The sequence below is a fragment of the Mesorhizobium sp. B2-4-14 genome, assembly GCF_006442155.1.
Classification (GTDB): domain Bacteria; phylum Pseudomonadota; class Alphaproteobacteria; order Rhizobiales; family Rhizobiaceae; genus Mesorhizobium.
Genome location: NZ_VFVA01000010.1, coordinates 1 through 55,765 on the forward strand (window position 1 = coordinate 1; position 55,765 = coordinate 55,765).

Sequence of the window (55,765 nt, forward strand, 5' to 3'; positions counted from 1 at the left end):
GCGGGGCGTGGGGGCGGGTGGCGGTGGGGGTGGGTCTCGGGGGGGGTGGGTGGGCAGACGCCGGGCGCCTTTGTGCGCCACGTGTTCCAATGGCGCGCCGCGCTGGTTTGTCGATTGTTCGTCTGGCAAGCGGCAGCCCGATAACCGATCTCTAGATAGGTTCCGATGTCCAGCCGCGAATGGGTGGGGGGTGGCGAAGCTAAGGCTTCACGTTTCCTGCGATGCGCACGCGATTTTACCCGACTCACGACTTCACTCCCGTCATGTTCACGCCGATGTCTCAGCGAAAAACTCGAGAGGGATTTCCGGAGGAACCCGTCCGCCTCCAGCAGAAGGACAAACGTATACGCGGCAGCGGACGCTTTGCGAACGCACCTGCTTCAGCCGCGAAGTGGCCTAGCTACTCCAGAACTCCTAGAAACCCTCTCAAGAACGCCAACCCACCCGCCAAACTGCGCGAGTGCCCTCAAAGCTGTACATTAGTAAAACCGAAAATTAGGGATTTGTAAACTATAAGCTTGCCGATAATTGATCAAGGGGCGGGCGCCGGCCGTTCTTTGACGGCAATTGCTGAAAATTGTTCTTGAGAAGCCTGGACTTAACGTCTCCTCTCCATCTCTAGCAGTGTCGCAAATGCGATCAAGGTCGAGCGTGGCACTCCTCTGACGGGACGCCAGTTAGGACCTCGGATCAATGTTTCTCGATCTTGACGACACCTGGCAAATAGGGGTGAACTAATCGAGGGGCGTCACGGACCGCCGCACGGAGCCGACGATTCACAGATGACAAGCCGCAAGCGCGTCTGCCTCAACATGATCGTCAAGAACGAGACGGCGAACCTGCAGCGCTGCCTCGGAGCGGTCGCCGACCATATCGACTGCTGGGTCATCGGCGATACCGGCTCGACCGACGGGACCCAGGATTTCATCCGATCGTTCTTCGCTGCCCGCAACCTGCCGGGCGAGCTGCACGAATTCCCATTCCACAATTTCGAGCAGAAGCGGAACGACCGCTGCTCAGCTGAAGGAATAGCATGAGCACCATCGGCCTGTGCATGATCGTCAAGAACGAGGCGAAGGTCATCCTGCAATGCCTCGCCAGCGTGCTACCCCTTGTCGACTATGTGCTCATCGTCGACACGGGTTCCGAGGACGGCACGCAAGACCTGGTACGCGGCTTCCTCACCGATCACAATGTCCAAGGCGCTGTCATTAACGAGCCGTGGCGGGACTTCGCGTACAACCGTACCTTCGCTCTTGACCGGCTGCGTGAAGTCGAGACGGTCGACTATGCCATGATCATCGACGCGGACGACGTCGTGGTCCTAGACGCCGACTTTGATCCGATCGGGTTCAAGTCGCAGATGGAACATGATTTATACGACGTCGAGGTGTTCCATGGTGGCATTTCGTTTTATCGCCCCCAGATCTGCCGCAACCGGCTGCCGTTCTCCTTCAAGGGCGTTCTGCACGAATATCTCGAGGCCCCTCCTGGCCATCTCACCCGGGAGACCGCCAAGGGCTTTCGCGTGGCGACGGGGCGTGACGGAGCACGCAGTCAAAACCCGCGAAAGTACCAAGACGACGCAGCGGTTCTTGAAAATGCTCTTGCGACAGAGACCGACCCCTTCCTGGTTTCGCGGTACACCTTCTATCTGGCGCAGAGCTACAGGGATTCCGGTGAGCGTGAAAAATCGCTGGCGAAGTATCTGGAGCGCGCCGAGCTGGGTTTTTGGGGCGAGGAGGTCTATGTCAGCCTGCTCGAGGCGGGCAACCTTATGGCAGCGATGGGACGGCCATTCGACGAAGTCGTTGCCGTCTTTGAGCGTGCGGCGCAGCTCGTTCCCGGCCGCGCGGAGGCTCTTCACGCCGCAAGCCTCTATTGCCGCAACAAGGGCCGGAATGCGGAAGGAATGGAATTTGCGCGTCGAGGACTCGACCTTGTTCAACCCGCCGGCCTTTTTATCCAGCCCTGGGTCTATGATTACGGCCTGCTCGACGAGTTTGCTATCAATGCCTACTGGGCAGGCGCTTACCGTGAATCGCTCGACTCCTGTCTGAAATTGCTGGCTACCGACAAATTGCCAGCAGACATGGCGAAGCGTGTGGTGGCCACCGCGCGCTTCGCCGCCGATAAGCTCCAGGTCAGTGAGTCTCCAAAACTTGGATCGTTCGGAACAGAGAGCTTGATCGACCAGCACAAGCTTGTCCGGCAGCGTTCGTTGCGGTCGCGAATGGAGGGCACGCCGCGCATCCTGGTGGCAATCCTGGCAAAGCAGAAAGAACCGGCACTGCCGCTTTATCTCGAGTGCATCGAGGCGCTCGACTACCCGAAGGCGTCGATCGTCCTGTATATCCGAACAAACAACAACACCGACAGGACCGAGCACATATTGCGCGAATGGGTGGAGCGCGTTGGTGACCTCTATGCCGCGGTTGAGTTCGACGCCTCAGACGTGGCCGATAGGGTCGAGCGATTTGGCGAACACGAATGGAACGAGACGCGCTTCAGGGTGCTTGGCCGAATCCGCAACATAAGTTTGCGGAAAACTCTCGAGCACGACTGCGATTTCTATTTCGTTGTCGACGTCGACAATTTCGTGCGTCCGGCCACGCTACGCGAGCTTGTCGCGCTCGACGTGCCGATCATCGCTCCCTTGCTTCGCTCCATCTCTCCCGGACAATACTATTCGAACTACCACGCCGAGATCGACGCCAACGGCTACTATTTGCAGTGCGATCAATATGGCTGGGTGCTCCACCGCCACGTGCGCGGCGTTATCGAGATGCCGCTCGTGCACTGCACCTATCTGATCCGCGCCGACGTTTTGAGCGAACTCACCTACGAGGACAGCACATCGCGGTATGAGTACGTCATTTTTGCCGATAGCGCCAGGAAAGCCGGCGTCGTTCAGTATCTGGATAACCGGCAGGTCTATGGCTACATCACGTTCGGCGACCACGAATATCATGTGAGCGACGGGATCGAGCGCGCACGGGAGTTTTTGCACAATGCGGGCGATACCAACGTTTTGGTTAGTCCCATGCCGCCTGCCTCTGGGCCGATGCCAACTCGACCTGTCCAGCCGATCGGTTCGCCGAAAATTCACGTGATAAACCTCGACCGCAGCGTCGAGCGCTGGAGCAGATATCAAGAGAATAACTGGCATCTGATGCACAATACCGTTCGTGTATCGGCTTTTGACGGCGCGTCCCTCAACAGGGCGGCGCTTATAAAGGAAGGTCTGATCACTGACGACTGCGCGTATTCACCGGGCGCTCTGGGATGTGCACTTTCCCACGTCAGCCTGTGGAAGCTCTCGATCTCACAAAACAAGCCAATCACGATTTTTGAAGACGACGTTCGATCGTCATTTCGATTCGTAGAAGAATCCACCAGTATCATGTCTCAAGCACCCGCCGACTGGGACATGATACAGTGGGGGTACGTATTCAACCCATTATTTCTTTGGTTAGATTTTGGTTTCTCCAAAGCCAAGATTGAATTTTACGACCGCCGATATACTAATAGAACTGCCTTGTTCCAATCCGATAAATTCTCCCGATCCCTTGTCAGGGTAATGCACTCATTTGGAACCCAAGCTTACACAATCACGCCAAGAGGCGCACGGGTGCTTCTTGAGAAATGCCTCCCTCTGCGAAGCAGACGGATACCATTTCCTGGAACCGCCGTCGTTCTCGATGACACAGGTATCGATTGCGCGATGTGTGCGGCCTATGGCTCAATGCAAGCTTTCCTTAGTATCCCACCACTCGTCATTCATGACGACAACCAAGCTTCAGATCGATTGGCGACGGATCGGCAGTGAGCCTCAAGACTAAGGAGGAATTCCCCACGTTTGACGGACTAAAGCGAACTTTCACCGTGCTAGGGTAGAGAGTGCGACGTCCCCTGTCGTGCCTCTCGGCGAGATATGGTAGCACTGCTGGTGGGTTCGCCCGCCTGTTATTTGACGCCGGCGGGATTGGCCGTCGATGAGGTGCATTCGATGACGCAAGGCACGCCTGATGATTCCCGCGAAGCTTTCGCGCGTATTTATCAAAGCAACGAGTGGGGCTCCGCGGAATCGCGCTCCGGACTCGGTTCAGCGTACGCGACGACGCATCGCGTGCGAACCGTATTGCCGATGCTTTTCCGCGCGCTGGACGTGAAGTCCATGCTTGATGCGCCCTGCGGCGACTTCAACTGGATGCGCTTCGTCGACTTGGGCAAAACGCACTACATCGGTTGCGATATTGTTCCGGAAGTCATCGAAACGAATCGCATGCGATACGCGAATCGCGAATTCCACGTGCTCGATCTGACTGCTGATGTGCTGCCGAATGTCGACCTCATTTTTTCACGCGACTGTCTGCAGCATCTGACCGAGTCCGATATCTGGCGTGCGCTGCGCAACGTCAAGAGGTGCGGCGCGCGCTGGCTGTTCACCTCAAGCCATTCGACCTCAACGCAGGACATTGCGCCTGAAACGGGCGGATTCGGATTTCTCAACCTACAGCAACCGCCATTCTCGTTGCCGCTGCCACTCCTGGTCATGCCGGAGGAACATTACGCATCGAAGGCGATGTGTCTGTGGGACATGGCGCAAATCGGCGCATGAGGAACCATGCAATTCCCGTTTAAGTGCTCCCAGCGAAAGCTACATAGCAACTTACATACTGCTTGAAGCGTTGGGTGATATTGTCGCAGGATTGTGATGCGCCCTGCAATGGACGCCAGAAGTATTTTGTGTTCAAAGGAAAAGGTTGCTCGACGAATAATGAAGCGCATGCCGGCAGAAAGTTCCGACGATGCTCCGGCGACAGTGCCTATGCGAGAAATGTTGCGGATGAGTTGCTTGCTGAGCGGGGCGAACTCGCTGCCGAAGATGAAAGTTGTAAATCCGATAGGTCGGGATGATCATCGGAACGGCTGGGCTGGTTACCGTCATCGCATTAACCTGCTCCGCCCATGTGGTTCCAGACAACGTGACCGTCGCCCATTGGAAATAAAGGCGGCATAATACACCATTCTTCAACTCGTCGCTGAATCGTCAGCGCCGCGTTCCTTCACCGGCAAAGATCGAGGCCGAAGACCGCTGCCGTGATATCGGGGAATCGTCAATGTTTCAGAATTCGGACGACATTCAGATACTAACTGTCCCGCGTGAACCGAGGCGGTACTTGATTCTGATACGCGCCGGGTCCAAGCGCCGTCCATCCTTGTTTTCTGAGCCTCTGAGTGCCCACCGGGCGTACGATGTTGGAATAAACTACTACGCAGACCCGCACCCAGATGACGCTTTCCGCACCGGAGCCGAACTCATTTTTGGTGGCGGTCTTTCAAAGATGCATGGTGCCAAACGGCTATTCGAGGCGACAGAATTGCATAACATTTATGAGGGAGTTTTTTTTCTGGACGATGACATTGAAGTCCTATTTGATCCCGATGATTTCTTCAAAATCTGTGAAGAATACTCATTGGATGTCGCCCAACCGTCTCTGACATCTGATAGTTCCTGTGTCCTCCCGCTTACGCGTCATCATCCAGGTCTAATACTCCGGACGACAAACTGGGTCGAGGTGATGGCCCCATTCTTCAGACGTGACTTTCTGCGGGAAATGCTCCATTCATTTGATTTGTCAATTTCGGGATGGGGATTGGATATATACTGGGGCCATCACCTGAAAGAGCGTTGGAGGGCAGGCGTCGTCGACAATTTCCTCATCCGACATGCGAACGAATGTAAGCCGGAGTCAGGGCCGTTTTACGACTATCTCAAAAGTATTGGCATTGATCCCGGCAAAGAGATGAAGTCAATTCTTGCTAGGATTGATACAAATCCTTATGTCGTCAGGCCGATACAATTTGTTTATCATACGTACTTTTTCCGAGCATAGTGATGGTACCCAAGACTTCGAGTTTGGCTCTCTTTGGCTCTCTCAAGGCTGAGCAGCCCGATGCTGTACAAAAGATAGCCTCGCCCACTCCTGACATCCTCTCCGCTCGCCGAGCCTTCTCCATTGGTGGATTAGTATGGTAGTTTAGACATGGGCGATCGGACACCAGGAATCGAAGTGCGACGACGAGATTTCGCTACACTCTTTGGGCGCTCGGTGGCCGCAAGCCTGATTCCTGCCGCGTTGAGGCATCGGGACGTCGTTACGGAGAGCTACGCAGCCATGGCGCCACCGACCAATCTTGATGCCCCCCTCCTCACCGCGCCCATCGAGCTTGCCGGCGACTGGGGGCGGATGCTGGAGGGCGCTGCCGTTCAGGTCGCCGAGCGGATGCGCCACGCCTGCCTCGATGGCGTCCGCCTCCTGTCCGACCGCCAGCCGACGCGCTTGCGTGTCGACGAGCACAGTTCCGGCACGCCGGCCATCTGGCTGCACCCGGACGGCAGCAGCATGGCGTGGATCATCGTCGACATCGGCGAACGCGACTGGTCGAAGCTCGCCTACCAGTTCGGTCACGAGCTTGGCCATGTGCTTGCCAACAGCTGGCAGGCGGACGCCAAGCCGGCGGCGCCCTGCCAATGGCTCGAGGAAGCGATGGTGGAGGCCTTTTCGCTGCGCGGCCTGGGTCGCCTGGCGAAAGACTGGAAGCAGAACCCGCCCTTCGCCGGCGACAACGCTTTCGGCGATTCTATCGCCCAGTACCGCCAGGACATCATCGACCGCTATACAGCGCTCGCAGACAGCCAGGGGCTCACCGGTGACGCCGCAGCGTGGTTCGCCGGCCATCGCGGCGAAATCGAGATACCGAACCTCAATCCATTCGCTCAAGCAATGGCGGTAACCATCCTCTCCGAATACGAACGCGCGCCGGACTGTGTCGAGGCCCTGGGCGCACTTAACCGCTGGCCCGGCCGCACCGGTATCCCGATCGCCGATTATCTGAAGCGATGGGAGGTGAGTTGTGCCGAACTGCAAGCCTCGCCCCGACTGCCGGTGCGTCTGCGCGAGCGCTTGGGCATCTCGTAATCAGCCAAGGGGGTGCCGGATCAAGTTCGCCCCGCAAGAGCAGGCGCGTTGAGAGCTTCTCCTGCCAATTGGCAGCCCGAGCGCGTCGTCTTGGCCGCCGATGCTGCGGTTATAGGTGAACTTACGACGACCTCTTTGCGTCGTCCTTCACGGACACGCTGATCTCAGGAGGCGGCATATCTCCTGAAGCATTCGGGAGGCTCCAGCCCGCCTGTCCCATCCAGGCCACTAGCTTTTCAACCGGTGTGCGCTGGAACCGAGACGCAAAATGCACGTTTCTCAAGATGGTCATTCTGAAGGACCTGTACGGAGGACCTGTACGGAGGATCAAATGAACATAAAGATGCTCCCAATGGGCGCGTTGACGCTTGTGATGATGATTGGTTCAGCACTCGCCGCTAACAATACATCCGCTCTCGACGACCCGGCCAAGATGTCGCCGTTCTTTACAGATGCAGGCATGAAAACATTGAGGTCGGAGGCGGATTTCAAGACCGCATGGATGTCCATGAAACCCGATGAACAGAAGGCGGTGCTGAAAGACTGCGGCGATACTACGCTTAACAAGGCGCATGCGGGTTTCTGCGCGATGGCGAAAAAGATGGGCGGCTAAACCTAGCCTCTGCGGCCAACAAAAAACGGGGGTGGACTGTTTGCCCGCCCCCTGCTTACGTCTCCGCATTTACTGCGTTTCAGCAACAACGAGAAGACGTCGGTCGACTTCGCCCAAGCCCTCCAAAAATGTGATACCTATTGTGATACCTATTGTGATACAAATGCGCGTCGTTGGCACGAAAAGAATAATAAAAACAACTTGTTATATGACGTATCGATCCCAGCCAACGGTACCATCGGGTTATTTCCAACAAATCATTGATATTATTTTATAAATCCTCGCTTGGCGACTTGGATATCACGGCTGGTTTCTTCAACAGGCGGGGAATCGTTTCCACCCGAATCATCAAAGACGGTTTTCGACGAGCGACTACGGTCCAACAGACGGCTGCGCTGACCTGCTCGCGGCGGTAGTCAGCTGCCATCGGCAGCGCCGCCGCCACCTAACCTGACAGGCCGGTCGATCGCGAAATTCTTGGAAGAAATCTTGGCGAATAGAATGCATCGTTGAGATCGGAACCGTTGTTGAAGTGCCACGTTCAACCGACGGGGGACGGCCTTCAACAGGAGAAGTTCATGCGTAACATTCTGATCGCTCTGGCTGCAGTGTCCGCACTGGCGACACCGAACCTCGCGCAATCGGCGACCGCTACGACGACTGGAACGTATATCACCGCCAAGCCTACCGATATTCTGAGCTACAACCTGATCGGGCTTAATATCGTAAATGGCGCGAACGAGACCGTCGGGGAAATCAAGGATCTCCTCATCTCCGATGGCACGCTTGCCGGCTACATCGTTTCGGTGGGCGGCTTCCTCGGCATTGGAGAGCACTACGTGATCGTTTCGCCGGCTGCTGTGAAGGTCAATTACTCCGAGAACGACAAAAAGTGGGCGGCCACCATGGACGCCACCAAGGACCAGCTAAAGGCTGCGCCGGAGTTCAAGTACGAAGGCCGTTGGAGCAAGTAGGCTTTTCCTGCGGCACCGGACGCACATTCTGGACCCTGCGGCTCGATCAGAAAATCCGCATCATGGTTCTCAGTCCAACCTGTCTTTGCGCGGCCGCTCACAGTCATTCCCGGTTGCGAACGAGACACATCGACAAGGAGACCTTTTATGACAACGGCCAAGAAGAAATCATCTGAAAAGAAAAGCGAAGCAATGCGCTTGGCGGAGACGACCGACGTATCGCCGAAGCAGGCTGACGATCTCATTCGCAAGCACGGCGGTGACAAGAAGAAGGTTGAAAAGGAAGCCAAGAATTTCAAGGCCGAAGGATAGGCTCTAGCGCGCACCTTGGCCCACTGCAGCGTCACCTGCGAATGACCGCCTTGATCGCGGCCGCGTGGTTCTCTTCATTTCCATCGAACGCGTTCTTGGCCTGATGGCTGCCTGCAGGAATCCGATCCGAGCCGTGCTTTCCGCTCGCCGGCCTCGTTACACCGGAACACGAAGCACCCAAGCGCGTTTCTGTTCAGCAGCCGGTTGGGCTGTACTGGAGAACTATCACATGAGCTTGGGCACAATCCTTATCATCATCTTGATCCTTGCATTGCTGGGCGGATTCAGCGGCCTGGGAGGCGGTCCGTTCTACGGGACTGGCTATTATGGCGGAGGCGGTCTTGGGCTGTTGCTGATTATCATAATTATCCTCGTGGTCCTGGGCCGCATCTGACCGGCAGCGCCCAGCGGGCGGCATAGGTGGCGAGTGGAAACGCACCCCGGGCGCATGTTTGGCCCGGGGAACAAAGCAGACCACGGAAAGCCGCAACGGGACGCTGGCGGGCCACAAGCGCAAGCCTGGCGGGACGAGGAGAAGTGATGAACAATGAGCTTGTAGAGGCGCCAGTCCCCCGCAAGGGCATGCCAAGTCCCCGGCTAGACGAGGCCGAATTCAAGAGCCGGTACCGGGAGCAATTTTTCGATCCGGCGTTTCAACCGCATGAGGCGGCAATCGATGCACTCGCCGAAGTCGCCTGGCAGGCCTACAGGGAGTCCAGGAAGAGTCCGGTCACCCGCAAGGCAGGCGCGGAATTTGCTGATCCTGATTACGACCTGTCGGTCGAATGGCTTTCCGCGCGTGATGCCATTCGCGATGCCCAGAAAAAATATGAGGACAGGGCGCGAACGCCGACCATCCTCATCGTCAACGGATCGTCGCGCAGTGAGCATACCTGTCCGGGCGAAATGTCGAAAAGCTTCCGGTTGGCCGAAATCGCAAGGTCAACCATCCAAAACGAAGCCCGGCTGGACGCCGAGATTTTGGATTTGTCTCGGCTCGCTTCAGAATATGGCCGCAACATTCACCCGTGCAAGGCATGTTTCTCGACCGCGGCGGCGCTGTGCCATTGGCCTTGTTCATGCTATCCCAATCACTCTCTCGGCCAGACCCAGGACTGGATGAACGACATCTATCCGCTTTGGGTCGCCGCGCACGGTGTCATGGTCATCACGCCAGTGAATTGGTACCAGGTTTCCTCGCCCGTGAAGCTCATGATGGACCGGCTTGTGTGTGCGGACGGAGGCAACCCCGACCCAACGCTCACGCACGGCAAGGATGCTACCGAGGCAAAGAAGGTCGAGATGAGCGGCTGGGACTACCCGCGCCATCTTGCGGGCCGGCTGTTTTCCGTCGTGGTCCACGGCGATGTCGAAGGCGTGGAAAATGTGCGACGGTCATTGTCCGATTGGCTCTGCTTCATGAGACTTTCGCCGGCGGGAGCCTATGCCGAACTTGATCGTTATATCGGCTATTGGAAGCCGTACGCGACCAGCCATCAGGAACTCGATGCCAACGAGGCTGTGCAAGAAGAGGTACGCAATGCCGCGCGAGCCCTCGCCGAGGCCGTCGCGGAGCGCAGGGCCGGCCGACTGAAGCCGATCGGTTCGAACCTCAAAAATCCGCACCCTAAATGACTTGCGGACATCCAGAGCAAATCGGGGCGCCTTTCGTCCGGTGTCCTGCTGCCGCCAGTGCCTTGGGGCACGGTTCTCAAGCAACCAGATCGGTGGCCGCACACCTGCACGAAAACAGGCCATTGAGCCACGCGGCACGCTATCTTGGCTCGTTATTCATGCTCAGATAGGTGGGATCGAATTCGGCGATCCCTGCCAGCCGGTCCCAGTCCGAAATCGTCACCGTGTGATTTGACCAGGCGACGACTTCTAGCCGCTTTAGGGAAGCGATCACCCGGTTCATGTGCACAACAGACAGGCCCAACACATCGGCCATCTCGGCTTGCGAGAGAGGCAGGCTGAAGCTCATGCCCTCAGTACGATTGACCACGCGCAGCCGCACGAAGAGCTCGCAGATCAGATGAGCGAGGTGCGAAGTCTTGGATCGCCGTCCCATCGCCACGATCCACTCGCGGTGGATCGCGCCATCAATGAGCGTGTCCAGCCACAAAAGGCGCGTCAGGTGAGGAGCCCGTTCGGTAAGCATCTTCAGCTTGCTGTGGTCGGCAAAGGCCACGCGGCAAGGCGAAAGGGCGACAATGCCGTGGTCCATGGTTTTTAGGAGAAATGCATGAAGATCGACAAAGTCACCGGTCACCTGCAATGAAGTGAACTGACGTCCGCCGTTCTCCAGCACTTTATAGCGCGCGGCAAAGCCATCCAATATCAAGGTGCTGTAGGCGGGGCGGGATCCGGCCGCAACGATATCCTGGCCGACGGCGAAGTCCCGACCCGTGGACATGATGCCGGCCAGGAGGGTCTTTTCCTCATTGGAAAGGTCGTCATGTTGGCTGAGCTGCAGATAAAGGGGGTCAAGCATCATCTTAGCCTCGATCGAACGCATAGGCCGCTGATGCGGATCGGGCACAACGGATGGGCGGGAGCTGCAAGGCGCCCCTCAGTTAGAGATACCACATTCTTCGAAGCTGCGCGTCTTCAAATGCTTGTCCCAGACGGCGCAGGACGGAGCACGCTCGGTTCGGGCTTACGGGAACTTTTCGGGACGCCCGACGTTCGCGGCACCATGACAATTTTCTATTTTGACGTGGAAGAGAATGGCAACCTGGCGCGAGACCGGCACGGCATTGATTGCGCTGATTTCGATCATGCCAAGAAAGAAGCCATCCGAGCGATTGTGGACATGACGCGCGATGCCTTACCGGGGATCATCACGAACTGCGAGTGACGGTCCGTGATAGGTCCGGAGCCGTAGTGGTTGGAGTTGCGCTTAATTTCGATGCAGGGGGCGCTGATCGGCGGTGATGCGGGAGCAATGTTACGAGACGAAGTGCATGCGCCGACGCTGGTGTCGGCCCGATCCTGCCGGGCCGGTGCCGTATCGTATTCTTGCTATTTATCGCCCTTCGTTTTCAGCGCGTCGCCCAAATCCCGCTTGTCGGGATCCTGCAGGTTTTCGCCGCTGGCATCGCGATCGATATCGGGGTCATCCTTTGCCGGGCGATATCCGCGAGGGCGGTTTTCCGGCGGGCCTTCCCAGCGCGATTTCTCATTCGTGGTGCCTTGCGCAGCGTTACGCGAGCCTGTCATGACCAAGCCTCCTTCGTCGTGGTGTTCGGGCATGTCCTTGAGCTGATCCTTCGTCCATGTCGTAACGGCGTGCACTTCTCCGTCTTCGTCACGCATGAAGTCCAATTGGCTGGCAGGAACAGCGACAGGTTTGGCGCCGATGCCCAGAAAGCCGCCGACATCGATGACGATTTCGGTTGCCGGGCCGGTACCATGGACGTGCGAGACGGAACCGATTTTCTCGTCGTTGGGACCGTAAATGGCGGCGTCTTCGAGAATTGTCGGCGTCAATTCGCTGGCGGTGAGCCGGACGTGATTGGTGTGATCCATCGTCATGCCTCCTCACGGGGTTATTTTTCGTAATCCCGTGAATGGTCATCCGTTCCATCCGAAATGCAGGAAACGTTCATCGGTCACCGAGGCCGTTATGAACCAGATGACGTCACGCGCCACACCGTATTGCCGACATCGTCCGCTATGAGCAGTGCGCCGGACTTGTCGATCGCCACACCAACCGGCCGCCCTCTCGCTTCGCCCTTCTCGTTCAGAAAACCCGTGACGACGTCCTGCGCCACTCCATTTGGGTGACCGCCGCTGAACGGCACGAAGACAACCTTGTAGCCATTGAAGCGAGCGCGGTCCCAACTGCCGTGCTCGCCGATGAAGGCGCCCCCGCGATAGGATTGCGGCAGGCTGGTCCCGGTGTAGAAAGCCAGTCCAAGCGGCGCGACATGGGAACTCAACGCGTAGTCGGGCGGAATTGCCTTTGCAACCAGATCCGGCCGCTGCGGCATGACGCGCGGGTCGACATGTTGTCCGTAATAGCTGTAGGGCCAGCCATAGAACGCACCATCCTTCACCGATGTCAGGTAATCCGGAACCAGATTCGGGCCGAGTTCGTCCCGTTCGTTGATGACCGCCCAGAGCGCTCCGCTCTCAGGCTCAAGCGACAGACCATTGGGATTGCGCAGTCCGCTGGCGAAGATACGCGAACGTCCCGTCGCCCGGTCGACTTCCCAGATCGCGGCGCGATCCTTCTCGGCCTGGATGCCGTTTTCGGTGATGTTGCTGTTCGAACCGACGCCGACATAAAGCAGCGAGCCGTCGCGGCTGGCGACCAGGCTTTTCGTCCAATGGTGATCGATCGGTCCGCCCGGCAACTCCGTCACTACCGTCCCCGGCGCTGTGATCTTGGTGTCGCCCGGCTGATAGGGATAACGCAAGATCGCGTCGGTGTCGGCGACGTAGAGATCGTTGCCCACCAGCGCCACGCCGAATGGCGAGTTCAGATGGTCGAGGAATACGCCCTGATACTCCGGCACGCCGTCGCCATTGGCGTCGCGCAATAAGGTGATGCGATTGCTCGGACCGGTGTCGCCGCCCGAGGTCGTTATCGATTCGATCCAGCCCATCACCAGATCCTTTGGCCGTTTGATCGATGACGCGGGCGGCGCCTTGGATTCCACGACCAGAATGTCGCCATTGGGCAGCACATAAAGCGAGCGCGGATGCTGAAGCCCCTTGGCCAGCGTCTTGATCTGCAAGCCTTGGCCTACGGTTGGTTTCTCGTCGTTCTTCCATCCCACGACGGAGGCAAGATGCATCGGCGGAAACAGATACTGGTTTATGTCAGGCAGTTTCGGGTTCGCACCGATCTGCGTGCTCGGGTCGGTGTTGTCGTCGCTGCAGCCGGCGACACCGAAGGCAGTGGCGCACAGAAGCGCCGCCGTCGTCAATCTGAAGGTTCGATCAAAGTGTCTCATCGGCCACTCCTACGTGATGGCGATAGACCAGGGCCCAGCCGAGCCAGCCTGTAACAATCAGGATAAGTACGACCAATGTCGACAGGATCAGCCCTGTTGGCACGACCGAGGTCCAGGCGTCGCGCGTGTGCACGAGCATGTTGAAGAACGCCAGGATGAGTGCGACGAGATTGCCGGCCATGTGCAGCCAGGCGACCGGTTGTGCCCGTATCTCGCCCTCGCCGATGAAATCGACGAGGCCTGCAATGCCCGCCAGAATGCCGACAATGACACCGACGGTGACAAGCCAGGCCGAGAAGTCGGCCCACATCATCTCTGCCGTCCGCCAGTAGGTTATGTCCGTGAGAAACGTTCCGACGAAGCAGGCTATCGGAATCGTGACCAGCATTGGATGAATTGGATGGCCGGAAATTCTGGCCGTCGATCTCGGGTTTTCCCTGTCCATTTTGGAATTCCTTCCCACCAGCTGGTGCTCGGAAAACAACCAGACGATTGTGAGAAAGTTCCCCTGGGATTTGCCCAGTCACTGGAAGGTGAATGAGGCCACTGGAAGGTGAAATGAGGCCTTGCCGGATCAACGGCTAGGCTCCTACCCAGTTGGTGGCCTCTTTGAATCGCGCCTGCGTCTGGCTACATATTGCTCGCCGGTCGGGATGGTGGCCGTGGGCGGTAGGATGGCACTTGGGGTGGCTTTACCGGGACATCGGAGAGCGAGTTTCGGATCGGTCTGACAGGTTTTGGTGAAGCAGCAACACGCCGGCGCAACATAGCGGCCGACAATCTCTCAAGCAGTTCTCTAACTTCCATCGGACTCATCTCCTCCCGAGAGAGCCGCCCGCCAGATGTTACTTATCACTTGAAACCGACGCCCGCATTTAATTTTGACATATCGGGCCGTCGGCCGCGTCGCCGGCGTTTCGTCGCTTGCGACAGGGCGAGCGCATCCGTTTCCCGGGCACGCCGCTGCGTTGCGACCATTTGACTTGTTGGAGACTGATGGGGTCAAAAACTTGTGACAGCCAGCGTCGCGCCGGAACCATCCCTATGACGCGCCGTTAGCTCACACGCGCGTTTCAGCAAATTCGGCGAGGGGATGCCGCAGGTCTTTTCCAAGAGCGCCAATGGTGTCGCCCGCTTCGTGATTTGGGCCATATGCGCAGCGTTGCTTCTAGCCATCGTGATCGGCATCGCCATGCCGCGCTCAGGTTTCGTGACCGGTGTGGGCCAGGCCGTGGCTCAACCCATCCCGTTCAGCCACAAGCACCATGTCGGCCAACTCGGACTCGACTGCCGGTACTGTCACAATGACGTCGAGACCTCGTCATCGGCCGGGCTGCCGGCCACCGAAGTCTGCATGACGTGCCATTCGCAGCTGTTCACCAACGCCGATATGCTGGCGCCGGTGCGGGCGAGCCTGGCATCAGGGCATCCGCTCGAATGGAAGCGCGTCAACAGCGTTCCCGACTTCGTTTACTTCAATCATTCGATTCACATCGCCAAGGGCGTCGCCTGCGAGACATGCCATGGCGAGGTCGACGATATGCCGCTGACCGCGCGGGCGCATTCGCTGAGCATGGGCTGGTGCCTCGATTGCCATCGCGATCCCCAGCCTAATCTGCGGCCACCGCAGGACGTGTTCCTGATGCATTGGAAACCGCCTGACGACATCGCGCAGATCAGGCGCTCACTGATCAGCGTGCTCGACATCCACCCCGAAACGATGACGGATTGCTATGTCTGCCATCGCTGATATCAGGCCAATTCCGATCGCCGGGATCGCCGCCTTGCGCGAGCAACTTTCGAACGGCCATGACGTGTGGCGGAGCCTCGACGAGATTGCCCGCACAGCTGAATTCCTGCGCTTCGTCGAAGCCGAATTCCCGGCATTGGCCGACCGCCCCCCAAGCCGCATCGACCGGCGCACGATGCTGAAAGTGATGGGCGCTTCGCTGTCGCTTGCCGGGCTTACCGCCTGCAGCGAGGCGCGGAGCATCGTTCCCTATGTGCGTCAGCCTGAAAATGTCGTTCCCGGCAAGCCACGCTATTATGCAACGACGCTTTCAAGCGACGGCTTCGGCATCGGCGCCGTCGTGGAAAGCCATGAGGGACGCCCGACCAAGGTCGAGGGAAATCCCGACCACCCAGCCTCGCGCGGTGCCACCGATGCCATCATGCAGGCGGCTGTGCTCACCCTGTTTGATCCCGACCGCTCCCGCACGCCGCTGAAAGATGGCGAGCCGGCGGCCTACGGCGACTTCCTCAGGGATATGGCGGCGCTCGCTTCCAGGCTGGCTGGGTCGGGCGGCCTGGGCGCGGCCCTGCTGATGGAAGCAACGACATCGCCGACAGCGAAGGTCCAGGTCGAAGCCCTGCGGGCACAATATCCGCGGTTGAAGATCTTCCGTCACGATCCACTTGCAACGACTGCTGGCGCGCAGGCATCGATGGCACTGTTCGGTAAAGCGTTGATGCCCGTCTACCGTTTCGACCGCGCGGAGACGATCTTCAGCCTCGACGCGGATTTCCTCGGGGAGGGGCCTGGCCGGCTTGCCTATGCGCGCGATTTCGCCGCGCGGCGGCGGGTGCGCGCGCCAAACGACATCATGAGCCGGCTCTATGCGGTGGAATCGACGCCGACCATCACAGGCGCGGCCGCCGACCATCGTCTCGCGATGCGGCCGAGCGAAATCGAGGCTGTTGCGGCTGCACTGGATACTGTGCTGGGCGATCAAGCAAATTCGACGCCTTCTATTGTTGATCCTGCATGGATGGCGGCGCTGACGCAGGATTTGCAGGGGGCGGGCGCCAAGGCGCTGGTCGTGCCCGGCGCGCATCAAAGCGCCTTCGTGCATGCCTGCGCTCTTGCCGCCAATGCAAAGCTTGGCTCCCTCGGCAACACGGTGGAATTCATCGAGTCGCCGGATGAGGTTCGCTCCGACGGCGATCTGGCAGCACTCCGCAGCGCGATCGCCGACCACTCGATCGATACGGTCGTGGTGCTCGGCGCAAACCCGTTGCACACCGCGCCGTCCGATCTCGACGTCCACCAATTGTTCTCCGAATTGAAGCTGCTCATCCACTTCGGCCTTTACAGGGACGAAACGGCACTTCATGCCCACTGGCATGTGCCGGCCGCGCATGAGTTGGAAAGCTGGAGCGACAGTCGTGCCTATGATGGCGTCGCCTCGATCGTGCAGCCGCTTATCGAACCACTTTTCGGCGGCAAGACCATTCACGAGATTCTCGCTGCTCTCAGTGGCCGCTTCGATGCCGACGCGCTGGCGCTGGTCCGCCAGACCTGGAAAGCCCTCGACGACACCGCCTGGCGCAAGGCCCTGCGCGACGGCGTTGTGCCGGACAGCGCGTCCAAGCCAGTGCCGGTCACAATGGCGCCGGATCTGGGCGGGTTGCAGCACCACCCGGTGACCGCGAACGGCTTCGATATCCGTTTCGTTGCCGATCCATGGCTTCGCGACGGGCGTTACGCCAATGCCTCATGGCTGCAGGAATTACCGCGCCCGCTGACCAAGCTCGTCTGGGGCAATGCCGCCTTGATCTCGCCTGCGAGCGCCGAACGGCTGAAGCTCGAGAACGGCGGGATCATAAACATCGCACGAGGTAGCGCGAACATCGATGCGCCGATCTGGATCACGCCAGGGCATCCGGATGACACGGTGACGCTTTCCCTGGGCTTCGGCCGCAAGGTCGGTTCGGTGGCAGCGCTGGCTCACGGCTACGATGCCTTTCAGTTGCGCACGAGCTTTGCGGAATGGGTCGCCACAGGCGCCACGGTAACTCCGCGCGAGAGCAAGGCGGAGCTTATCACCACACAGCACCACCAGGCGATGGAAGGCCGCGCCATCGTCCGGCACGCTTCGCTCGACGGTTTCCGCGAGAACCCAGGCTTTGTCCGTGACGGCGTTCCGCGCACGCCGACGGAGTCGCTCTACCCCGACTGGAACTATGACGAAGAAGCCTGGGCCATGGCGATCGACCTGTCGGCCTGCATCGGCTGCATGGCCTGCGTATCCGCCTGCCAGTCCGAGAACAACATCGCGACTGTCGGTCCTGACGAATGCGCGCGCGGCCACGAGATGCACTGGCTGCGGATCGATCGTTACTATTCCGGCCCGGTCGATACGCCTGATGTGTTCTTCCAGCCGGTGCCCTGCATGCATTGCGAGAAAGCGCCGTGCGAGGTGGTCTGTCCGGTCAACGCGACCGTGCACACCCATGACGGCTTGAACGCGCAAGTCTACAACAGGTGCATCGGCACGCGCTATTGTTCGCAGAATTGTCCGTACAAGGTGCGGCGCTTCAACTTCCTCGATCATCAATCCTTCGACAAGGACGAGGCCGGCCCCGAGCAGGCCATGCACAATCCGAATGTCAGCGTGCGCTCGCGCGGCGTGATGGAAAAATGCACCTATTGCGTCCAGCGGATCAGCGCCAGGCGCATCCAGGCACAGATCGAAAACCGCGACATTGCCGATGGCGAGGTCGTGACGGCCTGCCAGCAGGCCTGCCCGACACGAGCCATAACCTTCGGCGACCAGAACAAGAAGGTTTCAAAGGTCGTCCAGGAGAAAAGCGCGCCACATAATTATGCGCTGCTCGAAGAGCTCAACACCAGACCGCGCACCACCTATCTCGGCAAGATCAGGAACAGCAACCCTAAGCTTGTTCAGCCGGGCGAGAAGACCAATGGCTGAGGCGGCCGCCAGGAGCACGGCCGTGCTGCGCGGCCATCATGATTTTCCCGAAATCAGCGGGCGCATCGGCGCGATCGTGCTGGATGGCCGGCTGCCGCGCCATTTCTGGACAGCGTTCTTCTTCTGCTTTCTCCTGGTGCTCGTCTTCCTTTATTCCATCACCTACCTGATCTCGGTCGGCGTCGGCGCCTATGGCATCGACATCCCTGTCGCCTGGGGCACGATGATCTCGAATTTCGTCTGGTGGATCGGCATCGGTCATGCCGGCACATTGATTTCGGCCGTGCTGCTGTTGCTGCGCCAGCCATGGCGTGCCTCGATCAACCGCTTCGCCGAGGCAATGACGCTGTTTGCGGTCGCCATGGCCGGTCTCTTCCCGATCCTGCATCTGGGACGGCCTTGGTTCTTCTACTGGCTGCTGCCTTTGCCCAACACGCATATGCATTGGCCGCAGTGGCGAAGTCCGCTGGTGTGGGATTTCGCGGCAATCTCTACCTACGCCACCGTCTCTCTGCTCTTCTGGTACATGGGGCTGCTGCCCGACCTTGCCGTGCTGCGCGACAGGGCGAAGTCGCGCGCCGGGCAGCTCTTCTACGGCATGCTGGCGCTTGGCTGGCGCGGCTCCGCCTTCCACTGGGCGCGCTATCAGACGGTCTATTTCCTGATGGCGGCATTGGCCACGCCCTTGGTCGTTTCGGTGCACTCGATCGTCGCGCTCGATTTCACCTTCGCCATCACGCCCGGCTATCACTCCACGATCTTCCCGCCCTACTTCGTCGCCGGCGCCTTGCTCTCCGGTTTCGCCATGGTGCTCACCATCGCCATTCCGCTGCGCTGGGCTTTTTCGGTCGAGGACCTTATCACGCTCAAGCACATGGACAATGCCGGCAAGCTGATGATCGCCGCGGGCATGGTCGTCATCTACGGCTACGCGTCGGAAGCCTTCTTCGCCTGGTATTCGGGCGAGCCCTACGAGCGCGCGATGATGTGGCAGCGCGCCTTCGGCCCCTATGCGCCGCTGTTCTGGGTGATGCTGGCCTGCAATTGCGGCGCGCTGCAATTGCTCTGGTTCCGGCGCGTGCGCCTCAACATGCCGCTGCTGTTCGGGATCGCGCTGGTCATCAACATCGGCATGTGGCTCGAGCGCTACATCATCGTCGTCACCGGGCCGAGCCGTGATTATCTACCATCGTCATGGGGCGAGCAGTCGTTGACCTGGCTCGACTTCGGCATCCTGTTCGGTTCGGTCGGCACCTTCTTCGCGCTCGTCTTCCTGTTCATCCGCATTCTCCCTGCCATCACCATCTTCGAGGTCGAGGAACTGGCCGAGGAAAAGGGACAGGCGACATGAGCCTGCACGGCATCATCGCGGTGTTCGCCGATCCCGAAGCGCTGATCGAAGCGGCACGCACGATGCGCGCGCGTGGCTACCGGCGCATGGATGCCTTCTCGCCCTTCCCGGTGCGCGGGCTGGCCGAAATACTCGGCATGCCGAAATCGCGCCTGCCCTGGATCGTTCTTGGCGGCGGCATTCTGGGCGCGGTTTTGGTCTACGCACTGATCCTCTACTCGGTCGAGATCGACTATCCCGTCAATGTCGGTGGCCGGCCGCTGCATTCCTGGCCGGCCTTCACCGTCATTGCCTTCGAGGCTGCGGTACTGGGAGCGGCCCTGGCCGGTTTTGTCGGCATGCTGAGCGCCAACCGGCTGCCGCGATATTACCATCCAGTGTTCAACGCCGGCAGCTTCAGCTATGCGCGCGGCGGCAAGTTTTACCTCTTCATCGAGGCCGCCGACCCGAAATTCCGCAAGGGGGTGACCAAAGGCCAACTGACGCGACTGGGCGCCCAAAGCGTCGAGGAGGTGGAAGCGTGAAGGCGCGGTTCGCCCTGCTTCTGGCTGCCATGCTCATCGCCGGCTGCCGCCAGGATATGGAAGACCAGCCGCGCTACAATCCGCTCGCGAAAAGTGACCAATTCGCCGACGGCATGTCGGCGCGAATGCCGGCCAACGGGACGGTCGCGCGCGACGACGATCTCTCGCCCGTGTCCAACACTTTCCCCTATCCGATCACGATGGCGCTGCTGCAACGCGGGCGGCAGCGTTTCGACATCTTCTGTTCGCCTTGTCACGGCCGCACCGGCGACGGCCATGGCATGATCGTCCAGCGTGGTTTTCCGGCGCCACCTTCCTATCACCAGGACGCCCTGCGCAAGGCGACCGACAGACATATCTACGATGTCATCACGGACGGCTATGGCGCGATGTATTCTTATGCCGCGCGTGTGGCGCCTGCCGATCGCTGGGCGATCGTCGCCTATGTCAGGGCCTTGCAGTATTCGCGGGACGCGCCCGTTGCCGGGCTTGCCGAAAGCCTGCGCGCCCGGCTCGAGGCGGAGGCGGCGCGATGATGCGGTTTGCCGTCGATCGTTGCACAGGGTTGGCGCTGGCCGCCGTGGCAGCAGGATTGCTGTCCTGCGTGGCAGGAGGTGCCGTCGATGTCCGGGCGATGCTGGCTGCCTGGCTCACCACGGCGCTTTTCCTGATCGGCTTGCCGCTTGGCGCGCTGACCATATTGATGGTGCATGGGCTGACCGGCGGGCGATGGGGCGAGGCGGTCCGCCAGCCGTTGCGCACGCTGGTGGCGACACTGCCGCTGGGCCTGCTTTTTCTCCTGCCGGTGCTGTTCCGGCTCGACCTCGTCTTTCCCTGGGCAAGCACCGATGGGGCAGCGCTGCCCGAAACGGTGCGCGAGAAACTGGCCTATCTGAACGTCCCGTTTTTCCTGCTGCGTTTCGTGGTCTGTGCCGCGATCTGGCTTTCGTTGGCGTGGCTTGTACTCGGCTGGACAGCGGAGGACGAAAGCAGCGATCGTCGGGATGCGGGCAAAGGTTGCGCCGTCGGGCTGATTGTCCATGGTGTGGCGGTTACGGTCTTCGCCATCGACTGGATGCTGTCGCTCGAGCCGGAGTTCACCTCGACCATCTATGCCTTCCTGGAAGCAGCCTCGGAAGTCGTGGGCGCCTTCACCCTTGCCATGATCATGCTTGCGGCAAAGCGCGCCATAGAGATCCTGCCTGGCGGCGAGGAGGACGTGGCGTTGAGCGAAGACGTTGCCAACATGGCGTTCGGCTTCATGCTGATGTGGGCCTATCTCGCCTTCATGCAGTGGCTGGTGATCTGGGGCGGCGACCTGCCGGAGGAGATCCACTGGTATGTCATCCGCAGCAGCCATGGCTGGCAGTATCTGCTCTGGCTTCTGATCGCGGGTCAGTTCGCCCTGCCGCTGGCCGCTTTCCTTAGCCGGGATGTAAAGCGCAGCCATGCAGGTCTGCTCGGGCTCGCCGGCATCGTGCTTGCCGGCCACTTCATCGATATTTTCTGGCGGATCCGGCCGGCGCTTTTCAATGGCGGTGCGCAGGAGCTTTGGTGCGATCTGGCAGCGATGGCGGGTGCCGGCGGACTCTGGCTGGCGCTGTTGTTCTTCTTGGCTAAGCGACCCGACGTGATCGCTCTCTGGCGGCGGAGGCCTGCACATGGCTAAGGTCGCCCGCCACCCCGAAAACCGCGATGTCTGGCCGCGCGCGCTGCTCGGCTTTGGTGCCGGGCTGCTGTTGTTTTTGGCCGTAGCTGCAATCGCCATCAGGCTCGTCTTCGACACATCGCCATTTTGGCCGTCGCCTGGCGCTGCGACATTGTCCAATCAGGCAAGTCCGGCGTTGCAGCCGGCGCCGGAAAGCGACCTCGCCGGTTTCCGAGCGCAAGAGGATCGGGAATTGGAGGAACTTGGCTGGGTCGATCGCGCCGCGGGCATTGCCCGCATTCCGATCGACGAGGCGATGTCGGCGCTCGTCAGCCATGGCCTGCCCGATTGGGGTCAGCAGGCGGCAACGACCGGCGGCGGCAATTGCCCATTGCTTGCAGAGGGCGTGCCGCGCACGCCGCAGGCGGATCGCTGCCGTGGATCGGCATCGGGCAATGGCGGGGGCAGTCCATGAAAGGCTGCCTCGTCGCGCTGGGTCTGCTCATCGCCATGCCGGCCATCGCGGCCGAGCGCCCGAGCTTCGATCCGCAAATCGGCGCGCAACTCGATCTTGGCCGGACGCTTCGCGATGTGGCCGGGAAACAGCGAACGCTCGGCGAAACGCTCGGCGGGCGCCCCGCGCTGCTTATCTTCGGCTATGACAAATGCCCCAATCTTTGCGGCGTCACCCAACAAGCGGTTGCCTCGGACCTGAAGAAGATATCGCTCAGTCCGGCAAGCTACCGAGCGCTGTTCGTCTCCATCGATGCTGCCGAAACAACCGGCGACGCCGCCGATGTGCAGGCCGCGATCGCGCCTGTAGCTGGCGATGGACTGTCTTCGTGGCGGTTCCTCACCAGTGCTGACGGCGCCGGCGCGGCTCTTGCCGCGCAAGCCGGCATTGCCTTCGACAAACGCGCCGGCATCGACCAGTTCGTCCATCCGATCGCCATCATTGCGTTGACGCCGGCGGGCCGCATAGCGCAGGTGCTGCCGGCGCTGACCTTCACGCCGCGCGATCTCGAACTGGCACTGGTCGAGGCGTCCGCGGGCAAGCTTGGCTCGATCGCCGACCATGTCTTTTTGCTTTGTGCCGGCTTCGACACGTCGAAAGGTCAATACACGCCGGCGATCTGGGCTGCCCTGAAGGTGGCGGGCATCGCGACGGTTCTTGGGCTCGCAATGACGATCCTGCTGCTGATGCGCGGGAGGCGCGCATGAGCTTCGGCATCCCGTTTTTTCCGCAGCAAGCGTCGTCCGCCGCAGGCAGCGTCGATGTGCTGTTCTATACGTTGCTCGCCTTTGCCATCGCGCTTGGTCTCTCGCTCACCTTTCTCGTGGTCGGCTATGCCGTCAAATACCGCGTCGGTTCGCCTGCCGATCGTACCGGGGAGCGAGCGCGCAGCCTGCCACTGGAATTGACCTGGACCGTCGCCAGCCTGGTCATCGCCTTCATCTTTTTCGGCTGGGGCGCCGTCCTGTTTGTCCGCCGCGACCATCCGCCGCCGAATGCCATCGAGATCGCCGGTCTCGGCAAGCAATGGATGTGGGAGTTTCGCCATCCTGGCGGCCAGCGCGAGATCAACGAATTGCACGTGCCGGTCGGCAGAGCCGTGGTGGTGTCCCTGGCATCGCAGGATGTCATCCACTCGTTTTTTGTTCCCGCCTTCAGGGTCAAGCAGGACGCCGTGCCGGGGCGCACCACCCATCTCTGGTTCATCGCCACGGAACCAGGCCGTTACCATCTGTTCTGCGCCCAATATTGCGGCACGCAGCACTCCGAGATGGGCGGCTGGGTGACCGCGATGGCGCCGGAGCAGTATGCCTCCTGGCTGGAGAACCAAGGCGAGGGGGAAACGCTGGCAGCGAGCGGCGAAAAGCTGTTCCGGGCGCTTGGCTGTTCGGGCTGCCACGGCAATTCGAGCAAGGTCAGGGCGCCTTCGCTAGCGGGTATTTTCGGCCGGCCCGTGGCGTTGGCCAACCAGCAGACGGTGATCGCCGACGAACGCTATCTGCGCGATTCCATCCTTGTCCCCAACAAGGAGATCGCCGCCGGCTATGAACCGGTGATGCCGAGTTTCGACGGGTTGGTCGACGAAGGGGAACTGCAGATGCTGCTCGCCTATCTCAAGTCGCTTTCACCTCGGGAGCCGGCAAAAAACGAGGCAGTACGATGAGCGTTTCCGCAGCGGCCGCAAGCTATCTGGGCGAAGGCAGTGGCCCGCGCGCCTGGTTGCTGACGACGGACCATAAGCGGGTGGCCTGGCTCTACTTCGTTTCGCTGACCGCTTTCTTCTTCCTTGGCGGCGCCTTCGCCGTCCTGATCCGCATCGAACTTGCGACGCCGGCCGGCGATCTCGTCTCCGATGATGTCTACAACAGGCTGTTTTCGATGCACGGCATCATCATGGTCTGGTTCTTCCTGGTGCCGTCGATCCCAGCGACGCTCGGCAATTTCCTGCTGCCGCTGATGATCGGCGCGCGCGATCTTGCCTTCCCGCGCCTCAACCTTGCCAGCTGGTATGTGTTCATTTTTGGCAGCTTCTTCGCCCTGTTCTCCGTCGTTGCCGGCGGCGTCGACACTGGCTGGACCTTCTACACGCCGCTGTCGACGCTCTACGCCAACGGGTTCGTCTCGTCCGCCGCCCTTGGCGTCTTCATCGTCGGGTTTTCGACGATCATGACCGGCATCAATTTCATCGTCACCGTGCACACGCTGCGCGCGCCGGGCCTCACCTGGTTCCGGCTGCCGATCTTCGTCTGGACGATGTATGCGACGGCCCTGGTGATGGTGCTGGCGACGCCGGTCCTTGCCGCGTCGCTGATCCTGATCGTTCTGGAGCGCGTCTTCGGCATCGGCGTCTTCAACCCCAGGCTTGGTGGCGATCCGCTGCTGTTCCAGCACCTGTTCTGGTTCTACTCGCATCCGGCGGTCTACATCATGATCCTGCCCGGCATGGGTGTCGTGTCGGAAGTGTTGCCCTGCTTCAGCCGCCGGCCGCTGTTCGGCTACAAGGCGGTCGCCCTGTCCTCGATGGCGATTGCCGTCTTCGGCTTCCTGGTCTGGGGCCATCATATGTTCGTCAGCGGGCAATCGGCCTATGCCGGCGTGGTGTTCTCGTTCCTGTCCTTCTGCGTCGCCATCCCATCCGCGATCAAGGTTTTCAACTGGAGCCTGACATTGCGCAAGGGCGAGATCAGCTTCGAGACCGCGATGCTCTATGCGCTGTTTTTCCTGGCGCTGTTCACTTTCGGCGGCCTGGCCGGCCTGTTTCTTGCGGCTCTCGCCATCGATGTGCACGTGCACGACACCTACTTCGTCGTCGCCCATTTCCACTACATCATGGTCGGCGGCATGGTGACCGCCTATATGGCCGGCCTGCATTTCTGGTGGCCGAAGCTCACTGGCCGCATGTATTCAGAGACCTGGGGACGCATCGCGGCGACAGTCACGTTTCTCGGCTTCAACCTCACCTTCTTCCCGCAATATATGCTGGGTTTCCTCGGCATGCCGCGGCGCTACCACATCTACCCGCCGGAGTTCCAATTCTGGCACGTGCTGTCGTCGGCGGGCGCCGTGGTGCTGGCTATCGGCTATCTCTTGCCTCTGTTCTATCTCACCTGGTCGCTGTTCCGCGGCGCGCGGGCCCCGGACAATCCATGGCAGGCGACCGGCTTGGAGTGGCAGACGAGTTCCCCGCCGCCGCCGCACAATTTCGAGACGATGCCGGTGGTGACGCGACCGGCTTACGCCTACGACATGAAGGGGCTGGAGCACGAACGCTTCAGCCCGCATCTGGAGGCGGGCCAGTGAGTAGCCAGACGCAGAGCATCGCCTTCGACAATGCATCTCGCGAGAAGGCAGCCGACACCTTGGCCACGTGGGTGTTCATCGGCTCCGAGGCGATGCTCTTCGGTGCCATTTTCCTGGTTTTTCTCATCGCGCATATGAATTATGGCGCCGCCTTCGCTGCGGCGTCCAAACGTCTGTCATTGCCGCTTGGCACGTTGAACACAGCCATATTGATCACCAGCAGCTTTACCATGGCGTTGGCGCATATGTATTCGGCGGGCGGTCGCTGGCGTGCGGCAATCTGGTCGCTGGCGGCGACCTCTCTGCTCGGACTTGGTTTCCTGGCCGTCAAGGCGGTCGAATACAGCAAGGAGTTCAGCGAGGGGCTGGCGCCCGTTCTCGGCGCGCCGTTCAGCTATAACGGACCGGATCCCGTTCACGCCGAATTCTTCTTCGGCCTCTATTTCGCGATGACCTTCCTGCATGCCCTGCATCTGATTGCGGGCATTCTCGCTATCGCCGGGGTGCTTGCGTTGTGGTCTCATGCCAATCCAGCCGGCAGGGCTCGCCGGATCCAAGCCGTCGGTCTTTACTGGCATTTCGTCGACATCGTCTGGGTCTTCCTGTTTCCGATCCTCTATCTGATCAACCGGGGATGACGGAACGATGGGCGAACTACGAAAACTTTCCTTCGCTTATGGCGGACTTCTGACCCTGCTGGGACTGACCGTCGGTTCGTTCTTTCTCGATCTCGGCGGGTTCAATTCTGCTATCAACCTCGCGATAGCAGCCGCCAAGACAGCGGTGATCGCGCTGCTGTTCATGCATTTGACAAGCAAAGGTCTTCCGAGGCTCGTCGTCGCGGCTGTCGGGCTGTGGCTGGTAATTCTGTTCGGGCTGACTTTGGTCGGGCAATAGGCGCGAGTATGAGCCGGGACCATATCGGCGGCAACTTCACGCCATCCCGTGCGTTGGGGCTGGAAACGCAGGGATTTGCCCGATGTCACTTACCGCCTTTGCTCTCAACTGCACTTTGAAAAACTCTGGCGACACCGAGAAATCATCGACCGACCGGCTGCTGGCGGATTTGCTGGCGGCGATGGTACCGCACGGCGTGAAGGGCGAGATCGTCCGCGCGCTCGATCATGACATCAAGCCGGGTGTGCTGTCGGACATGGCAAGGATGACGACTGGCCAAAACTACGCAGGAAGATCATCGATGCCGATATCTTCATTCTTGGCCTGCCGATTTGGCTCGGCCAGCCGTCGAGCGTCGCCAAGCGTGTTCTCGAACGCATGGACGCATTTCTGTCCGAGACCGACAACAGAAGCCGGATGCCGGCAGGCGGCAAGGTGGCGCTGGTTGCGATCGTCGGCAACGAGGATGGCGCACATGCTTGCCATGCTGCTTGTTTCCAGGCGCTGAACGATGTCGGTTTCACGGTCCCCGCCAATGGCGGCATCTATCGGGTTGGTGAGGCGATGGGCGACATCAACTATGTCGACCTGCCGGGGACGCCGGAGGCCGTCGTCGAGATGATCGAGATGGCCGCGTCGAACGCGGCCCATCTGGCCAAGCTGCTCAAGGCCGAAAATTATCCGGGAGTGGCGGGCTGAACTCGCCCCGCTCGCGGCGAATGCCGTCCGCAGCGGAAATGGCGGCGCGGCCATACAAACAGCTCTGGCCGGCCTTGCCCTTCATTCCTCGTCGAACCGCCCTTCCTGGTCACGTCCGATCGCGCGTTCCTCGTCGTCATCCGGCAAGGCTTCATCGCTGTTCTGGTAGGCGTTGTCGTCGTCTTCCTCCGGCAACTCGCCGTCCTTCTCGATGTCGGACGGCTCGTCATCATCGTCCGACACGCTGTCGGGAAGAATCTTTGCGCCTTTAATGGCATCCCAGTCCTGTTGCGCGATTGACGGAGCGTCGGTCTGGTCCGTTTCGGCTCGTTTGTCGCGAGGGGCCATCTTCATCCTCCAATCCTGCGCCTTTCGGTGCTTGCCCCGGCGCCTTGCGCCGGGGCAAAATCAGGCATCACGCGGCTTGCTGCAACGCACGCTCATTGACGCCGCCCTCGCCAAGTTCGGTCAAGGCTTCGTCGGTCGCCACCTCCTCTTCCAACGTCTGGTTGAGGAGCTGGACGATATCCTTCTTGCCGAGCTGCTCGGCCCAGGCGATCAGCGTGCCATAGCGGGCGATCTCATAGTGCTCCACGGCCTGTGCGGCGCCCACGAGGCCGGCGTCAAGCGCCGGAGCGCCGCCATAATCCTCGAGGATCTCCGCCCCCTCCTCGAGAATGCCGTCAATGGCCGGGCATGTCTTGCCCCGCGCCGGCTTGTCGAGGAGGTCGAATATCTGTTCGAGACGATCGACCTGGCCCTCGGTTTCCGTCCGGTGCTTTTCGAACGCGGCCGCCACCTCTTCGGCCTCGGCGCCCTTGGCCATTTTCGGCAGCGCTTTCAGTATTTTCTTTTCGGCGTAGTAGATGTCCTTGAGGCCATCGAGGAACAGTGTCTCAAGCCCTTTCGTTTCCGCTTTCGTCGCTCTCTTGGCAGTCGCCATGATTGGTCTCCCATGGATTGTGTTGAGGCCTTCACCTGGCGGGTGAAGTCCTTCGTTAACCTGCGACTGTGCGGGTTGTTCCGGCTCAAATCACAAAGAGACGCAACGGCTGTTAGTTTTCGACGAGAACGCGAGAAGGTCGGGCTGTTTGCTTTCAAACGCCGGGTCGCGTGGCGAATTCTTCGGAGAGAATGCGCAGACCTTCCTCGTATTTGGCGGTCGAGCCGCCCGTTTGGCGGACCTGCCATAGATTGTCGTTGAGGTCCGCCCGTTTGACCGGCAATGCCAATCTGTTCGACGCGGCCCTGCGCACGAAAGCGGCGTCGTCCTCGCCATCCCGTTTCGTCAATGCGTCGACGGCCGAAACAATCGCAGGACTAAAGCCTGCCTCCTCCAGGTGGTGCGGTGTCCAGCCTTCGCTCTTTTCCAGGACATCGTGTAGGTACGCGATGATCTTCTGATCGAGCGTTTCGACCGCATCCGCAACGCGCCTGCAATGTTCGATATACGGCCGCCCGGTCTTGTCGGTCTGCGCCTTGTGCGCTTCCTCGGCGATTTTCGCCGCTCGAAAAAGCATGCTCATCTCTGCCTCCATCAATCGATCTGTTCGAACGTGCACTGCCGCGGGGCCTTGTCCGGCCGCCACCGCAACAGCTTGGTTCCATGCCGGAACCGATTGCCGGTGACATGGTCGAACCGGACCTCGACCACAAGTTCCGGCCGCAGCGCCTCCCACTCGCCGCTGCGCTCCGTACTCCAGCGGCTCGGGCCGCCCGGCGCTTTCCCGGTAAAGCCAGGACCGCCGCGCAGCTTTTCGAGCTTTCTGGTGAGCCCGGCCCGGTCGTCCCTGGCGATCGTCGATGTGAAGCCGACATGGTCGAGCTCGCCTTGGTCATTGTAAAGGCCGAGCAGAAGTGAGCCGACCTCGCTGCTGTTGGTCAGATAGCGGAACCCGCCGACCACGCAATCGGCCGTGCGCAGCCGTTTCACCTTGACCATTGCGCGTTCGCCCGGTCGGTAGGGCTCAGCGCGCGGTTTTGCGACGACGCCGTCAGTCGAGCCCTGGTTGGTTTCTTGCAGCCAACGCGCGGCGACTGTTGCATCGGTGGTGCAGGGCGACAGCCGCAATGCGGCGCGCGCCGCCCCGGCTATGAAGTCTTGGAGGACAGCGCGTCGCTCTGTCAGCGGATGGTCGAGCAAGATCTTGGCGCCCGGCGCGACCAGAATGTCGAACACGATGAACCGGGCAGGGGTTTCCACGCTCAGTTTGCGGATTCGGCTCTCGGCCGGATGCAAGCGCATTTGCAGCGCGTCGAAGGAAGGACGTCCGTCGATTTCGATCGTGATTTCACCATCGACAACGAAATCGTGGGCTTCGATCTCGCCGAGCATCGCCACCAGCTCCGGAAAATACCGGCCAAGCGGCTTTCCCGATTTCGCGCGCAGATCGACGGTCTCCGCATTTTTAAAAGCAAGGCAGCGAAAGCCATCCCATTTCGGCTCGTATTGCCAAGCGCCGTTATCGCGTGGAAGCGTGTCGGCAGCCTTGGCTTCCATTGGAGGCGTATCCAGAGGCAGGGCAAATAGGTTTTTGACGGCTACTACCATCGCTCTTCCGTGTCGTGGTGCGGCAGATCGATCCCGCAGCAGATCCATCCTAGCCGTTGGCCCGATCCGTAATTGTAATGTGGTGTGAGATCCGAGGGATCATCGAACGTTCCGACATGCAGGGCAATTTCACTCGGCGACGCGTCATAAGCCAATGTGATGGGAGACCCGCAATCGCGGCAAAAACCTCTTTGCGCGATCGGCGATGACCGGCGGTGGAATGGCTTGTCCTTGAGCCACCAAAGGCTGGCCGAGGGCACCCAGCCCAGCACCGCGAAGGCGCTGCCGGTCGCGCGGCGGCACATATCGCAATGGCAGTAATGGACACGTGGCTGGGATGTGACGCGGTAACGAATGTTGCCGCATAGACATCCTCCACTTCGTTCCGCACCTGTCATTTGGATCCTGCCGTTCCGAGCGTCACTGCAGCTGAACGTCCGACGCAGGATGTGGTTTCGACGAGAGGAACGAGTTCGAACGCATAGCGTTGTCCGGCACCAACCCAAGCTGGAGCGCCGGATTTGAACAGGGTTTTGCTATCGCTCGCAGACCGACCTGCCGCCAATTTCGCATTGCGCGGGCGCGGCGCGGATTTTTTCGAAATCAGTGTGCCTTGATGTCGGCGCCGGGCTTGGCATACGGCCCCTTGGGCGACCGGTGTGTCCATCTCTGTGTCGACATGCAGCGGCTGTTCGCGGAACCCTCGCAATGGGCAACGCCGTGGATTTCCCGCGTCCTTCCTCGCATCGTCGAGCTTGTTGAAAGACGAGCTGCCGAGACGATCTTCACCCGTTTCCTGCCGGCCCAAAAACCGGGGCATGGTGTCGGTTCATGGAAACGCTACTATGAACGGTGGGCGTCAATGACGATCGACCACGTCGGCCCCGAAATGATCAAGCTCCTGCCCGAACTGGCGATCCATTGTCCGCCAGCGGTCGTCGTCGACAAGCACGTCTATTCGCCATGGCCGGAGGGCAATCTTCAAGCGCTGCTTTCAAAGCGCCGGATCGATACGCTCGTCGTAACCGGCGGCGAGACGGATGTCTGCGTCCTGGCCACAGTCCTTGGCGCGATCGACATCGGCTATCGCGTCGTGCTGGTAACAGATGCGCTGTGCAGCTCTTCCGATGCGACGCACGATGCGCTCATGACAGTCTATCACCAGAGGTTCGCACAGCAGGTTGAAACCGTCGAGATGGAAACGGTCTTGTCGAGTTGGAGTTGAAACTCCAGGGCCTATGCCGACGCGTCCAGATCGATCAGGCGATGCCGAGTTGATATTCCCCGTTTTGAATTGCCGGTGACGTCGCTGTCAGGACGACGCCGCGATCTCGGAGGCGAAGTCGCGGTAAGACCGCAGGGAGCGTCCCAGGAGCTTGGTGAGGCGTTCGACGTCGCCCGCATTGGGCACCATGCCTTCGGTGATGAAGCGCTCGGCCATCAGGCGCATATCCAGCGCCATCCAACTCGGCATGAACTGGCGAAAGTTCTGCTCGAAGCCGGCGGTATCGTTACCGGGGAAGGCGATCGTGCGGCCTAGCACTTCGGTCCAGATGGCAGCGACGTCTTCGCCGGTCAGCGTGTCGGGACCGACGACGTTGATACGATCGAGTGGGAGCGGCATGGAGGCCTTTTCCCGGCGGACCAGCTCGATCGCCGCAATCTCGCCGACGTCACGTATATCGACCATCGCCAGGCCCTTGCTGCCGATCGGCATTGGGTAAATGCCGTGGCCGGTGATCACGTCCTTGATGGCGACGTCGTTGTTGATGAAGTAGGCCGGGCGCAGGATCGTGGCGTTGAGGCCCATCTGCTCGATCATCCGCTCAACGCCGAACTTACCCGCGAAGTGGGGCACGTTCGCATAGAGGTCACTATGGATCACCGAGAGGTAGACGATCCGCTCGATGCCGGCTTCACGAGCCACGTTGAGGGCAACCAGCGCCTGTGTGAACTCGTCGGCAACCACGCCGTTGACCAGGAACAGCGTCGAGACGCCGGATATCGCACTGCGCAGCGAATCGACGTCGAGCAGATCGCCCCGCACGACGGTGACGCCCGCTGGGACCTTGGCCTTTGCGGGATCGCGGACAAGTGCTCGCACGTCGGCACCGCGCCCGACGAGTTGTGCGACGACTTGGCTGCCGACATTGCCGGTGGCGCCGATGACGAGGATGGTCATGAGACTTCTCCGTGTTGGGTTTGATTGACGTTCTGAATATGAGTGCTCCACCGCTTGCTGTGCTGGAAGGCCTACTGACTGATGCGGTCACACGTTCCCCGGCGCAGGCAATGTTGCTTCCCGGCCGGGGGCGCCCCTCAAGGTAAGAGAATCGGATTTGGACCAATCCTGCGAGTGCTGTAGTCCGCGTGCGCCTGCGCCGCCTCCGCCAGCCGGTAGCGATGAAGCTCGATTTCCCCGAAGATGCCGTCCCTCCACTGATCAAAGACTTCGGTGGCCGCCTGGGCCAGCATTGAGCCTTTCACGATGGCGGCGGCGCTCGCCTGGCCGAGTTTGACGTCGCGCACGGCGAGTGCCTGCTGATCGATGTCCGGAGGGCCTGAAGAAGCGCCGATGGTGAAAATCGCTCCGCCATTCCGAACCGCGCCAGCCGAGGCCGCAAACGTTGCCCTGCCCACGAATTCGTAGACGACGTCGACGCCTTTGGGTGCGATGGCGCGAATGCGGTCAGGAAGGTTGGCTTGATCGGACGCGAGGGCATGATCCGCGTCGGCCGAAATGCGCCCAAGTTTGGCGCTTGAGCCAACGGCGATGACGGTCGCGCCCAACGCTTTGGCCCAGCGCGCGACCAACGAGCCGACGCCACCCGTTGCGCCCTGAACCAGGATCGTGTCGCCCGGCCGCACTTCATGCAGCCTTTTGACGGCCAGCCAGGCCGTTATGCCTTTCGTCAGTAATCCCGCCGCGATTTCGGCAGGCACGTCGTCCGGCAGATGCACAAGAGGCGCGACGTCGATAAGCCGCTCGCTGGCATAGGCACCGGGAGCAAAGAAATAGGCAATTCGATCGCCGACCTTGAAGCCCTCCGTCTCTGGGCCCGTCTGCGCGACAACGCCGGCGGCCTCGACTCCGGGTACGAAGGGTAACTCCGTTCGAAAGGCTCCCGAACGGAACATCGTGTCGATGAAATTCACGCCGATTGCGTCCTGACGAAGCTTGACCTGACCTCGACCCGGGGCACCGACCGCATCCTCCTCGAGAACGAGAACCGACGGGTCTCCAGTGCGGCGTATACGGATTACAGCAGACATGGCGTTTGTCCTTGTGATCTCGATTTCCTATCAAGACAGGTGGCCCAGTTCCCGCAGACCGGTCATCCAGTCCTCGGTGTGCCAGGTGCGAACGATCTTGCCGTTCTCGATTTCGTGGATATCGACAGCTTGGATCTTCAGCGATTGGCCGGTTGCGGGCAGACCGGCAAAAGTCTGGCGCTGCGTTCCAGTGATGGTCGATCGCACGACGACTTTGTTTCCTTCTTGAATAACATCATCGATCTTGATGTCGAAATCGGGGAATGCTTCCACAAGCATCGCCATAGCCGCTTTCGCGGCTTCGGGACCGTGTGGAGTGCCCGGTGGCGAAGGGATGTCGACCCAGCTCGACGCCAGTATGCTCTCAAGCAGTTTTGCATCGTGGCGTGCAAACGCTTGGTACCATTGTGATGCGATGTGTTTCGGGTCGTTGGACAGGGGCGCCGCGCTCGCCTGAGCAGCGAGCAACGACCCTGCGATCAATGCGACAAGAGACCTCATGCCTTCCTTCTTCAGGCTCGCGGGAGCGGAGCGATCGCGCCCAACTGCTGCATGGCGGAGTAGAGGTTGGCGACGCCCCAGTGCTCGGTAATCTTGCCATTGACGACGCGCATCGCATCGACGGTCTCGAAGCTGACCTTCTTGCCGGTGCCGGCGACGCCGAGGAAGTTTCCCCGATGCGTGCCATGATATGTCTTGAAGGTGGTGACCACGTCACCGTCGATGCGCTGCCAATGGATTTCTGGCGTGAAATCCGGGAACGCATCGCGCAAGCGCTTGTAGAGGACGAGGACGCCGGCCTTGTCGCGGGTGCCGCCGGGCTGAGGTGTATGATCGAAGAAGTCGTCCGAAAAAAGTTCATTGAACAGAGCCCAATTCCCTCCGCCTTGCACCTCTTCGGTGTTACGGCGAACGATGTCCTTGGCACTGCGGTTGAGATTATCGGTCACTGGAATCTCCTCGGTTTAGCGTTCAGCGCTGTCACCGGCCACGACGTTTGCGCTGCTGCATGCAACATGCCGGGTCCGTCGATTTTCCGTAATTCGAATAATATCGAGCGATGACTTCGATCCGCTCGATAAGCTGAGCGCTACGAAGCGGTCACGCCGCCTGCCGCTTCAGGGGCTCAGGCCGCTCTGCCACGGCGCCAAAATAAGACGCTGAGGTCTTCCTGTGGACGTGAGATTCGAGGCCGAAGCACGTCACATGCCGGCGGCGTCAATCACCAAACAGCTTTCAGCCTATAGGCGCTATTCCGCGGGCGGGGATCGAAGCAAAGCGATCAGAGCGAGGCAGCCGACCGTGGAAAATCCGATCACGACAAAGCCGTCGATATAAGACAGCAGGTTGGATTGCGTTTGCACGACGCGTGCAAGAAGAGCCGCGGCCCGCGAATTGGCTTCAGCCGGCCCCACCGACCGGGCGGTGACCGCGGCCCTGTATTGGTCGAGCCGTTGGTCGGTGAGGTAGGAGCCAGCGGCTACGTGGAGGCCAATCAGGTTCGAATGGAACTGCTCGCGCACCCTGAGGAACGTTCCAATGAAGGCAACGCCGAGCTCCCCACCGAAGAGCCGGAACGTTTGCAGGAAAGCGCCGAAAGTAAAGGCGTCGCCGCGATAAATGTGTCTGGTGGCGAACCAGATCAGGGATATGAAACCAAGCGACTGGCCAATTGCCTGCACGATCTGGGACGGGAGGAAGTCGTCGCTTGCCCAATCCTGCGTGAGGCCAGTGGCCATGAAACACGCCACGCCGATCAGCACGAAACCCGCCGCGAGGGGAAGCCGGGCGTCGACATGCTTAAGCAGTTTGCCGACCAAGGGGGCAAGCACAAGCTGAGGGGCCGCGATCCATAACAGCACGTCGCCCGTCTGAAGCGATTTGAAGCCCTGCACCGTCGCCAGATATTGCGGAATGATCAGCGCCGTCGAAAGCAGGACAAACCTGAACGCGATCAAAAGCGCGGCCAGGATCGGAATGTTCCCGGATATGACGAAGCGCAGATTGATCAGCGGCTGATCATGGCGAAGCTCATGGATGACGAAGGCGATGACCAGCAGAAATCCGGCCAGGAGGAGCCCGCAAATCAGTCCCGAGTTCAGCCAATCGAGCCGGTTGCCTTGATCGAGCGCGGCATAGAGCAAGCTGAATCCGACACTGCAATAGCCAAGGCCGAACCAGTCGGCTCCGCGCAGGTAGTCGCGATTGATCGGCTCCCGTGGAATGCCAAACCAGACGCATAGCATCATCAGCGGCGTGGCTATGGCGTTCTGCCAGAATATCCACCGCCATGACAGATTCTCGATAAACCAGCCCTCGATCGAGGCTGAAATGTTCAGCGATAATTCGGTGTTCATCGCATAGGCGGCAATGCCGTAGACCGCCAGGTGCGCCGGCAGATTGCGCAGAACGAAGCTGAGCGTCAGTGGAATGAATGTTCCCGAAGCCAGTCCACCCAGAAAATAGAACGTGAGGAAGATGGGCAGGTTCGTGGCGTAAGGAATGAACACCGACAGGAGGGTAAAGACCGCGGTGGCCCCGAGAAGGACGCGCCGCACCCCGAAAGTGCCGCCGAGCCATACCGCGACCGGCCCCATCATCATCTGGCCGACGGTCAGCGCGGTGCTGATCCACGCGCCTTCGTCAACACCGGCGTGGAGGGCACCGCGAATGTCGGCAAGCCCGAAGGTTGTGATACGCCCGGCAAGCGTGGAAATAATCGAGCCGATCAGCACAGCGGGGATACCGATATAAGGCCGGGTGCAAACAGCCGGAGTGGACGATGCATTCCCGTGGGGTGCGAGAGACGGTGAGGTCGAGACCGATCGTGACAAGCCGAAGCTGACGTCCGTCATGGCAGGCCGTCCGCCGCTGCCGGGCCGCCTTCGCTTGTGCCGCCCGTGTCGACAGTCGCGGTCACCGACATCCCCGGACGCAGGAGTTCGAGCTGCGAACTGTCGTGATCGAGGACAATTTTCACCGGAATGCGCTGCACCACCTTGGTGAAATTGCCTGTCGCGTTGTCGGGTGGCAGCAGGCTGAATCTCGATCCGGTGGCGGGTGACCAGCTGTCGACACGGCCCTTTAGAACGACGCCGGGCACGCTGTCGATTGTCACCATTGCCAGCTGCCCGGCGCGGACACGCGTCAATTGCGTCTCCTTGTAGTTCGCCACCACCCACAGGTCGGGAAGTGGCACTATCGAGATCACCTGGGTGCCGATACCGACATATTGTCCAGGCCTCACCTGGCGCAGGCCCACCATTCCGTCGACGGGTGCGAGTATCCTGGTATGACTAAGATTGAAGCGCGCCAGCGCCAAAGCGGCCTGCTGGGCTTTCAGGGTCGCCTCGGCCTGCTGTTGCTGCGTATCGAGCACCTTCAACTGCTGGCGCTGTTGATCGAACTGCGCGTGGTTGAGATCAAGCGTCGCCGTGGCCCGGCTGTAGCTGTTCATCGCCTGCTCCGCGGCTTGATGCGAGACGGCGTCCGTGGTGAGAAGAGACTGATAGCGCTTCGAATCCCGCTCGTAGCGCCACACATCCGATTCTGTTGCGGCGATGGTGGCTTCCGCCTGACGAATGAAGGCCTGTTGCAGGATCTTCTGATTTTCGATGTTGGCGATCGCCGCCTTGCCGGCCTCGACATTCGCTTCGGACTGATCCACCAGCGCGCTGTAGTCATCGTCTTCGATCTGGACGAGAAGGTCGCCCGCCTTCACGCGCTGGAAATCCTTGACCGCAACCGAGCGCACATAGCCGCTCACCCTGGCCGCAAGCGGCGTTATGTCCGATTCAAGATACGCGTCGTCGGTGCTCTGTGTCCTGGCGGAGCCGGTCCAGGCGTTCCAATTCATGGTGAAAAGGAACACCAGGCCTGCGGCCAGCAAGAGGACGGCAATGCGAAGGGGCAGAGTTTTGCTGCTGGCAGGCATTGGCAAGTGGACCATCACTACATTTTCAGGATGATGAACTGATCATTGGTCGAGTCGGTCTTCTCGTGCAGTTTGGCGACTTGCGCGGCAGTGACCGCCGGCACGTGATTGCCCCAGCCATTGCGGACGAAGGCAAGCACGTCTGTTGACCCCGGGGAAATGCCTCTCCACTCGGGTCGAGGCGGCATGGAGTGGAAATGAGAGGACGGCCTCAGAGTACCGAAAGAAGCCCTCCGTCCACGAAAAGCGCAATGCCGGTGATGTAGCTCGACAGATCCGAGCCCAGGAAGGCGACAGCATCACCGATCTCGGAGGGTTGACCAAGGCGGCGCAGCGGGGTGCGTTTGCGAAAGCCTTCGGCCGCTTCTGCAATGCCAGGGCTCGTTCGCAGCAGCACCGTGTCGATGGTCCCCGGCGCCACAGCGTTCACGCGGATACCATCGGGGCCGAGCGCATCCGCCAGGGATTTCGCCATCAGGACGACACCACCCTTGCTGGTGGAATACGCGACGGTGATCCCGGCCCCGTTGATTCCGCCCATGCTGGCCATCAGCACGATGCTACCGCGCTTGCCCTTGGCCTTCATCTGACGCGCTGCTGCTTGCGATCCAAACAGCACGCCGTCGAGATTCACCGACATCAGCCGTCGGTAGTCATCCTCCGCCACGTCGGGTCCGTCTGCCTTCAGCGTGATTCCCGCGTTGGCGACCATGACGTCAACGCCGCCGAACGTACCGGCCGCGTCAAGCAACGCATCATTGTCTGCCCGCTTGCTGACGTCGGCTTTCACGAAAAGACTGGACACGCCCAGCTTTTCGATCTCGACCGCGGTTGGCGCGCCACCCTCGCGTGGTGTCTCGGTTACATCGGAGACAATCACGGCCTTTGCGCCGTGTTCTGCCGCCTTGAGGGCAATTGCTCGGCCAATGCCGCTTGAGGCGCCGGTGACGACAACCACCTTGCCCTTCAATATGTCGCTCATACAATTCTCCTGGGTTCCTTGCTTGATAGCCGTTGACTTGCCTTGGAATGCCTTGAAGGCATTGGCTTCCGGATTGGCGGTGAGCTGCTCCTGGAATTTCGCAAATCCGCAACTTCCCAGTGCTCGGCGAGCTTGCCGTCTGCGATTTGGTAGAATTGAAACGCCGCGAAATCGAAGCGGTTACCCGTCGCTTTATACTCGCCGAAATCGTTCACTTGAGTGCCGCTGACCCAGTTCATCACCGCCGCCCGATGAACTTCCAGACGATTGTCGGCTCAGATGAGATACCGAGGATGACGCTCGGATGTCTCCAGGATTGTCACAGTCGTCGCTCGCGAACAGCCAGATGAGGTCGCGAGCGACGTTCGACGCATGGCTGCTTGCCGAGCGTGGCGCTCATGTCGCGGTGGGTGTGGATTCATCGCAAGGCACAAATCCGAAGTTCACCCACCCATCGACCCAGATGCTCCCGCCAATTTCTGCAGCTCGGACCCATACCACGCAGAGATGGCGCGGTACTCAGTTCCCTGAGGGGTCTTCCAATCGCGAAACCACTCATCAATCATTGCCCGCGAGGTGTTAGGTATAGCGCCGGCCTGAATTAGACGTCTTATGGCAGTCTCATGAGCTACCTGGGAAAGGCCGCCCACGGCGTCCACGATGAACATCGCCTCATAGCCATCGCGGAGGGCATCGATGATTTGATATGCGAGACAGATTTCCGTCCAGAGTGCTGCGAAGACCAAGCGCTTCCGGCCTGTTTTTTCGACGGCGGAGCGAATATTGACGTCTTCCCATGCGTCCATAGTCGAACGATCGATAGCAGTTGTTCCGGGTAACTCGTCCGCGATGGCCTGAACCGTTTGGCTGTTTACTTTGCCGCCAACTCCCACAGTACTTAGAATTACCGGTACGCCAAATGCCTTCGCGGCCCTGATCAGGAATCTGACATTCAGTTCGATAAGCGCCGAACTCGTTTCAGATCGGACAGCTCTGAGCATTTCGGGTTGGTAGTCAACCAGCAACAGGGCACATTCAGCAAACTTCCATACTCCTTTTGAAGGAGGTTCCTGTGCCTGAGCAAAGGAGGCGGAACTGAGTGATGCTCCAACTGTGACCAGCGATGCTCCAGCCATGGCCCCGGCGCCGCGGAGGATTTCTCGCCTGCTCGTCGACTTGGACATGACGTCATTTTCGTTCATCGATGCGCTCCACAGGGGGATCGGATCATGACCTTGCTCCGGTGTTGGTTGCATCTCTAGGATTTGCCGCAGTTATCGCTCGCGAACAGCCAGATAAGGTCGCGAGCGACGTTCGACGTAATCGACAAGCCATCCGCTCAGGCGATCGATGCTTCCGCCCGCCACCACGATGCGGCGTCCGCTACGCGAACTATTCGAGTTGATCGAACTCGCATGTCAAAACTATGCGGCTGTTCCAGAGCGCCGGCTGCTGACATTCACTCTCCATCCGGCGCGCCATCGTGGCTGCGACCGTCAGGAGGAGGATGGCTCATGGTCGACCCCGCAACGCCCGCGATACCAATGCGCGTCGGCAAATCCGAACGAAATGGGATGACCGACATCGCAGCGCTGATTGGCCGGATTTTTATCAGCGGCGTTTTCATCATCTCGGGCATCGGCAAGATTGGCGCGCCGACTGCAACCATGGCCTTCATCAGTTCCGTCGGTCTGCCGTTTCCGCAGTTGGGGCTAACGATAGGGATCTTGGTCGAGACAGTCGTTACGGTGGCATTTTTGGTCGGCTACCGCACGCGTATGATGGCCGCAATTATTGTAGTCTATTGCTTCGCCACCGCCATCTTCTTCCATAACGCCTGGTCTGATGTGAATCAGTTGATGCATTTTTGGAAAAACATGACCATGGCCGGCGGTTTGATGCAGGTCATAGCCTTCGGCGCGGGTCGCTATAGCCTCGATGCATTTCGCACCTAGAAGTTTGGCGGCGCGACCGGTTCGCCGAACTCAATCGAGGCGAGCCACCTTTGAGGAGGCTAGTTGTTTAGTCACTGCACCCCATGTCGTCGCGAGTATGCTCGTGTCGTAAAACGATGGGAGCGGCGGCGTCAGTCGATGCAAAGGCCGGCAAAGTGCCACCATTCATGCCATGCGATTGGCGCACGAACTGATTGATTAGGAACGACGCGGCGGGACCAGGAGGCATGTCCGTTCGGTGAATCGCAAAGAAGCGATAATGGCCGCCTTTGAAATCCGGCATGTCCAGCAGCACGAGCCTGCCGGAGGCGAGGTCCTCAACGATCATCGGTTCTGGCATCGTACCCCAGCCAATGCCTTCGCGAAGCAGCATGTGTTTGGTGGCAAGATCCGCTACACGCCAAGTTTGGGTGGCTATGACGCCGAGATCCGAACCTGCGGTCAGCGGCGAGCGATCGGTAAGGACCAACTGAACATGATGGCGCCCGGCGCCGACTGCGTTGACGCCCAGTGCCAGCGGATGAGAGGGCGCGGCGACCGGAACAAGGTGAACACAGCCGACACCGATGCGCTCCAGGCCGTCGATTTCGACGTCGGGAGGGCCGCGAACGCCGATCATCGAAGTCCGATCGAGGACGAGTTGGGTCACGGCGCCAAGAGCCTCGGCTCTCAGCCGGAGCGGGACCGTGGGGAACTCATCGTGGAAATTCCTCAGGGCTTCAACCACGCGGGCCGCGGGTAGCATCACGTCGAGGGCGACGTGAACTTCTGATTCGATGCCTTGATGAAGGCCCTTGGCCTTCGCGCGTAATCGATTGAAGCCCAATGCCACGTCGCGGGCCGCCGTCAGCAACGCGCGGCCATCGCTGGTGAGTTGGGGGCGGCGGGTGGAATCTCGCTCGAAGAGCATGACGCCCAGTTGCGCCTCCAGATTGGTGATTGTGTAACTGATGACGGACGTCGCCCGGTTTAGCTGCCGCGCTGCTCCGGCGAAACTGCCCACGTCGACAACCGCGAGAAACACCCGCAATTGGTCGAAAGTAGGCGTCCCCGGATCAGACATGTCGATTTCCTCCCAACGCACGAATGAGCATTTGCTAATCAATCGGGCAAATACTCGCATTTTGGCGTACAGAGTCAACCGGGCCTGGTTTGCAGGGTCCATAACAAAGCTCGATAAGGAAATGACGAAATGACGCAAGCAATGTCGGGTCCGGCGCGATTGGCCGCGCCCTCGCAATTCAGTTCGCCAAGCACCGAATCGAGGTCATGCTGGCCAACAGCCGCCGCCCCTCCACCCTGACGGATTTGGCCGGTAAATTAGGCACGAGCGTCAGGCCAGTTGCAGCGAGCGAGGCGATTTCCGCGGGCGTAATCTTGGCCATTCCGTTTGGGGCAATTCCGCTTGTCACGCAGGGCGGGACTGCGAACGGCGTCGACTGGAGTGGGCGATTGGATCGAGGCCAGCAACGCGGTCGCGAGGTGCCAGCGTTCAAGCCCGCTGACCTACCTCGGGGACGCCTCTGTCCTCGACATCCTGGTTGAAGGGCGGCACCTCCCCCAGGCGGTTCCAGTAACGAGCGGGCTGTGACCGTCTGGGAGTTGGTCCTCGTCTCCCAGCCAGCTGGGAGAATATGCAAAGGCAATATGGACTTACCCGAAACGGGAATTCCATCGATTCAGGGCCGCGCGCCGATCAAGACGGAATTGGCGTCCGAGTGCCGTCTCGCCCATTAAGTCGAACCCGTGAACGGCCCCGGGATAGACATGGCATTCTACGGATACTCCCGCTCGCGAAGCGCGCATGACGAAGTTCACACCCTCTTCAAGGAAGAGATCCAGGGCGCCGATGGCCAGGAACAGGGGCGGGAAGCGGTCAAGACTTCTGGTCAGGCTCGGAGAAAAATAGCCCACCCGATCGTCATCTGCCGAATAGGCTCCTTTCATAGCCGACCACCCGAAGCGATTGTCTTGCGCTGTCCAGACAAATCCGCCGGTCGTCGGATTGGGCTGAACGTCTTGGTCGGACCCCGTCCGGCAATCGAGCATCGGATAGATCAGCATGGCGCCTGCCGGTAGAAACTCCTTTCGATCGCGTGCCAGAAGCGTCGTCGCTGCGGCCAGTCCCCCGCCAGCGCTGTCTCCCATGATAGTGATCCGTCGCGGGTCTACGCCGAGCGAAGCTGAATTTTCGAAGAGCCAGTGAAGCCCGGCATAGCAATCCTCGATCGGGCCGGGGAATGGCGTCTCTGGTGCCAGCCTGTACTCCACCGACACCACAACCGCCGTATTCTCAATCGCCATTTGCCAATTCAGACCATCGATCGAGGCTGCGGAACCTAAGACATAACCGCCGCCATGAATGTTCAGGATTGCTGGCTTTTGTCCCGCACTAGGCGGCGCATAAATGCGCAGTTGAACAGGAGGCGCTCCGTTCATGTCCGCGGTGACAGCGAGCCGAGGCTGCTCGAGCGCCATGCCCTGTTGCTCGAAGTACTGTTGCGCGGTTGCTCGCGCGTCTGCGAGACTGGCGGCGCTAAGACCGACGCTGGGCCCATTTGCGAGAAACGGACGCAGTTCAGGGTCAACCAGACTCTCTCCGTTCATGTTCAAAAAACCTCTCACTAAGAGGCGCAATGGTAACGTCGCCAATCGCTTCAGCCAGCCCGATAGCATCGAACGCCGTGTTCCATGCTTCCGGCATGTGAGTTGCTTCGCCTTCGAATTCCTGCGGCCGCAGCGGCGAAATCGAGCGACCGACCACCTTTGAACCGCAGATGGGACGGGATTCGCCGCTTCGCTACATGCCTACCGGATAGAACGTCGTCATCGACGGAATCTGGCTGGCATGGGAGGCCTCATCCAAGTCAGTGTCGATCAAGATCCGGCAGCCGAAAGGTAAGATCAGAGGATAGGTAACGGGCGGTTTCGTGTGACCTTTGCTGACCGTTCCAGATCGCAGTCGAGGGATTTGACCATGATGGATGATTTCGATGGCAAAGTGGTCTTGGTGACCGGTGCAGGCTCAGGCATCGGACGCGAAGCGGCGTTGGAGTTTGCTGCTCGTGGCGGCTTTGTTTTTGGCGCGGACCTGAACGAGCAAGGCCTTGCAGAGACCCGGCGCCTTATCTTGGGGGCAGGCGGCAGAGCGGAAGTCGGCCGCGTCGATGTATCCTCGGAGGATGATGTTTCGGCCTTTGTCGCGCGCATCGATGCTGAAGCGGGCCGTCTGGACGCCGCTTTCAACAATGCAGGAATTACCGGTGGCGCGCACCGGATCGAGGATTATCCCACGGATGACTTCGACCGCGTTCTACGGATCAACCTCCGAAGCGTCTTTCTCTGCATGAAGCATGAGCTACCGCTGCTGAAGCGGAGCGGCGGCGGTATCATCTGCAATACGGCTTCGGTCGCCGCGCTTACCGGCCCCGGCGGAATGTGCGCCTACGCAGCATCAAAACACGGCATTCATGGGCTGACACGAGTCGCGGCGATGGAGAACGCCGCACATGGAATTCGCGTGAATGCCCTCGCGCCGGGTTGGACCGAGACGCCGATGGTCATCACCGCAAGTGCTCAGAATCCATCCTTCGCTGCGCAGACGACCAACGCGATTCCCGCCAAGCGAGGCGGTAAGCCAAGCGAAATCGCACAAGCCGCCGTTTGGTTATGCTCAAGTGCGTCAAGCTACGTATTCGGGCAAATGTTGATCGTTGATGGAGGCATGACCATCGGTGGATTCGAGTTCTAATCTCGAAACTTTGCTCCTCCGAGAAGTACACCAAATGTGGAGACTGGATGATGCGCCTAGATGTCTGCAAACACTGTCTCTCGGTTGAGCCGGAGGGCATGACAGACCTGTCTCGGGGATTCTCACAGGTGAGGTAAGCCGGGGCATCTTCATGTTGACCAACAGCCATTATCAGTCGCTTCTCATAACGACGGGCGGAGGCGCCGTTTTGGTGGACGCCCCCGAGCCGCTTGTTCAGGACATCGAGCCCGCCGCAAGTGACGTGACGGACGAGCCGATAAGACATTGATCTACTCTCACGGGCGCCAGTCGGCGCAGTGCGCATAGGAGGCGATGAGTTCGCGGATGCGAGGCGATCTGCGTTTTTTTTTGGGTAATACAAATTGAAAATTTCGCCCTCATGTTTCACAACAGGCCGGTAGACCGGGGATGGTTTTGCAGCCCGCGGGTCGCTCACGGTCCTCGAGGCGAGAATTCTAGAGACGTTCAACAATGACCCAGCACGCACAAAACGCTCGAATTCTCATGTACAGCCACGATACGTTCGGGCTCGGCCACTTGCAGCGCTGCCGAACGATCGCGCATTCGCTGGTCGAGGATTTCCGCGGACTTCAGGTGCTTATCATTTCGGGTGCGACTATCGCCGGCGCCTTCGACTACCGCGCCCGTGTCGACTTCGTGAAGATCCCCAGCGTCATCAAACTCCGCAACGGCGAATACACCTCGCTGGAAAAGGATATCGATCTGCATGAGACGCTAAGGATGCGCCAGTCGATCATCCGCCACACAGCCGAGACCTTCCGGCCGGACATCTTCATCGTCGACAAGGAACCGCTCGGCCTGCGCGGCGAGATCGAGGACACGCTGTCCTACCTCAAGACGCGGGGCACCACGCTCGTGCTTGGCCTGCGCGAGGTGATGGATGCGCCGCATCTGCTCGAGGCGGAGTGGGCGCGCAGGGATGTGATGCGCAAGATAGGCCTGTTCTACGACAAGGTCTGGGCCTATGGTCCGCCGGATTTCTATGATCCGCTGACCGGCCTGGATGTGCCGCCGGCTGTCAGGGCAAAGATGAGCTTCGTCGGTTTCCTGCAGCGGAGCCTGCCGCGGAACGAGTTGCCCGGCCACCGGCCCGAGGGCGACTATATTCTCGTGACCACCGGTGGCGGTGGTGACGGCGCCGAACTGATCCACGACGTCATCGATGCCTACCAGCAGGATCCGCAATTGCAGCACAGGGCGCTGATCGTGCTTGGCCCCTACATGCCGGCGCGCAAGCGCAACAAACTGCTCAAGAAGGGGGCCAGGATCCCCTACATCAAGATCATCGAGTTCGACAACCGCATGGAAGACTTGATTGCCGGTGCCAAGGCGGTGGTGGCGATGGGCGGTTACAACACCTATTGCGAGATCCTGTCTTTCGACAAGCCGGCGCTGATCGTGCCGCGCGTCGAGCCCCGTGAAGAACAACTGATCCGCGCTCGGCGCGCGGCCGAACTCGGCCTGATCGAGATGCTCTTGCCGGAAGAAGCCAAGGATTCCCAGCGATTTGCCGATGCACTGATGGTGCTGCCGGAGCGGCCCCGCCCATCACAGAGCAATCCGCATCTGACGCTGGAGGGGCTGCCTCATATTTCCGCAATCGTCGCGGAACTGCTCGACCGGCGGGCCGGCCATCACCTTTCGGTCATTGAAGGAATGAACTGAGTTGCGATATCGCAAGATCGTCGTGGTTCTGAAGGGCTATCCGCGGCTGTCTGAAACCTTCATCGCGCAGGAACTGCTCGGTCTGGAGCGTGCGGGGTTCGACCTGACACTCGTCGCGCTCAGGCGACCGACCGACGCAAAACGCCACCCCGTGCATGACGAGATCAAAGCGCCCGTCCATTATCTGCCGGAATATCTGCATGAAGAGCCACTGCGTGTGGCCCGCTCGCTGTTCGCCCATCTGCTGCGGCCGGGCTTCTGGCGCGCGCTCCGATCGCTGGCCACCGATATCCGCCACGACTTTACGCGCAACCGCGCGCGCCGCTTCGGGCAAGCGCTTGTGCTGGCGGCCGAATGGCCGAAAGACGCGGAATGGTTGCATGCCCATTTCGCGCACACGCCGGCATCGGTGACGCGCTATGCCAGCCAGCTTCGTAGCCTGCCTTGGAGCTGCTCAGCCCATGCCAAGGACATCTGGACTTCGGCGGACTGGGATCTGGCTGGCAAGCTTTCCTCGGCGCGCTGGACGGTCACCTGCACGAAAACCGGTTTCGACCGTCTGAAAGAACTCGCCAACGGCAAATCGTCCGTGCATCTGAGCTACCATGGGCTCGACCTTGATCGCTTCGGCAGTTTCGGCGAAGCGCGAAAACGGTATGACGGCTCGGCGCCGGACGAACCGGTCATCATTCTGAGTGTCGGGCGCGCCGTTGAAAAGAAAGGTTACGACACCTTGCTGGAGGCTCTTGCTCTCTTGCCTGGCGATTTGTCGTGGCGTTTCGAGCATATCGGCAACGGCGAGGAACTGGAACGGCTCAGGGCGCTGTCGCAGAAGCTCGGACTGGATGGTCGGATCTCCTGGAAAGGCGCACTTGCGCAGGAGGAGGTGCTTGAGCACTACCGCCGTGCCGACATCTTCGCCCTGGCTTGCAGGATCACCGCAAACGGTGACCGGGACGGTCTGCCGAACGTTCTGGTGGAGGCGGCTAGCCAGCGGCTTGCCTGCGTGTCGACCGATATTTCCGGCGTGCCGGAGCTTTTATCGCCTGACGAAACCGGGCTGCTGGTTCCGACGGAAGATCCAATTGCCCTGGCAAAGGCGCTGGAGCGCCTGATCCGTGATCCCGTGCTGCGCGCCCGCCTCGGCGACGCCGCGGAGCGGCGCGTGCGCGGCAATTTCGATCATATGGCAAGCGTTGGACAGCTCAAGGAACTGTTCGAGCGTGAGTGGCGGGCCGCCGATTGAAGCGCGTCTTCCTTTATGTCCAGCACCTGCTCGGTATCGGCCATCTCGCGCGCTCCAGCCGCATCGCGGCGGCTCTGGTCAATGACGGGTTCGACGTAACCGTCGTGACCGGCGGAGCGCCGATCGCGGGGTTTCCGGGACCGGGGGTAAAATCTGTAACCCTGCCACCTGTCACCTCCGGTGATAAAGGATTTTCCGGACTGATCGACCTGCAGGGCAAACCCATCGACGATGATTTCAAGAAGCGGCGTTCAGAGATGCTGCTGCAGGCATTCCGGGATTGCAGGCCAGACATCGTTATCGTCGAGGCGTTTCCATTTGGACGCCGACAGATGCGTTTCGAACTTTTGCCGCTGATCGAGGCCGTCGAGGCGACGTCGCCCAGACCGCTGCTGGCGACGTCCGTCCGAGACATCCTTCAGGAGCGCGTCAAGCCGGGCCGAAACGAGGAAACGGTCGATCTCATCAACAGGCATTTCGACCTGGTTTTGGTCCACGGCGATCCGGCTTTCGCAACCCTCGACAAGACATTTCCACTGGCTGGGGCGCTCAGGGCCGAGGTCACCTACACAGGGCTCGTTGCCGCGCCGCCGTCGCCCGCGGCCTCCGAGCGCTTCGATGTCCTGGTGTCGGTCGGCGGCGGGGCTGCCGGAAGGAGCCTCGTCAGTTCCACGATTGCTGCGGCGCGGAATGCCGACAACGGTTGGAAATGGTGTTTGATCACCGGCCCGAACCTGCCGAAAGACGAATTTGACGCGATCGCACGCGATGCCACGCCGGGCCTGTCCATCTTCCGGTTCCGCGAGGATTTCGCCAGCCTGCTAACCGGCGCCCGCCTGTCAGTGTCGCAGGCGGGTTACAACACGGTCTGCGATGTCCTGCGCGCGGGTTGTCGCTCCCTGCTCGTTCCGTTTGCAGCCGGCGGTGAAACCGAGCAAACGGTTCGCGCTCTGATGCTCGAAGAACTCGGCCTTGCGACGGTGCTGATGGAAAAGGACCTAACGCCTGAAGGTTTGGCGCAAGCGATCGAACAGGCGCTCTTGGCACCGACGCCAACCGCGCATCGTCTCGATCTCGAAGGCGCGCGTCACTCGGCGCAAATCCTGCGCGAGCGGTATCGAACATGGTCCCTGAAGATGGAGCCTGGTTTCGGAAAAGTACACGATGAAACAGGCGATTGGCCCTGACGCGCGTCGCGTCGGGTGAGATTCGTGCGACGCGCTTCAAGCCCTTGTTTTTACGCGGGTCGTCCCAAAACCGCTACGCACTTTTGGGGGAAATGCATTTCATATTAAACAGTCCCAATCAGCATGAAGCGCGTATAATTTTTTGTCGGTAGTTCGCCGGCGAACCGCATCTCCCGGAGCGCCGCCATTGCTTCGAAGGCTGCAAGTGAAGCCACGCAGTTGATATGTGTCGGCTCGCTGAAATAGTCGTTGGATTGCAGCAGCACATTCGTGCCCCGCGGAAGCAGATCAAGCCAGGCGCGCAGGTCGGCTATGTGTTCGCAACTCGTATTGACGATCAGGTCGGAGCGCCCCGCCGCATAGTCGAGGGCGTACATATCCGCCGTCAACGCCTGGAAACGGTCGCCGGCATCCCGGTTGAGGGTCCGGGCGACCGAGGCCACTTCGGAATCGATGTCGATGCTATCGACCGCCGCGATGTCGAAACGGGCGTCGTTGAAAAGCATTGCCGGCAGTATGCCGTACCATCCACCCACGACCCATACGCGCCCAAACTGGCCGCCGCAGCTTTCGAATAGCCTGTCGAGCGCCCACATCTTGCAGGCGACCTGCTTGTGGTTGAAGGCGTTGGCGATATCGGCGTTCGGATGCTTGGTGATGACGCGCGCCAGCCCTGCCACGAGAGGGTGGTTGACATAGGCGGCAATCCCCCGCGTGAGGTCCAGGGCCTGCTCGTGCCCGTCCATGCCGGCATTGCGTGGTTGCGTGACATCCATCATAGTTGTCTTCTATGTTGGGATTTGGGGCGACACAACGCAATCTTGCCTCCAGTAATGCTGTTTGGTTCGCGGACGTGACTGTGCCGCAAGCCGCTTCGCCCTTGGCCGGTGCCGGAGAGAGCCTGTTGCATCTGTTCGGACCATCGGCGTCCGCCGGCGGCAGGACAATCCCCGGGCCTCGCTTGGCGGCGAAGACATCGCCGATAACGCCGCTCGCCAACAGGTGCTTTTACATCCGTCCGTCCAACTGAAGGCCCACAGTCGCATATGGAACCCAGCCTAGCCCGCTATATCTGGACGCACACCAAGAAGCAGCAGGTCTGGATATTGATCATCGTCCTGCTTTCGATGATCCCGTATTTCATGTCCTTTGACTTGCCGAAGCTGATCGTCAACGGCCCGATCCAAGGTCGCGGCTTCGAGCAACCGGGCGCGACACGGTCATTCATGAGGCTACATTATAACCTGCCGTTCATTGGCGACGTTCAGTTCTTCTCCGGTTTTCAGCTCGACCGCAAGGAGACGCTGTTTGCCCTGAGCCTCGTGTTCCTCCTTCTGGTCATCATCAACGGCCTGTTCAAACTTTACATCAACACCTACAAGGGCCGCCTCGGCGAACGCATGCTGCGGCGTATCCGCTTCGATCTGGTCGATCTCGTGCTGCGGTTTCCGCCGCGTTACTTCAAGCGGGTGAAATCCGCCGAAGTGGCGACCATGGTGAAGGACGAGGTGGAGCCGCTGGGCGGCTTCATCGGCGACGCCTTCCTGCAGCCGGTACTGCTGGGCGGCCAGGCACTGACGGCCATGCTGTTCATCATGGTCCAGAACGCCTGGCTCGGAATGATAGCGGTCGTGATCGTGGTGATCCAGATCGTGCTCATCCCGCGAATGCGGCGGCGGCTGATCGTGCTCGGGCGCCGGCGACAGCTGACGGCGCGTGCGCTTTCGGGCCGGGTAGGCGAAATCGTCGACGGCATCGGCGCGGTTCATATCCACGACACATCAAACTACGAGCGCGCCGACATCGCTGCCCGGCTTGGGCTTATCTTCAAGATACGCTTCGATCTTTACCAATGGAAATTCATGGTGAAGTTCCTCAACAATATTCTCGCGCAGTTCACGCCCTTTCTGTTCTACATGATCGGCGGATATCTGGTGATCGAGGGGCGGCTGGATGTCGGCCAGCTCGTGGCGGTGATCAGCGCCTACAAGGACCTGCCCGGACCGATGAAGGAACTGATCGACTGGGATCAGGACCGGCAGGATGTCCAGGTCAAGTATCAGCAGGTCGTTGAACAGTTCACCGTCGAGGGTGTCATTGCGCCGAGAATCGAGGCATTGACGATCGAAGATCCACCTCCGATGACCAGCCCGCTGTCGGCGGTCAGTCTGTCCATGGCGGACGATGGCGGTGCAATGCTCCTCGACCGTATCTCGCTCCAGATCAACCCGGGTGAGACGGTGGCGCTGGTCAGTACCGCAACGGGTGGGGCGGAGGCGCTGGCAGAAGCCTTCGCGCGGCTGGACTGGCCGGACGGCGGAAGGGTCGCTTCGGGCGCCGACGACCTGCTTGAACTCCCCGAAGCGGTGACCGGCAGGCGCATGTCCTATGCCTCGTCGGATGTTTTTCTGTTCCAGGCAAGCCTCCGCGACAACCTGCTCTACGGGTTGAAGCATGCGCCGCTGACATCGGTGACCTATGACGGTACCGCGGCCGACCAGCGCCGCTGGGATGTCGAGGAAGCGCGCCGGTCGGGCAATCCGGATATCGATATCCACAGCGACTGGATCGACTATGCTTCCGCCGGCGCCGCCGGCCCGCACGACCTCTTTGAACCCGTGCGCCGGGTGCTCGACGCGGTTGTTCTGTCGCGCGACATTCTGGATCTTGGCTTGCGCTCTTCGGCCGACCTCACGCGTCACAAGGGGTTTGCCGGGCGGATCGTGGAACTGCGTGCGACGTTGCGAACCCGGCTGGAACGCGAAGGCCTGAGCGGCCTGGTGGTTCCTTTCGAACCGGGCGCCTACAACAAGGAAGCAACGATCGGTCAAAACCTGCTCTTCGGCGCCGCCGCTGGCCCCGAACTGGCCGACCGGGCTCTTGCGGCCAATCCGTATTTCGCTTCCGTGCTGAGGCAAGCCGGCCTCGACCGCACGCTCTACGAAATGGGCATGGAGATCGCCGAGCAGGCGATCGAACTGTTTGCCGACCTGCCGCCCGATCACCAATTCTTCCAGCAGCTCGCCTTCATGAGCGCCGAAGAGATACCCGCCTACGAAACCTTGCTGCAACGGCTCAAGAACCGTCCCTATGAGACGGTTTCGGAGGCCGACCGCGCCATGATCGTCACCCTGAGCTTTGCCTATATCGAGCCCCGGCACCGCTTCGGCCTGCTGAGCGACGAGCTGATGAGCAAGATCGTCGCCGCGCGCAACCTGTTCTATGAAAACCTGCCGCCCGAGTTGCAAAATGCGGTCGAACGGTACGATCCTGCCAAATACATTGCCGCGGCTACCGTCATGGACAATGTGCTGTTCGGCCGTGTGGGCAACAATCATCCCGACGCGCCGGACCGCATACGCTCCATCGTCTATGACATTCTTGACGAACTAGGGCTTTATGCCGAACTTTTGAATGTCGGTCTGGACTTCAACGTCGGCTCCGGCGGCAGGCGTCTGACCAGTGGCCAGCGACAAAAGCTCGACGTTGCCCGGGCCCTGCTCAAGCGTCCCGATTTTCTTATTCTCAACCGGCCGCTGTCGGCGCTCGACCAGCGTGTGCAGGACAAGGTGCTGCGAAACGTGATCGAGGAAGCCAGACGCGACGGCCGTTCGCCGGCAATCGTGTGCGTCGTGACGAATCCGGCAATGGCAACGATGTTCGATCGCGTCGTCGTGTTCGACTCGGGTCGTTTGGTGGAAGACGGAACTCACGAGACACTTTTGGCAGGGAACGGTATTTTCAAGGAGCTGCTGTCATAGAGCATTTGCACATTCATATCGTTCCGCCGGTGGGAACTTGCCGCAAGGTCAAGGGATTTAGGTTCTGGCCTGTCGGGCACGCCACCTCCGCAGGGTTGGTTTCGCAATGCGGAAACAGAATTGATTCCATCTGGGTGCCGGTTGATCTAGTCTCGCAGACGTGAATTTGGGAAGGTTGCGACGATGCTGCTCAAGGATGAGGTTGGGATGCTGCAACGCGTCCCCTTGTTCTCCGGCATAGAGCCGACAAAGCTCAAGCTGCTTGCGTTCACATCCGACCGCGTCAGCTACGGCGCCGGCCAGATCCTTTTCCGGCAGGGCGATGAAGGGGACGCCGCCTATGTCATCCTTTCAGGCCGGGCGGATATTCTGGTCGATTCCGACAGCGGGCCGATAAAGGTTGCCGAAATGGTGCCAAATTCGATTGTTGGCGAGATCGCCATATTGTGCAACAGTTCTCGCACTGCCACCGTCAGAGCCGCGAGTCCGCTGGAGGTCCTAAGAATCCGCAAGGATCATTTCCTGAGGCTTATGAAGGAGTACCCGGAAATGACCATCGAGATATTGCGGGTTCTTGCCGATCGCCTAAGCCATACGACCGCGGATCTGATCGACGCACGAAGCGCCAAGTAACGAGTGACGTGCGCTTAATCCTCGCAATCGAGACGGTACTGGCTGCCATCTGCGACTGGACTGCGAAGGGCTAGCATGGACGACGACGTTTTCCTGGTCAGGTTTTGGGGTGTGCGCGGCAGCATTGCGGTATCGGGGCCAGAATTCTCTCGCTATGGCGGCAATACGATCTGCGTTGAGATGCGATGCGGCAAGCATACGCTTCTGTTCGACGCGGGCTCCGGCCTGCGGCCTGCCGGCGGGGTACTTCGGGCGTCGGGCGTGACCGATTTCGACCTGTTCTTCACCCATTGCCACTACGATCACATCATCGGGCTGCCGGCTTTCAAGCCGATATACGACCCGAGCGTCAAGATTACGCTTTGGTCCGGACATCTCGCAGGACGCATGACGACCCGGCAGATGGTCGATGCGTTCATACGGCCGCCGTGGTTTCCGGTGAAGCTCGATATCTGCAAGGCAAGCCTCGACTGCCGCGATTTCGTATCCGGAGACGTGCTTAGGCCGCGCGAAGGGGTGGTGGTGCGGACCGGCAGTCTCACCCACCCGGGCGGCTGCATAGGCTACCGGGTCGAATGGGGCGGCCGCGTCGTGGCGATGATCACGGACACCGAGCATCAGCCGGACAAACTCGACCAGGCGGTGCTCGACCTGATCGAAAATGCCGACCTCGTCATTTACGATTGCACTTACACCGAGGAGGAAATGGAACGCCGCCGCGGCAACGGGCACTCGACATGGCAACAGGGCGTCAAGCTCTGCGAGGCGGCCGGTGCGCGGGGGCTTGCGTTGTTTCATCACGATCCGTCACGCACCGACGAGGAACTGGACGAGATGGAGAAACTGGCCAAGGACAGGTTTGCCGGCGCCTTTGCTGCGCGGGATGGCCAGACGCTTGAATTTCCAGTCTTATCGCACAACGGAAGCTGAGCTATTTTCCTTTGCCGGGGCCGCGCCCGATCAATGTGCTGATCGGAAGCCATGCACAGGCCTCGGCCTGTGCGGTGACTGCGAACAGCCGTTCGAGGAAAAGCCAGGCCGATTCATCATGGGCGAGATGGTGGGTAAGCAGGCCGACCGGTTCGCCGCCGTCGAATGCATGCTGCAATTGCGCGATGATAGCCTGAACCAATAGGCTATGATGGCGGCAACCGCGCGTGCCATGCCAGTCCATGATGTCGACATTGCTGTTGACGACCGCCAGCGAAGCCGGCTTCGGCGGCCCATAGACCGACAGTGCCGCAAATCCTATCGATCCAAGGTCGGATATCAAGCCGGCGTCGATCCTGTTCCAGGGTGGCACCAGCATCGGAACGGCACGCGCGCCATGCAGGCCGGTTAGGCGCGACAGCCCGCGAGCCAGATCATCGAGCACCACCCCGCGTGGCCGATGTGGGCCGAGCTCCTGCTTTTTCTGATTCTCGGGCGCATGGTTTCGGTGCGCCCAGCCGTGGATGGCGACCGTGGCATGCGGCGCCTTGTCAAGCCGGCCGACAAGCTTCCCGTCGGTCAGGGCCGGAATGACGGCCAGGGTGACCGGAACCGCGAATTCACCGGTGAGGTCGAGCAGCCGATCAAGCGCAGGCGTCGGATCCACGGCGTCATCGTCGCGCAGCCAGAACTCTACCTTACGGTTCGCCCGTCGCCGGCACGCCAGTTCTTCTACCAGGGATTGCCAGATATGATCGGATGTCATGAAACCGGGATCGTCGCAAGAAGTTCGGCCAGACGCGCCGCCGCGGCACCGACGGAGCGTTCTTCGAGAATGAAACGTCTGGCTTCAGCGGCCATGATGGTTCTTTCGTCGTTGCGGGTCAGGAGCCTTTCGATGGCGGAAGCGAACGCCTTCACATTGCCTGGCGGGGTGAGAAATCCGGCCTGGCCATCCCGTACGACCTCCGGCACGCCGGCGATGTCCTGAGCCACCACCGGAAGGCCGGCGGCCTGTGCTTCAAGATAGGCAACGCCATAGGCCTCGCCGAAACCCGGCCAGACGTAAATTCCGCCACTGTAGAGGACATCCGGCACGGCGGCGGGCTCAATCGCGCCAAGCCATTCGATACGGTCGACGGGCAAGCCGGCGAATTGCGCTTTGACCTCTTCACGGGCAGGCCCGTCCCCGACGACCGATAGCGTCCAGGGCAGGTGGCCGATCGAACCGAGCGCTTGCGCCAGCATGCGATAGCTTTCGACTTTGTCGCCCGGGCGCATCATGGCGACGGTGACGAGGCGCGTCGGACAACCCCGTGCCGGCGCTTCCCGGAATACCGATGTGTCGATGAAGGGCGAAAGCATGCCGAGCGCGGCGCCGGGTATCGCATCTGCCAGTCCCTGACGGTCCCTTTGCGTGAAGCAGATGTTCAGCGCCGCCTGTTCGACGGCTCGCGCCACCAACGCTTGCGTGTCGGCCCACAAACCGGCGTTGCGCCGCCTCGAATAGGAAGCTTCCGCTGTCACATAAGGGACAGCAAGGGTCGACGCCAGCTCGGGCCCGATCAGGTCGGGCGCCTTGTAATAGGGATGATAGGAGAACCAGAGATCGGGCCTGCCGTCACGATCCCAAAGCTTTGTCAGCCGCACGGCTTCCTCTCGGGCCTCGATCTTGAACGCATCGAAACTTTTCGGCTCCGGTTCGCGTAGATAGAAGCGTAATTCGGATGCCAGTTCGACGGTATGCCCTCCATGCTCCAGCGCCTTGACCAGCGCCCGTGCCATCTGGCGGTCGCCGGATGCAACGGGATGATTGGGTGACTTCAGCGGCGCGTGGAAGGCAATTCGCATCGCCGGACCCTATCATCAGAAAGCCGGCGCAAGTCAATTTCGAAGCACGATCGACTTCACCTTCAAGCAGTGGAATGTGCTATCTGATGCTCATGGAAACAGCTGCCGCGTCCGACCCGTTTGTCGCTTCTCTGCCGGTCTTCGCGAAGTTCGAAAGCGCTGCCTATACCGACAATTATCGGCCTCTCCCCGATGGCTGGGCTCTGGCCACCGCCGACATCGTCGGCTCGACCAAGGCGATCGAGGCTGGGCGCTATAAAACCGTCAATATGGCCGGCGCCAGCGTCATTTCGGCGCTGCTCAATGCGCTGGGTCGGCAAGACCTTCCCTTTGTCTTCGGCGGCGACGGCGCGCTCGTGGCGTTTCCCGGCTCGGCGCTGGAGATCACCCGCAACGCGCTGGCGGCTGTTCAGAGATGGGTGGCGGACGAACTGGACCTCACCTTGCGTGCCGCAATCGTGCCGATAAAGGATATAAGAGCGCAAGGCCTTGACGTTCGCGTGGCGAGGT

The 55,765-nt window shown here is 60.3% G+C and carries 56 protein-coding genes and 2 pseudogenes (1 of these 58 cut by a window edge); 34 read left to right on the forward strand and 24 right to left on the reverse strand.

Annotated features, from left to right (window positions below):
- The first annotated feature begins 782 nt into the window (after positions 1 to 782).
- The 10 genes from FJ938_RS11195 to FJ938_RS11235 all read left to right on the forward strand — a co-directional run bounded on the left by FJ938_RS11195 (position 783) and on the right by FJ938_RS11235 (position 10,520).
- The gene (locus tag FJ938_RS11195) at positions 783 to 1,037 is read left to right on the forward strand and encodes a hypothetical protein (RefSeq protein WP_210241979.1); all 255 of its coding nucleotides are present in this window, start codon (positions 783 to 785) and stop codon (positions 1,035 to 1,037) included.
- Positions 1,034 to 3,829 carry a glycosyltransferase family 25 protein gene (locus FJ938_RS11200; RefSeq protein ID WP_140693678.1) on the forward strand — a complete coding sequence of 932 codons (2,796 nt, stop codon included), beginning with the start codon at positions 1,034 to 1,036 and terminating at the stop codon, positions 3,827 to 3,829. Before FJ938_RS11195 ends, FJ938_RS11200 begins: the two co-directional genes overlap by 4 nt.
- A gap of 105 nt (positions 3,830 to 3,934) precedes the next feature.
- The gene (locus tag FJ938_RS11205; protein WP_140613554.1) at positions 3,935 to 4,621 is read left to right on the forward strand and encodes a class I SAM-dependent methyltransferase; all 687 of its coding nucleotides are present in this window, start codon (positions 3,935 to 3,937) and stop codon (positions 4,619 to 4,621) included.
- Positions 4,622 to 5,123: 502 nt separating this feature from the next.
- The gene (locus tag FJ938_RS11210) at positions 5,124 to 5,900 is read left to right on the forward strand and encodes a DUF707 domain-containing protein (RefSeq protein ID WP_140613555.1); all 777 of its coding nucleotides are present in this window, start codon (positions 5,124 to 5,126) and stop codon (positions 5,898 to 5,900) included.
- Positions 5,901 to 6,050: 150 nt separating this feature from the next.
- Positions 6,051 to 6,986: a hypothetical protein gene (locus tag FJ938_RS11215; protein WP_246671661.1), complete on the forward strand. Its 936-nt coding sequence runs from the start codon at positions 6,051 to 6,053 to the stop codon at positions 6,984 to 6,986.
- Positions 6,987 to 7,317: 331 nt separating this feature from the next.
- Positions 7,318 to 7,599 carry a hypothetical protein gene (locus FJ938_RS11220; protein WP_140613556.1) on the forward strand — a complete coding sequence of 94 codons (282 nt, stop codon included), beginning with the start codon at positions 7,318 to 7,320 and terminating at the stop codon, positions 7,597 to 7,599.
- Between the two features lie 578 nt (positions 7,600 to 8,177).
- Positions 8,178 to 8,573, forward strand: a complete 396-nt coding sequence (locus FJ938_RS11225; RefSeq protein ID WP_140610359.1) for a PRC-barrel domain-containing protein — start codon at positions 8,178 to 8,180, stop codon at positions 8,571 to 8,573.
- Positions 8,574 to 8,720: 147 nt separating this feature from the next.
- On the forward strand, positions 8,721 to 8,885 hold the full coding sequence (locus FJ938_RS29420) for a hypothetical protein (RefSeq protein ID WP_181165629.1): 165 nt from the start codon (positions 8,721 to 8,723) through the stop codon (positions 8,883 to 8,885).
- A gap of 229 nt (positions 8,886 to 9,114) precedes the next feature.
- Complete coding sequence (locus tag FJ938_RS11230; RefSeq protein WP_140610360.1) at positions 9,115 to 9,279, forward strand: DUF3309 family protein; 165 nt, start codon at positions 9,115 to 9,117, stop codon at positions 9,277 to 9,279.
- Positions 9,280 to 9,425: 146 nt separating this feature from the next.
- A complete protein-coding gene (locus FJ938_RS11235) occupies positions 9,426 to 10,520 on the forward strand; it encodes a flavodoxin family protein (protein ID WP_246671515.1) in 1,095 nt (364 codons plus the stop codon).
- 139 nt (positions 10,521 to 10,659) lie between these two features.
- Here FJ938_RS11235 and FJ938_RS11240 read toward each other — a convergent pair whose 3' ends face one another.
- Positions 10,660 to 11,379, reverse strand: coding sequence for a Crp/Fnr family transcriptional regulator (locus FJ938_RS11240; protein ID WP_140693876.1), 720 nt, complete (start codon positions 11,377 to 11,379; stop codon positions 10,660 to 10,662).
- 204 nt (positions 11,380 to 11,583) lie between these two features.
- Between FJ938_RS11240 and FJ938_RS29425 the strand changes: the two genes are divergently transcribed.
- A complete protein-coding gene (locus FJ938_RS29425) occupies positions 11,584 to 11,745 on the forward strand; it encodes a hypothetical protein (protein WP_181165630.1) in 162 nt (53 codons plus the stop codon).
- 164 nt (positions 11,746 to 11,909) lie between these two features.
- Here the strand turns inward: FJ938_RS29425 and FJ938_RS11245 are convergent, their stop codons facing one another.
- From FJ938_RS11245 to FJ938_RS11260, 4 genes and pseudogenes are all read right to left on the reverse strand, one after another.
- Entirely contained in the window at positions 11,910 to 12,113 is a 204-nt protein-coding gene (locus FJ938_RS11245; protein ID WP_181165633.1) for a hypothetical protein, read from the reverse strand.
- 9 nt (positions 12,114 to 12,122) lie between these two features.
- Positions 12,123 to 12,416: pseudogene (locus tag FJ938_RS11250) on the reverse strand (PRC-barrel domain-containing protein); the annotation flags it as partial.
- Positions 12,417 to 12,511: 95 nt separating this feature from the next.
- On the reverse strand, positions 12,512 to 13,849 hold the full coding sequence (locus FJ938_RS11255; RefSeq protein ID WP_140693681.1) for a sorbosone dehydrogenase family protein: 1,338 nt from the start codon (positions 13,847 to 13,849) through the stop codon (positions 12,512 to 12,514).
- Positions 13,836 to 14,294 carry a DUF2231 domain-containing protein gene (locus tag FJ938_RS11260; RefSeq protein WP_140610362.1) on the reverse strand — a complete coding sequence of 153 codons (459 nt, stop codon included), beginning with the start codon at positions 14,292 to 14,294 and terminating at the stop codon, positions 13,836 to 13,838. Before FJ938_RS11260 ends, FJ938_RS11255 begins: the two co-directional genes overlap by 14 nt.
- A gap of 648 nt (positions 14,295 to 14,942) precedes the next feature.
- On the opposite strand from FJ938_RS11260, the gene FJ938_RS11265 reads away from it, so the two are divergent.
- From FJ938_RS11265 to FJ938_RS11325, 13 genes and pseudogenes are all read left to right on the forward strand, one after another.
- Positions 14,943 to 15,599 (forward strand): cytochrome c3 family protein, encoded by a 657-nt coding sequence (locus FJ938_RS11265; RefSeq protein ID WP_140693683.1) that lies wholly within the window; start codon positions 14,943 to 14,945, stop codon positions 15,597 to 15,599.
- Positions 15,583 to 18,561 carry a TAT-variant-translocated molybdopterin oxidoreductase gene (locus tag FJ938_RS11270; protein ID WP_140693686.1) on the forward strand — a complete coding sequence of 993 codons (2,979 nt, stop codon included), beginning with the start codon at positions 15,583 to 15,585 and terminating at the stop codon, positions 18,559 to 18,561. Before FJ938_RS11265 ends, FJ938_RS11270 begins: the two co-directional genes overlap by 17 nt.
- Positions 18,554 to 19,912: an NrfD/PsrC family molybdoenzyme membrane anchor subunit gene (nrfD, locus tag FJ938_RS11275; protein WP_140693688.1), complete on the forward strand. Its 1,359-nt coding sequence runs from the start codon at positions 18,554 to 18,556 to the stop codon at positions 19,910 to 19,912. Before FJ938_RS11270 ends, nrfD begins: the two co-directional genes overlap by 8 nt.
- Positions 19,909 to 20,436, forward strand: coding sequence for a DUF3341 domain-containing protein (locus FJ938_RS11280; RefSeq protein WP_140693690.1), 528 nt, complete (start codon positions 19,909 to 19,911; stop codon positions 20,434 to 20,436). Before nrfD ends, FJ938_RS11280 begins: the two co-directional genes overlap by 4 nt.
- Positions 20,433 to 20,972 (forward strand): cytochrome c, encoded by a 540-nt coding sequence (locus FJ938_RS11285; RefSeq protein ID WP_246673268.1) that lies wholly within the window; start codon positions 20,433 to 20,435, stop codon positions 20,970 to 20,972. The genes FJ938_RS11280 and FJ938_RS11285 overlap by 4 nt, the downstream gene beginning before the upstream one ends.
- Complete coding sequence (locus FJ938_RS11290) at positions 20,969 to 22,105, forward strand: hypothetical protein (protein ID WP_140693693.1); 1,137 nt, start codon at positions 20,969 to 20,971, stop codon at positions 22,103 to 22,105. The genes FJ938_RS11285 and FJ938_RS11290 overlap by 4 nt, the downstream gene beginning before the upstream one ends.
- Positions 22,098 to 22,559, forward strand: coding sequence for a hypothetical protein (locus FJ938_RS11295; protein ID WP_140693695.1), 462 nt, complete (start codon positions 22,098 to 22,100; stop codon positions 22,557 to 22,559). Before FJ938_RS11290 ends, FJ938_RS11295 begins: the two co-directional genes overlap by 8 nt.
- The gene (locus FJ938_RS11300; protein WP_140693698.1) at positions 22,556 to 23,305 is read left to right on the forward strand and encodes an SCO family protein; all 750 of its coding nucleotides are present in this window, start codon (positions 22,556 to 22,558) and stop codon (positions 23,303 to 23,305) included. Before FJ938_RS11295 ends, FJ938_RS11300 begins: the two co-directional genes overlap by 4 nt.
- Entirely contained in the window at positions 23,302 to 24,261 is a 960-nt protein-coding gene (gene coxB / locus FJ938_RS11305; RefSeq protein WP_140693700.1) for a cytochrome c oxidase subunit II, read from the forward strand. Before FJ938_RS11300 ends, coxB begins: the two co-directional genes overlap by 4 nt.
- Complete coding sequence (gene ctaD, locus FJ938_RS11310; protein ID WP_140693702.1) at positions 24,258 to 25,898, forward strand: cytochrome c oxidase subunit I; 1,641 nt, start codon at positions 24,258 to 24,260, stop codon at positions 25,896 to 25,898. The genes coxB and ctaD overlap by 4 nt, the downstream gene beginning before the upstream one ends.
- Positions 25,895 to 26,536 (forward strand): cytochrome c oxidase subunit 3, encoded by a 642-nt coding sequence (locus FJ938_RS11315; protein ID WP_140693705.1) that lies wholly within the window; start codon positions 25,895 to 25,897, stop codon positions 26,534 to 26,536. The genes ctaD and FJ938_RS11315 overlap by 4 nt, the downstream gene beginning before the upstream one ends.
- Positions 26,537 to 26,543: 7 nt before the next feature.
- The gene (locus FJ938_RS11320) at positions 26,544 to 26,795 is read left to right on the forward strand and encodes a cytochrome C oxidase subunit IV family protein (RefSeq protein WP_140693707.1); all 252 of its coding nucleotides are present in this window, start codon (positions 26,544 to 26,546) and stop codon (positions 26,793 to 26,795) included.
- 82 nt (positions 26,796 to 26,877) lie between these two features.
- A pseudogene (locus FJ938_RS11325) lies at positions 26,878 to 27,494 on the forward strand (NAD(P)H-dependent oxidoreductase).
- A gap of 81 nt (positions 27,495 to 27,575) precedes the next feature.
- Here FJ938_RS11325 and FJ938_RS11330 read toward each other — a convergent pair.
- From FJ938_RS11330 to FJ938_RS11345, 4 genes are all read right to left on the reverse strand, one after another.
- Entirely contained in the window at positions 27,576 to 27,842 is a 267-nt protein-coding gene (locus FJ938_RS11330; protein ID WP_226890365.1) for a hypothetical protein, read from the reverse strand.
- A gap of 67 nt (positions 27,843 to 27,909) precedes the next feature.
- Complete coding sequence (locus FJ938_RS11335; RefSeq protein WP_140693710.1) at positions 27,910 to 28,437, reverse strand: ferritin-like domain-containing protein; 528 nt, start codon at positions 28,435 to 28,437, stop codon at positions 27,910 to 27,912.
- Positions 28,438 to 28,591: 154 nt separating this feature from the next.
- On the reverse strand, positions 28,592 to 29,020 hold the full coding sequence (locus FJ938_RS11340; protein WP_140693881.1) for an HD domain-containing protein: 429 nt from the start codon (positions 29,018 to 29,020) through the stop codon (positions 28,592 to 28,594).
- 11 nt (positions 29,021 to 29,031) lie between these two features.
- Positions 29,032 to 30,045 carry an ATP-dependent DNA ligase gene (locus FJ938_RS11345; protein ID WP_140693883.1) on the reverse strand — a complete coding sequence of 338 codons (1,014 nt, stop codon included), beginning with the start codon at positions 30,043 to 30,045 and terminating at the stop codon, positions 29,032 to 29,034.
- Between the two features lie 616 nt (positions 30,046 to 30,661).
- Between FJ938_RS11345 and FJ938_RS11355 the strand changes: the two genes are divergently transcribed.
- Positions 30,662 to 31,270, forward strand: a complete 609-nt coding sequence (locus FJ938_RS11355; RefSeq protein WP_140610431.1) for an isochorismatase family cysteine hydrolase — start codon at positions 30,662 to 30,664, stop codon at positions 31,268 to 31,270.
- Between the two features lie 87 nt (positions 31,271 to 31,357).
- Here the strand turns inward: FJ938_RS11355 and FJ938_RS11360 are convergent, their stop codons facing one another.
- The 10 genes from FJ938_RS11360 to FJ938_RS11400 form a co-directional block, all read right to left on the reverse strand.
- On the reverse strand, positions 31,358 to 32,227 hold the full coding sequence (locus FJ938_RS11360; RefSeq protein ID WP_140610377.1) for an NmrA/HSCARG family protein: 870 nt from the start codon (positions 32,225 to 32,227) through the stop codon (positions 31,358 to 31,360).
- Between the two features lie 137 nt (positions 32,228 to 32,364).
- On the reverse strand, positions 32,365 to 33,318 hold the full coding sequence (locus FJ938_RS11365; RefSeq protein ID WP_140610378.1) for a zinc-binding dehydrogenase: 954 nt from the start codon (positions 33,316 to 33,318) through the stop codon (positions 32,365 to 32,367).
- Positions 33,319 to 33,348: 30 nt separating this feature from the next.
- Entirely contained in the window at positions 33,349 to 33,819 is a 471-nt protein-coding gene (locus FJ938_RS11370) for an ester cyclase (protein ID WP_140610379.1), read from the reverse strand.
- Positions 33,820 to 33,830: 11 nt separating this feature from the next.
- Positions 33,831 to 34,268 (reverse strand): ester cyclase, encoded by a 438-nt coding sequence (locus FJ938_RS11375; protein WP_140610380.1) that lies wholly within the window; start codon positions 34,266 to 34,268, stop codon positions 33,831 to 33,833.
- Positions 34,269 to 34,568: 300 nt separating this feature from the next.
- Entirely contained in the window at positions 34,569 to 36,173 is a 1,605-nt protein-coding gene (locus tag FJ938_RS11380) for an MFS transporter (protein ID WP_140610381.1), read from the reverse strand.
- The gene (locus FJ938_RS11385) at positions 36,170 to 37,189 is read right to left on the reverse strand and encodes an HlyD family secretion protein (RefSeq protein ID WP_246673270.1); all 1,020 of its coding nucleotides are present in this window, start codon (positions 37,187 to 37,189) and stop codon (positions 36,170 to 36,172) included. The genes FJ938_RS11380 and FJ938_RS11385 overlap by 4 nt, the downstream gene beginning before the upstream one ends.
- Positions 37,190 to 37,269: 80 nt before the next feature.
- Positions 37,270 to 37,392: a hypothetical protein gene (locus FJ938_RS30245; RefSeq protein WP_264296473.1), complete on the reverse strand. Its 123-nt coding sequence runs from the start codon at positions 37,390 to 37,392 to the stop codon at positions 37,270 to 37,272.
- A gap of 71 nt (positions 37,393 to 37,463) precedes the next feature.
- Complete coding sequence (locus FJ938_RS11390) at positions 37,464 to 38,234, reverse strand: SDR family oxidoreductase (RefSeq protein ID WP_140610383.1); 771 nt, start codon at positions 38,232 to 38,234, stop codon at positions 37,464 to 37,466.
- A complete protein-coding gene (locus FJ938_RS11395) occupies positions 38,231 to 38,473 on the reverse strand; it encodes an ester cyclase (protein ID WP_140610384.1) in 243 nt (80 codons plus the stop codon). Before FJ938_RS11395 ends, FJ938_RS11390 begins: the two co-directional genes overlap by 4 nt.
- Before the next feature lie 204 nt (positions 38,474 to 38,677).
- Positions 38,678 to 39,436, reverse strand: coding sequence for an isochorismatase family protein (locus FJ938_RS11400; protein ID WP_181169065.1), 759 nt, complete (start codon positions 39,434 to 39,436; stop codon positions 38,678 to 38,680).
- 312 nt (positions 39,437 to 39,748) lie between these two features.
- Between FJ938_RS11400 and FJ938_RS11405 the strand changes: the two genes are divergently transcribed.
- Entirely contained in the window at positions 39,749 to 40,189 is a 441-nt protein-coding gene (locus FJ938_RS11405; protein WP_210243412.1) for a DoxX family protein, read from the forward strand.
- A gap of 67 nt (positions 40,190 to 40,256) precedes the next feature.
- Here FJ938_RS11405 and FJ938_RS11410 read toward each other — a convergent pair whose 3' ends face one another.
- On the reverse strand, positions 40,257 to 41,252 hold the full coding sequence (locus FJ938_RS11410; RefSeq protein ID WP_140610433.1) for a LysR family transcriptional regulator: 996 nt from the start codon (positions 41,250 to 41,252) through the stop codon (positions 40,257 to 40,259).
- 590 nt (positions 41,253 to 41,842) lie between these two features.
- The gene (locus FJ938_RS11420) at positions 41,843 to 42,865 is read right to left on the reverse strand and encodes an alpha/beta hydrolase (protein WP_210243413.1); all 1,023 of its coding nucleotides are present in this window, start codon (positions 42,863 to 42,865) and stop codon (positions 41,843 to 41,845) included.
- Between the two features lie 301 nt (positions 42,866 to 43,166).
- On the opposite strand from FJ938_RS11420, the gene FJ938_RS11425 reads away from it, so the two are divergent.
- From FJ938_RS11425 to FJ938_RS11440, 4 genes are all read left to right on the forward strand, one after another.
- On the forward strand, positions 43,167 to 43,940 hold the full coding sequence (locus tag FJ938_RS11425; RefSeq protein ID WP_140693717.1) for an SDR family oxidoreductase: 774 nt from the start codon (positions 43,167 to 43,169) through the stop codon (positions 43,938 to 43,940).
- Positions 43,941 to 44,432: 492 nt separating this feature from the next.
- The gene (locus tag FJ938_RS11430; RefSeq protein ID WP_140693720.1) at positions 44,433 to 45,647 is read left to right on the forward strand and encodes a glycosyltransferase family protein; all 1,215 of its coding nucleotides are present in this window, start codon (positions 44,433 to 44,435) and stop codon (positions 45,645 to 45,647) included.
- A gap of 1 nt (position 45,648) precedes the next feature.
- Entirely contained in the window at positions 45,649 to 46,893 is a 1,245-nt protein-coding gene (locus FJ938_RS11435; RefSeq protein ID WP_140693722.1) for a glycosyltransferase, read from the forward strand.
- Positions 46,890 to 48,080: a glycosyltransferase family protein gene (locus FJ938_RS11440; RefSeq protein WP_246673272.1), complete on the forward strand. Its 1,191-nt coding sequence runs from the start codon at positions 46,890 to 46,892 to the stop codon at positions 48,078 to 48,080. Before FJ938_RS11435 ends, FJ938_RS11440 begins: the two co-directional genes overlap by 4 nt.
- Before the next feature lie 104 nt (positions 48,081 to 48,184).
- On the opposite strand, the gene FJ938_RS11445 is transcribed toward FJ938_RS11440, so the two are convergent.
- Positions 48,185 to 48,856, reverse strand: coding sequence for a class I SAM-dependent methyltransferase (locus tag FJ938_RS11445; protein WP_140693893.1), 672 nt, complete (start codon positions 48,854 to 48,856; stop codon positions 48,185 to 48,187).
- A gap of 270 nt (positions 48,857 to 49,126) precedes the next feature.
- On the opposite strand from FJ938_RS11445, the gene FJ938_RS11450 reads away from it, so the two are divergent.
- The 3 genes from FJ938_RS11450 to FJ938_RS11460 all read left to right on the forward strand — a co-directional run bounded on the left by FJ938_RS11450 (position 49,127) and on the right by FJ938_RS11460 (position 53,404).
- Positions 49,127 to 51,841, forward strand: coding sequence for an ABC transporter ATP-binding protein (locus FJ938_RS11450; RefSeq protein ID WP_140693727.1), 2,715 nt, complete (start codon positions 49,127 to 49,129; stop codon positions 51,839 to 51,841).
- A 183-nt stretch (positions 51,842 to 52,024) separates the two neighbouring features.
- On the forward strand, positions 52,025 to 52,474 hold the full coding sequence (locus FJ938_RS11455) for a cyclic nucleotide-binding domain-containing protein (protein ID WP_140610391.1): 450 nt from the start codon (positions 52,025 to 52,027) through the stop codon (positions 52,472 to 52,474).
- 75 nt (positions 52,475 to 52,549) lie between these two features.
- Positions 52,550 to 53,404 carry an MBL fold metallo-hydrolase gene (locus FJ938_RS11460; RefSeq protein WP_140610392.1) on the forward strand — a complete coding sequence of 285 codons (855 nt, stop codon included), beginning with the start codon at positions 52,550 to 52,552 and terminating at the stop codon, positions 53,402 to 53,404.
- A gap of 1 nt (position 53,405) precedes the next feature.
- Here the strand turns inward: FJ938_RS11460 and FJ938_RS11465 are convergent, their stop codons facing one another.
- Positions 53,406 to 54,170, reverse strand: a complete 765-nt coding sequence (locus tag FJ938_RS11465; RefSeq protein ID WP_140693730.1) for a polysaccharide deacetylase family protein — start codon at positions 54,168 to 54,170, stop codon at positions 53,406 to 53,408.
- The gene (locus FJ938_RS11470; RefSeq protein ID WP_140693732.1) at positions 54,167 to 55,255 is read right to left on the reverse strand and encodes a glycosyltransferase family 4 protein; all 1,089 of its coding nucleotides are present in this window, start codon (positions 55,253 to 55,255) and stop codon (positions 54,167 to 54,169) included. The genes FJ938_RS11465 and FJ938_RS11470 overlap by 4 nt, the downstream gene beginning before the upstream one ends.
- Before the next feature lie 92 nt (positions 55,256 to 55,347).
- Here FJ938_RS11470 and FJ938_RS11475 point away from each other — a divergent pair, with 92 nt between their 5' ends.
- Positions 55,348 to 55,765, forward strand: the 5' portion of a protein-coding gene (locus FJ938_RS11475) for a DUF3095 domain-containing protein (RefSeq protein ID WP_140610437.1). It continues 743 nt past the right edge of the window; 418 of the gene's 1,161 nt are visible here — the first part of the coding sequence; it begins with the start codon at positions 55,348 to 55,350; its stop codon lies off the right edge, out of view.

What these genes read in the sequence shown, in the direction of transcription:
- FJ938_RS11195 (WP_210241979.1), top strand. Translation starts at nt 783, where the DNA reads ATGACAAGCCGCAAGCGCGTCTGCCTCAACATGATCGTCAAGAACGAG.
- FJ938_RS11200 (WP_140693678.1), top strand. Translation starts at nt 1,034, where the DNA reads ATGAGCACCATCGGCCTGTGCATGATCGTCAAGAACGAGGCGAAGGTC.
- FJ938_RS11205 (WP_140613554.1), top strand. Translation starts at nt 3,935, where the DNA reads ATGGTAGCACTGCTGGTGGGTTCGCCCGCCTGTTATTTGACGCCGGCG.
- FJ938_RS11210 (WP_140613555.1), top strand. Translation starts at nt 5,124, where the DNA reads ATGTTTCAGAATTCGGACGACATTCAGATACTAACTGTCCCGCGTGAA.
- FJ938_RS11215 (WP_246671661.1), top strand. Translation starts at nt 6,051, where the DNA reads ATGGGCGATCGGACACCAGGAATCGAAGTGCGACGACGAGATTTCGCT.
- FJ938_RS11220 (WP_140613556.1), top strand. Translation starts at nt 7,318, where the DNA reads ATGAACATAAAGATGCTCCCAATGGGCGCGTTGACGCTTGTGATGATG.
- FJ938_RS11225 (WP_140610359.1), top strand. Translation starts at nt 8,178, where the DNA reads ATGCGTAACATTCTGATCGCTCTGGCTGCAGTGTCCGCACTGGCGACA.
- FJ938_RS29420 (WP_181165629.1), top strand. Translation starts at nt 8,721, where the DNA reads ATGACAACGGCCAAGAAGAAATCATCTGAAAAGAAAAGCGAAGCAATG.
- FJ938_RS11230 (WP_140610360.1), top strand. Translation starts at nt 9,115, where the DNA reads ATGAGCTTGGGCACAATCCTTATCATCATCTTGATCCTTGCATTGCTG.
- FJ938_RS11235 (WP_246671515.1), top strand. Translation starts at nt 9,426, where the DNA reads ATGAACAATGAGCTTGTAGAGGCGCCAGTCCCCCGCAAGGGCATGCCA.
- FJ938_RS11240 (WP_140693876.1), bottom strand. Translation starts at nt 11,379, where the DNA reads ATGCTTGACCCCCTTTATCTGCAGCTCAGCCAACATGACGACCTTTCC.
- FJ938_RS29425 (WP_181165630.1), top strand. Translation starts at nt 11,584, where the DNA reads ATGACAATTTTCTATTTTGACGTGGAAGAGAATGGCAACCTGGCGCGA.
- FJ938_RS11255 (WP_140693681.1), bottom strand. Translation starts at nt 13,849, where the DNA reads ATGAGACACTTTGATCGAACCTTCAGATTGACGACGGCGGCGCTTCTG.
- FJ938_RS11260 (WP_140610362.1), bottom strand. Translation starts at nt 14,294, where the DNA reads ATGGACAGGGAAAACCCGAGATCGACGGCCAGAATTTCCGGCCATCCA.
- FJ938_RS11265 (WP_140693683.1), top strand. Translation starts at nt 14,943, where the DNA reads ATGCCGCAGGTCTTTTCCAAGAGCGCCAATGGTGTCGCCCGCTTCGTG.
- FJ938_RS11270 (WP_140693686.1), top strand. Translation starts at nt 15,583, where the DNA reads ATGTCTGCCATCGCTGATATCAGGCCAATTCCGATCGCCGGGATCGCC.
- nrfD (WP_140693688.1), top strand. Translation starts at nt 18,554, where the DNA reads ATGGCTGAGGCGGCCGCCAGGAGCACGGCCGTGCTGCGCGGCCATCAT.
- FJ938_RS11280 (WP_140693690.1), top strand. Translation starts at nt 19,909, where the DNA reads ATGAGCCTGCACGGCATCATCGCGGTGTTCGCCGATCCCGAAGCGCTG.
- FJ938_RS11290 (WP_140693693.1), top strand. Translation starts at nt 20,969, where the DNA reads ATGATGCGGTTTGCCGTCGATCGTTGCACAGGGTTGGCGCTGGCCGCC.
- FJ938_RS11295 (WP_140693695.1), top strand. Translation starts at nt 22,098, where the DNA reads ATGGCTAAGGTCGCCCGCCACCCCGAAAACCGCGATGTCTGGCCGCGC.
- FJ938_RS11300 (WP_140693698.1), top strand. Translation starts at nt 22,556, where the DNA reads ATGAAAGGCTGCCTCGTCGCGCTGGGTCTGCTCATCGCCATGCCGGCC.
- coxB (WP_140693700.1), top strand. Translation starts at nt 23,302, where the DNA reads ATGAGCTTCGGCATCCCGTTTTTTCCGCAGCAAGCGTCGTCCGCCGCA.
- ctaD (WP_140693702.1), top strand. Translation starts at nt 24,258, where the DNA reads ATGAGCGTTTCCGCAGCGGCCGCAAGCTATCTGGGCGAAGGCAGTGGC.
- FJ938_RS11320 (WP_140693707.1), top strand. Translation starts at nt 26,544, where the DNA reads ATGGGCGAACTACGAAAACTTTCCTTCGCTTATGGCGGACTTCTGACC.
- FJ938_RS11330 (WP_226890365.1), bottom strand. Translation starts at nt 27,842, where the DNA reads ATGGCCCCTCGCGACAAACGAGCCGAAACGGACCAGACCGACGCTCCG.
- FJ938_RS11335 (WP_140693710.1), bottom strand. Translation starts at nt 28,437, where the DNA reads ATGGCGACTGCCAAGAGAGCGACGAAAGCGGAAACGAAAGGGCTTGAG.
- FJ938_RS11340 (WP_140693881.1), bottom strand. Translation starts at nt 29,020, where the DNA reads ATGAGCATGCTTTTTCGAGCGGCGAAAATCGCCGAGGAAGCGCACAAG.
- FJ938_RS11345 (WP_140693883.1), bottom strand. Translation starts at nt 30,045, where the DNA reads ATGGTAGTAGCCGTCAAAAACCTATTTGCCCTGCCTCTGGATACGCCT.
- FJ938_RS11355 (WP_140610431.1), top strand. Translation starts at nt 30,662, where the DNA reads ATGTCGGCGCCGGGCTTGGCATACGGCCCCTTGGGCGACCGGTGTGTC.
- FJ938_RS11360 (WP_140610377.1), bottom strand. Translation starts at nt 32,227, where the DNA reads ATGACCATCCTCGTCATCGGCGCCACCGGCAATGTCGGCAGCCAAGTC.
- FJ938_RS11365 (WP_140610378.1), bottom strand. Translation starts at nt 33,318, where the DNA reads ATGTCTGCTGTAATCCGTATACGCCGCACTGGAGACCCGTCGGTTCTC.
- FJ938_RS11370 (WP_140610379.1), bottom strand. Translation starts at nt 33,819, where the DNA reads ATGAGGTCTCTTGTCGCATTGATCGCAGGGTCGTTGCTCGCTGCTCAG.
- FJ938_RS11380 (WP_140610381.1), bottom strand. Translation starts at nt 36,173, where the DNA reads ATGACGGACGTCAGCTTCGGCTTGTCACGATCGGTCTCGACCTCACCG.
- FJ938_RS11390 (WP_140610383.1), bottom strand. Translation starts at nt 38,234, where the DNA reads ATGAGCGACATATTGAAGGGCAAGGTGGTTGTCGTCACCGGCGCCTCA.
- FJ938_RS11395 (WP_140610384.1), bottom strand. Translation starts at nt 38,473, where the DNA reads ATGAACTGGGTCAGCGGCACTCAAGTGAACGATTTCGGCGAGTATAAA.
- FJ938_RS11400 (WP_181169065.1), bottom strand. Translation starts at nt 39,436, where the DNA reads ATGAACGAAAATGACGTCATGTCCAAGTCGACGAGCAGGCGAGAAATC.
- FJ938_RS11405 (WP_210243412.1), top strand. Translation starts at nt 39,749, where the DNA reads ATGGTCGACCCCGCAACGCCCGCGATACCAATGCGCGTCGGCAAATCC.
- FJ938_RS11410 (WP_140610433.1), bottom strand. Translation starts at nt 41,252, where the DNA reads ATGTCTGATCCGGGGACGCCTACTTTCGACCAATTGCGGGTGTTTCTC.
- FJ938_RS11420 (WP_210243413.1), bottom strand. Translation starts at nt 42,865, where the DNA reads ATGCTATCGGGCTGGCTGAAGCGATTGGCGACGTTACCATTGCGCCTC.
- FJ938_RS11425 (WP_140693717.1), top strand. Translation starts at nt 43,167, where the DNA reads ATGATGGATGATTTCGATGGCAAAGTGGTCTTGGTGACCGGTGCAGGC.
- FJ938_RS11430 (WP_140693720.1), top strand. Translation starts at nt 44,433, where the DNA reads ATGACCCAGCACGCACAAAACGCTCGAATTCTCATGTACAGCCACGAT.
- FJ938_RS11445 (WP_140693893.1), bottom strand. Translation starts at nt 48,856, where the DNA reads ATGGATGTCACGCAACCACGCAATGCCGGCATGGACGGGCACGAGCAG.
- FJ938_RS11450 (WP_140693727.1), top strand. Translation starts at nt 49,127, where the DNA reads ATGGAACCCAGCCTAGCCCGCTATATCTGGACGCACACCAAGAAGCAG.
- FJ938_RS11455 (WP_140610391.1), top strand. Translation starts at nt 52,025, where the DNA reads ATGCTGCTCAAGGATGAGGTTGGGATGCTGCAACGCGTCCCCTTGTTC.
- FJ938_RS11460 (WP_140610392.1), top strand. Translation starts at nt 52,550, where the DNA reads ATGGACGACGACGTTTTCCTGGTCAGGTTTTGGGGTGTGCGCGGCAGC.
- FJ938_RS11465 (WP_140693730.1), bottom strand. Translation starts at nt 54,170, where the DNA reads ATGACATCCGATCATATCTGGCAATCCCTGGTAGAAGAACTGGCGTGC.
- FJ938_RS11470 (WP_140693732.1), bottom strand. Translation starts at nt 55,255, where the DNA reads ATGCGAATTGCCTTCCACGCGCCGCTGAAGTCACCCAATCATCCCGTT.